The organism is Saccharopolyspora sp. NPDC002578, assembly GCF_053592695.1.
The window spans coordinates 1-49,179 of record NZ_JBSFWJ010000050.1; the positions used below are offsets into that span (position 1 = coordinate 1).

Consider the following 49,179-nt stretch of genomic DNA (forward strand, 5'->3'; position numbering starts at 1 on the left):
CCGCTTTTTCCCTCGTGGCGGAGCCACTCGGGAAAAAGATCCCGCAGCGAGAGACCGACTGAGGTTCCGCTACCCGGACACCCACGCCACACGAGCCGTGGAAGCGATCAGTAAACCCGACATTCCACGCACCACCGAAACCACACGCCCAAACCCGGGAAGGCCTTAAAACCCGACCCCACACGCCAAGCCGAGCGGGACTCCACAACCCAGCCACACGCCCAAGCCGGGAAGGCTCCACGAACGGTCAGTCGAGCAGTTCGTCGACTCGGCGGGCGTAGGCGGTCACCGGGTAGACGGGTTCGAAGCCGCAGGTTTCCGCGAAGCGTTCTGCTGGGCCTCCCTCGTCGTCGTAGGCGGCGATGAGGCGGGCGCCCTTGCCGTAGAGCTCGTCCACCACGTCCGCCACCAGGGAAGAACCTGCTCCGCGGCGTCTGCGGCCAGGGCGGACCACGGCGTGTTCGACGAGGCCGACGCCGTGTTCGACGAAGCCCTGGGCGAATCCGGCCAGGCGGTCGGCTTCGGGGTCGTCGAGGACTCGCAGCACGCAGCGCGGGTCGTCGCCGCGGTGCGCCAGGGTGCGCACCAGGCGTCGTTCGCCCGAGTCGGACAGGCCCGCGTCGTCGCCGATGAGTTCGGCGATGCCGCGCAGGTCGTCGTCGGTGGCGGGGCGCACGGGGCTGGTGGGGGTTTTGCGGCTGCGGTGCAGCAGCGCCATGTTCTCCTCCACCGCGCGCCAGCCGGAGTCGTCGGCGATGCCTTCGATCTCCCCGACCGTGGTGGGCGAGGCGTACACGACGGCCTCGGAGCGGCCGGCGTCGGCGAAGGACTGCTCCAGGGTGAGCAGCGTCGTGGCGACCTCCGCCAGCGTTCCCCACAGGCCGCAGGCGTGGTTCGCGGTGGGCAGCGGGTTGTCCTGGTTGAGCACCACGGTGGCCGCGCCCACCTTGCCGATGCGGCCGTACCGGACGGCACCGGAGGCGAGGCGGGCGTTCTCGACCAGCCCGGCCAGTTCCCGCGCTTGGCGCGGGTCGAGCAGGGCGTCGTCGTCAGGATCGTGCAGCGGGTCCACACGTCCATTGTGGAGGTCTCCGCCCGAGTTTCGTATCCGCCTGCGACATTAAGGTGATCCGAGTTCGCAACTCTCGAAATCGCGCCGGAAGACCGTAATGTCGCTAGAGCACCTGCGTGCGAATCCGGGAGTCGCCGTGACAGGGACATACGATCACCACCGCGAGCGGCTGCGGCGCCAGGCCGACGAGCAGCTCCGCGCACGCCCCCCGTTGCCGACCTGGCAGAAGCGGGTCGTGGAGCGGTTCGCGGTGGAGCGCGGCACCGGCTGGTACACGCTGCTCAACCAGTTCGCCCCGCACACCCCGGACAACCGCCCGGACGTGGTCCTCATCGGTCCCGGCGGGGTGCTGGTGGTGCTGCTGCGCGAGCACGAACCGCATCCGGAGGCGACGCGCGCGGCGTTCGTGTGGACCGCGGAGCTGCTGGCGGGCCTGGCCACGCCGCACGGGCTGCTCACCGAGGCCGCGCTGCGCACCGTCGTGGTGTTCCCGGAAGGCGGGCGCGGCACCGCAGGCGACGGCGAGCACCTGGTGGTGACCGAGTCCGAGCTGGACCGGGTGCTGGTGCGGGACGAGCCGCTGCTGGACGCGGCGGACGCCCTGACCGCGGCCCGGCACCTGGACAACCGCACGTTCGACCTGACCCCCATCGCGTGGAACCCGCACCGGATTCCGCAGCCGCGAGCAGCGGGCGAGGTGGGTTCCTCGGAACACTCCTCCGGGCTGTTCGAGGTCCGGCGGCTGACGGAGGAGCGGGCCGAGTCACCGCCGCAGGATTCCGCGTTGGACTGGCGGCTGTTCCTGGACGACGCGCAGCTCGGCGCGGTGCGCAGGCAGTACGGCGGGCCGGCGCGGATCTCGGGCCCGGCGGGCACCGGGAAGTCGACGCTGGCACTGCACCGGTTGGCGTACTTGGCGCGGCGCAGCCCCGGCAAGCTGCTGTTCACCACGCACCTGGACGTGTTGCCGGAGCTCGCCCGCGAGCAGTTCCGCGCGTTGGCGCCGCAGGTGGCGCACCGCGTGGAGTTCCGGAACCTGCACGCGTGGGCCGCGGACCTGCTCGCCGAACGCGGCCGGGACGCGGAAGTGGACGAACCGCGGGTGGAGGCGGCGTTCGCCGCGGTGTGGGAGCGCTCGGGGCGCCCCGGGCCGCTGGCGAGCGCGCGACCCTCGCGGCACTACTGGAAGGACGAGATCGACCGGGTGATCAAGGGCCGCGGCCTGGGCACCTTGGAGTCGTACAAGTCCGCTCCGCGGCGGGGTCGCGGCGGCCAGCTCAGCCCCGCTTTCCGGGCCCACGTCTGGGAGTTCTACTGCGAGTACGAGCGGGAGCTGTGCGAACGCGGCATCTACGACCGCAACGACGTGCTGATCCGCGCGTGGGACGAGCTCGGCCGCAAACCCCTGGGTCGCGGCTATTCGGTGGTGGCGGTCGACGAGGTGCAGGACCTGACGCTGGTCGGCCTGCGGCTGGTGCACGCCGTCAGCGGCGAGGGCCCGAACCGGTTGCTGCTGGTCGGGGACGGGCAGCAGCAGGTGTTCGCCGGTGGCTGGCGGCTGTCGGAGGCGGGGGTCTCGCTGCGCGGCCGCAGCGAGGTGCTGCGCCGCAACTACCGCAACCGGGCCGCGATCGTCGAGGCCGCCGGTGAGCTCGACGCGGTGAACCGGTTCGACGACATCGACGGCGGCCCGCCGTTGACGCTGCGCTCGGCGTTGCCGGTGCTCAGCGGCGGCAAGGTGGTGCGGTGGAACGGCTCCGCGCAGCAGGAGGCGCTGCTGGCGGCGCTGCGCGAACTCGGCGACGACACCGGAGCGGCCGTGCTCACCCGCACCCGCTCGGCCGCCGAGGAGTGGCTGGAAGTGCTGCGCCGCAACGATTTCCGGGCAGGTCGGCTCACCCACCGGTCGTCGGCGGCGGTGCGGGTGGGGACGTTGCAGGAGGCGAAGGGCTTCGAGTTCCGCGCCGTGTTCCTGCCCGACGAGCACCGGCCCATCGGCTTCCACCGCGACGAACTCGAAGCGCTGCAACGACAACTGCTGGTCGCCACGACGCGCGCCCGCGACTACCTGTGGATCGGCGCCCTGGAGGAGGCCGACGAGTGACCGGCTAGTTCGGCAGCAGGTCGCGCAGCTGGCCGCGGGTGCTGACGCCGAGCTTCGGGAACGACCGGTACAGGTGCGAACCCACGGTGCGCGGGGACAGGAACAGCCGATCGCCGATCTCCCGGTTGGTGAGGCCGCGCGCGGCCAGCCGGATGATCTCCTGCTGCTGCGGGCTGAGCTCGTCGAGCACGTCGGCGGCGGCCGGGCCGGGGTCCGCGCCGCCGGAGGCCCGCAGCTCCGCCTCGGCCCTGGCGGCCCACGGGCGGGCGCCGAGCCTGCGGAACGTCTCCAGCGCTTCCGCCAGCGGAGCGCGGGACTCGGTGATGCGGCGGGCGCGGCGAAGCCATTCGGCCTGGTGCAGCAGGGTCCGCGCGCGTTCGAACGGCCACTGCCCGGTGCGGGGGTCGGCGAGCGCGGCGGCGAACAGCGGCTCCGGATCGTCGGCGAGCATCGCGCGTGCGTGGTCGAGCAGCGCCCGCATCCGCGCCGAGGCACCGCCGCCCAGCAGTTCCGCGGCGGCCCGCACGACGCGTTCGGCGTCGTGCGGCGTCCCGAGGCGTGCCGCGGCTGCGGCCAGTTCGGGCAGCGCCACCGCCGACTGGTGGTAGTGCTCGAACTCCCCGTCGGCGGTGAACATCCGGCGGAACTGCGCGTAGGCGGCGGCGTGGTCGCCGTCGGCCGCGGCGATCATGCCCAGCACGTACCTGGCCCGCACCGCGACCATCCGGCTCCCCGCGGGGTCCACCATGGACAGTGCATCGGTGGCCAGCTCGCCGGCTCGCACCGAGTCGCCGCGCAAGGCCAGCACGGCACCGTCCATCGTCTTCGACCCGGCGATGACGTGCGGGAGTTCGGCGCGGGCGCCGTTGCTCACCGCGTCGGCCGCGATGGTCCTGACCCGCGCCCAGCCGCCGGTGTCGAACAGCGTCCACCCGTGCGCGCAGCCGAGCCCTTCCGGCAGCGGGCCCCGGAGCCGCCACTGGTCGAAGGCCTGCTCGAACAGCCGCTCCGCCAGCGGTGCCTCGTCGAGCAGCCACGCGATGGTCGCCACCGCGATGGCCTGCCCCGGACCGGACTCGGCGGCGCCGAGCTCGGGCAGCAGCGGCAGCACTTCCGCCCTGCTGCCCACCGGATCCGCCACGGTCAGCACCCACGCCCTGGTCACCGGGTCCTGCGGGCCGGGGATCTGCCGCAGCGCGGCGAGCACCTGCTCGCGGCGGCCGGGTTCCGCCGAGTAGTAGGCGACGACGGCCGCGCCCGCCAACGCCGTGAGCGCGGTGTCCGGGGCCTGCCGCGCCAGCGCGGTCGCGGTGCGGGACAGCTGCGCGAAGGCCGCCGCGTGCCGGGTGGTGACGCTGAGCGCCTGCCCGGCCCGCAGCGCGGCGACGGCCAGCAGTTCCGGCTCGTCGGTGAGGTCCGCGATCCGCGCCGCCAAGTCCTCCAGCCACCCGGCCTGGGCGGTGAACAGCGCCGCGTCCGTCGCCAGCACGAGCCGCCGGGCACGTTGCCCGCGGTCCGGGCTCAGCTCGGCGGCGCGTTCCAGCGCCGTCGCCGCGGCCGCGTAGCCGCCCCGGCGGCGGGCGCGCCCGGCGGTGTCCTCCAGCAGCGCGGCGACGTCCTCATCGGGCCCGCTCGCGGCGGCGGCCAGGTGCCAGGCGCGCCGGTCCGGTTCGTCCGCGGTCGCCGCCGCCAGCACGAGGTGCGCCCGGCGCCGCCGCGCGACCGGCGCCGAGTGGTACAGCGCGGACCTGACCAGCGGATGCCGGAACCGGTAGCGGGAGCCCGTCCAGCGCACCAGCCCGGCTCGTTCCGCCGGTTCCCAACCGGATTCCGGCACCCGCACCGGGTCCGCGGTGTCGGCGGCGGCCAGCACCAGCAGCAGTTCCCCGCTCTCCTGCGGCAGTTCCTGCGCCCGCGCGGCGAAGATCTTCTCCAATCGTTCGGTGGTGACCAGCGGCCCCGGACCGGTCTCCTGTGGCACGGCGGCGAACTCGGCCAGCGCCAGCGGATTGCCCCCGGCCTCCGCCAGCACCCGCAGCCGGTGCGCGCCGGTCGGCGGACGCGGCAGCCCGTCGAGGACGCGGTTCGCGTCGAGGTCCCCGAGCGGTTCCAGGGACAGCACCGGGAGGCCGTCGAAGCCGGGCAGCGGCTGGTCCTCGCGGGCGCCGACGAGCAGGCTCAGCGGCTCCGCGTCGAGCCTGCGGGCCAGGAACGCGAGCACCTCCAGGCTGGCGCGGTCCAGCCAGTGCGCGTCGTCGACGACGAGCGGCCCGCCGAAGTCGGACAGCAGCTCCAGCACTTCCAGGGCCAGGCGCATCACGTCGGGTTCGGCCGAGCGCTCCCCCGCGCCGAACGCCGCGAGCAGCCGCGACGACTCCGGCGCCCGGTGCAGGACCGGCGCGAGCAGCTGGTGGAGTCCGGCGAACGCGAGGTTCGCCTCGCTCTCGCTGCCGGTGGCCCGCAGCGCGCGCGGTTCGGCCGCCGCGTCGAGCAGCGTCGTCTTGCCCATGCCCGGGTCGCCGGTGACGATCAGCACCCGCCCGGTCTCCCGGGCTGCCCGCCGCACCCGCGCGAGCTCCGCGTCCCGGCCGATGATCTGCTGCACAACCGCCTCCCGCCCACCGACTGTAGCCCTGCTCGCGCAGGTGCGGTCACGTGACGGATACCCCGCGACCTGGTGCGCGGCGCACAGTTCTCGGCATGCAGAGCATCACGCTGGGAGACGTCGAAGTCACGCGAGTGCTGGAGTTCCACGGGCGCGCGATGGGCATGGACGAGTTCTTCCCCGAGATCCCCGCCGACGTGTTCGAGGCCGAGCGGTCCTGGCTGGCGCCGGACTTCTGGTCGCCCGACGACAACGGGTTCACCGCGGCCGTGCAGACCTGGGTGCTGCGCAGCGCGGGCCGCACGATCCTCGTCGACACCGGCGTCGGCAACCACAAGGAGCGGCCGTACTCGCCGCACTGGCGGCACCTCGACACCGGCTACCTCGACGGCCTCGCCGCCGCGGGCGTCGACCCGGACGAGGTCGACATCGTGATCAACACGCACCTGCACGTGGACCACGTCGGGTGGAACACGCGGCTCGTCGGCCGGGACTGGGTGCCGACCTTCCCCCGCGCCACCTACCTGCTGCCGCGGCTCGACTTCGACTACTGGAACCCGCTGGGCGAGCACCGGCCGAAGAGCGCGCGCAGCCACCAGAACGTGTTCGAGGACAGCGTCGCGCCCGTGCACGAGGCCGGTCTCACCGAGCTGTGGGAGGGCGAGCGGGTCATCGACGAGAACCTGCGGCTGCTGCCCGCTCCGGGGCACACGCCCGGTTCGTCGGTGCTGCACCTGAGTTCCGGTTCGGACCGCGCGGTGTTCATCGGGGACCTGCTGCACACCCCGGTTCAGCTGCGGGACCCGGTGCACAACTGCGGTTTCGACGAGGACCCGGCCGCCGCCCGCGCCTCCCGGCGGCGCCTGCTGGAGTTCGCGGCGGACGGCACCGCGCTGGTCGTGCCCGCGCACTTCGGCGGGCACGGCGCCGCGGAGGTCCGCCGCGCCGGGGACCGCTTCGAGATCGTCAACTGGGCCGCGTTCGACCGGCCGGAGCGGAGCGACCGATGACCTCGGTGACGACCGCGGCGGGCCGGGTCCGGGGCAGGCGGCACGGGGACGGCCTGGTGTTCTCCGGGATTCCGTACGCCGCCGCACCCGTCGGCCCCGCCCGCTTCGCCGCTCCCCGGCCCGCTCCGCGCTGGGACGGGGAGCGGGACGCGGCGCGGCCGGGCCCCACCGCGCCGCAGTCGGAGCGGGCGTTCGGCGCGCTGGACATGGCGCCGTTCTTCGGCCCCGGCTGGGTCCGCGGCGAGGACTACCTGACGGTGACGGTGTCGACGCCGGACACCGCCACCCGCGGACTGCCGGTGATGGTGTTCGTGCACGGCGGCGGCTTCACCTCCGGTTCGGCGCAGGCCGCGCTCTACGACGGCGCCGGGTTCTCCCGCGACGGCGTGGTCCTGGTGACGCCGAACTACCGGCTCGGCGCCCCCGGGTGGCTCGCGCTGCCGGGTGCTCCGGACAACCGGGGGCTGCTCGACGTGCTGGCCGCGCTGCGCTGGGTGCAGGAGGAGATCGAGGCGTTCGGCGGCGATCCGGGCAACGTCACGCTGTTCGGGCAGTCCGCCGGGGCCACCATCGTCGGCGCGGCCCTGGCCGAGCACGCGGGCGGCGGCCTGTTCCGCCGGGTGATCGTCCAGAGCGGCAACGGGCTCGGCGCGTTCGTGCCCGCGCAGGCGGAACTCGTCGCGAACCGGCTCGGCGCGGTCCTGGACAGGCCGATCGCGGAGCTCGCCGAGGTACCCGACGAGCGGCTGCTCGCGGCGACCGCGCGGCTGCGCGGGCTGGACCTCGCGATCGACGGGCGGCCCGATCCGCTGCTGCGGCTCAGCCCGTTCGGCCTGGTGCTGCCACGGCAGCCCGCGACGTCGGTCGCCGCCGGGGCGGGCGCCGGCATCGACCTGCTCGTCGGGAACAACGCCGAAGAAGGCAACCTCTACCTGGCCCCGAGCGGCGACCTGGCGAAGTCCACCATGGACGACGTGCGGTCCGTTGCGGCGCAAGCCCATCCGGCCCCGGACCGGCTCGTCGCGGCGTACCGGGCGCAACGGCCGTCCGCCGCCGCGGGTGAGCTGCGGTCGGCGGTGCTCGGCGACGCCCTGTTCGGCGCCGGCACCCGCGCGCTCGCCGACGCGCACTCCGCGCACGCGGCGGCGACCTACCGCTACGAGTTCGCCTGGCGCTCCTCGGCGCTCGGCGGATCGCTGGGCGCCGCGCACGGCGTGGAGCTGCCGTTCGTCTTCGACATCGCCGACGACCCGGGCCTGCACGGCCCGAACACCCTGCTCGGCGCGGGCCCCCCGTCCGAGCTGGGCGCCGAGGTCCACGCCGCCTGGGTCCGCTTCGCCACCTCCGGCGACCCCGGCTGGGAGCGCCACACCACGCCCCGGCGGCCCGTGCGGCGGTTCGGACGGCCACCCGAGGTGGTCGCGGACCCGAACCCGCTGGAACGCGCGGCCTGGTGAAGCGCCCCGGCGCTACCAGGTGACCGGCATCGAGTACACGCCGTAGATGACGGCGTCGTCCTTGAACGGCAGCTCGTCGCGCGGCACCGCCAGCGCGAGCGACGGGACCCGGGCGAACAGCGAGTCGAACACGATCTGCAGCTCCATCCGCGCCAGGTTCTGCCCGAGGCACTGGTGCGGCCCGTAGCCGAACGCCACGTGCTGGCGGGCTCCGCGATCGATGTCGAACTCGGCCGGTTCCGGGAACGTGGCCGGGTCGTGGTTGGCGGTGTGGCCGAGCGCGATGACGGCCTCGCCCTCGCGGATGCGCGTGCCGCCGACCTCGACGTCGGCGGTCGCCACCCGCGAGGTCACCGTCTCCACGATCGTCAGGTAGCGCAGCAGTTCCTCGACCATGCCGAGCGTGCGCCGCGGGTCCTGCCTGATGGCCGCGATGTCATCGGGGTTCTCCAGCAGCGTGAGGGTGCCCAGCGAGATCATGTTCGCGGTCGTCTCGTGGCCGGCGACGAGCAGCAGCGTGGCCATCGCGACCAGGGCCTCGTCGTCCTCGACGCCCTCCTCGCGCTGCTTGGCGAGCTGGCGGCTCAGCAGGTCTTCGCCCGGAGCGGACTTCTTCGCGGTGATCAGGTCGCGGAGGAACGACCGCACCTCCGCCGCGGCCCGCACGCGCTCCTCGGCCCCCGTGCTGCGCCGCAGCATCGCCGAGGAGCGCTCCTGGAAGAAGTCGTGGTCGGCGTACGGGACGCCGAGCAGCTCGCAGATCACCAGCGAGGGCACCGGCAGCGCCAGCTCGGCGACCAGGTCGGCGGGCTTCGGCCCGGCGAGCATCGAGTCGAGGCAGTCGTCGACGATCCGCTGGATCCGGGGCCGCAGCTCCCGCATCCGCCGCACGGTGAACTCGCCCAGCACGGAACGCCGCACCGGCCCGTGCTCCGGCTCGTCCATGGACAGCATGTTCGGCCGGAACGCGCTGATCGATTCCTGCTGACCGGCGGCGAGGAACGGGAACGCCGGGTTGCGCCGGTCGGCGCTGAACCTCGGGTCGGACAGCGCGAAGCGGACGTCCTCGTGCCGGGTGAGCACCCACGCCGTCGAGCCCGTCGGCGTTCTGACCTGGGACACCGGCGCCGAGTCGCGCAGCTGCGCGTACTCCTCGGGTGGTGCGTACGGGCATCGCCGCGCGACGGGAAACTCCCGCACTGCGTCGTCGGTGACGTCGGGCATGGTGCGACCTCCCAATATGGAAGAAAACCTTCCGCTTACACTCGAAAGTACTGAAGCGGAAGCACTCCGTCCACCTGCGAACGGGTGGATGCGAGAATCCACCGGTGAACTCGGACATTTCGGCACCGGAAGGCGAACTCCCGCTGCGCGCCGACGCACGCCGCAACCGCGACCAGATCATCAACGCGGCCAAGGCGATCTTCGCCGCCGAAGGTCCCGACGCCCCGATGGAGGAGATCGCGCGCCGGGCCGGAGTCGGAGTCGGCACCCTCTACCGGCGCTTCCCCGACCGCGAGGCGCTGATCCGCGCCGTCGCCAGGGACAACTTCACCAACGCGCTCACGCACGCGCAGGCGGCGGCCACCGAGGAAACGACCGGCTGGAACGCACTGGTGCGGCTGCTCAAGAGCTCCGACGAGCTGCAGCTCAGCGTCCGCCTCGGCATGACCTCACCGCGCGCCTGGGACGTCGTCAAAGGCGACCAGGTCACCCAGGGACTCCGGGACTCCCTGCTGGAAATCCTGGAAGGCGTGGTCGGCACCGCGCAAGCCGAGGGCTCGCTGCGCACGGACGTGGGCGCCGGCGACATCGCGGCGATGTACTCGATGCTGCTGCGCCGCCCGACGGACCCTGCCCAGCAGCGCATCGCGGAACGGGCGCTGCACATCATGCTCGACGGCCTGCGCCCGCACCGGCACGCGACCGGGCTCCCCGGCCGCCCCTTGCAGGTGTCGGAGGTCCACCCGCTGTCCACCGCGCCCGCCCACCCGGCACCGGGAACGTAGAACGCGACCGCCCTCCGGCAGCACCGGGCATTACGGCGGGGACCGAAACGGCCGCGTGCCGTCCCTCCGAGCGGGAAGGGACGGCACGCGGCCGGCATGCGGAAGGCCGGGGCGCGCGGACGGCGCCCGGCCCCTCGCTCAGTCGAGGTCCAACCGCTCGGACAGCTGGGGCAGCAGCGGCTGCCGCTCGTCGACGGGGATCTCCGGGTCGACCGGAGCCTGCTCCGCGTTCCCGCAGTTCGGCGTGGTCGGCTCACCGGTGAGGCGGTCGTCGAGCCACGCGAACGCGCGCGGGAAAGAGGCGATCGCACCACCGATGTGGGTCGGCCCGAGGTTCGGCGCGAACTGCACGTCCGCCCCTTGGGCGCACCACTCGCCGGCGAGGGTCTCGGACTGCTCGAAGGGGATCACGTCGTCCAGCCGGCTCTGCCCGATCAGCACGGGGAAGGCGGGCTTGCCGTTGCCGATCCGCTGCTCGCCGACCGCGGTCGCGAACGGCTCCTCCGCCAGGTAGTCGGTCAGCGGCCTGCCGTCCTCGGTGAAGTCCTTCGTCTGCGCGAACGCGAACTGCGCGATCCCGTCGATGGTGCACGAGTTCTCGACGTCGTCGCGGAACTGCTCGCCCTTCTCGTTGAGGTAGGGCTCGAGGTCGATGTCGTAACCGGCGGCGACCCCCGCCACGGCGTAGCCGAGGAACGCGGCGTAGAAGCCGCCGTCGAGGTTCGCGCCGACCCCGCCGAGCTCGGCGGGCACGGCACCGGCCGCGGCCCCCCGGATGTCGAGCTCCGGTGCGTAGGACGAGGCCAGCTCGGCCGCCCCGGCCACACCGCCACCGCCTTGGGAGTAGCCGTAGAGCACCACCGGCCCGTCGTCGGGCACGTCCGCCCCGGGCAGCCGCTGCGCGGCGCGCACCGCGTCGAGCACCGCGTTGCCGCTGACCTCGCGGTTGATGTAGGTGTGCACGCCCGGCGTCCCGAGGCCCTGGTAGTCGGTCATGGCGACCGCATAGCCCTTGCTGAGCATGGCCTTCACGAAGACGCCTTCGTACTCGGTGCCGTTGGCGAGCTGCCGGGACGGCGCGCAGTGGTCGGCGATGCCCTGGGTTCCCGGCGCGTAGCCGACGACGGGACGTTCGCCCTCCCCCGTCCACTCGCCGTTCGGCGTGATGACCGTGCCGGTCACCGCGATCGGCGCGCCGCCGCGATCGCTGGAGCGGTACATCACCCGCTGCACGTCCGCATCGACCTTGATCGCCTTCAGCGGGTCCAGGAAGTACTCGGACGGTTCGGAGCGCACCAGGTCACCGTTGCTCCCCGGTAACTCGGCGGGCGGCTCGTAGAACGGCGGACGCTCCTCAGCGTCGGCGGCGGACGCGGTCGCAACGGCGAACGACACCCCGACCACGGTGGTCACCACGGTCGCAGCCGCGCGCTGGAACGGACGGAGGTTCACGGGCAACTCCTCGTTGAGTGCAAACCGAAACCTACTACCCAGTAGGCAACGCCCTCAGCGTGACGCCCGACACGACCGGCCGACAATCACCGACGACCCCGAAACCTGCTTTCGCAACCTTTTCGTAAACAATCAAGCACTCGCAGCGACGCTTCGCCACGCACCGTGAAACCGCGCACGCCCGAGCGCTACTGCTGACGATGTAACGCGTGCTACTTTCGGCGCTGTGACAGACGAAGAAGTGTCGTGGCTGATCTTGGTCATCAAGCTGCCCGCGGATCCGTCCCGGCACCGGGTGGCGGTGTGGCGGGAGCTGCGCAAGATCGGCGCGCTGTCGCTGGGGCAGGGCGTGTGGGCCGTGCCGGAGGTGCCCGCCTTCACCGAGGGCGTGCAGCGCGCCCGCGCACTCACCGACGGCGCCGGCGGGCAGGGCGTGACGTTGCAGGCGTCCGGCCGCACCGACGCGGACGCCGCCCGCTTCCGGGAGATGTTCACCGCCGCCCGGTCGGCGGATTGGGCGGAATTCCTCGCGGACTGCGGCAAGTTCGAGGACGAGCTCGCCAAGGAGATCCGCACGGCCAAGTTCACGTTGGCCGAGCTGGAGGAAGAGGAGCAGAGCCTGGAACGGCTGCGCCGCTGGCACCGGGACCTGACCGTCCGGGACGTCTTCGGGGCGCCGGAAGCGGCCGAGGCCGCTGAACGCCTCAAGCACTGCACCGCGGCCTGCGAGGACTACGCGGAACGCGTCTTCAACGCGCTGCACCTGACCGACGAAGGCGCATCGTGATCCGACAGCCCCTGTCCCCGGCGGCCACCAAGCGCGCGATGTGGCCGCTGTACGCGGCCGGTTTCACCACCGCGTTCGGCGCTCACGGCATCGCGGCCAACCTCGGCGGGTTCTCCGAGGACGCCGTCACCTCCTTGCTCGTCCTGGGTGGACTGCTCGCCCTCTACGACGGCGCCGAGGTCGTGCTCAAACCGATCTTCGGCTCGCTGGCCGACCGGATCGGCGGCAAACCCGTCCTGCTCGGCGGCCTGATCACCTTCGCCGCGGCTTCCGCGCTGTACGTGATCGCGGCCGGTCCCGAATGGTTGTGGGCCGCCCGGTTCGGCCAAGGCGCCGCCGCCTCCGCGTTCTCCCCCGCCGCTTCCGCCATGGTCGCCCGCATCAACCCGGCCGCTGGGCGGGGCCGCGCCTTCGGCAGCTACGGCTTCTTCAAGTCCATCGGCTACACCCTCGGCCCGCTGCTCGGTGGCGTTCTCGTCTGGGGCGGCGGCATGCGGCTGCTGTTCGCGGCGATGGCCCTGTGCGCGGCGGTGGTCGCGGTGTGGGCCGCGGTGGCGGTGCCCGCGGTGCCTCCGCTGCCCCGCGAGCGGCAGACGCTCGCCGACCTCGCCCGACGGGTGGCCGACCGTTCCTTCCTGGGGCCCACCGCGTCCCTCGCCGCCGCGACCGCGGCGCTGTCGGTCGGTGTCGGATTCCTGCCCGTCACCGGCGCGGCAGCGGGACTCGGCACCATCGCGACGGGCACCGCCGTCTCCGTGCTCGCCGCGACGGCCGCCGTCGTCCAGCCCCGGGTCGGCCGGGCGCTGGACGAAGGGCGCCTGACCACCCGCACCGGGTTGATCACCGGACTGCTCATCACGGCGGTCGGCCTCGCCGCCGCGATGCTGCACGGCCTGGCAGGCGTGCTGGTCGCCGCCGCGCTCATCGGCGCGGGCACGGGTCTGATCACGCCGCTCGGCTTCGCAGCCCTGGCCGCCGCCACTCCCGAGGAACGGATGGGCCAGACCATGGGTTCCGCCGAACTAGGACGAGAACTGGGCGACGCAGGCGGCCCACTCCTGGTAGCAGGAGTCGCCACCCTCGCCACCCTCCCCCACGGCTACGCAACCCTAGCCGCCCTACTAGCAACAAGCGCCCTACTAGCCCTACTGACCCCCCACCACAACCCCCCACCCCAGACCTGACCACACAAACAAAAACAAAGCCCCACCCCCAAACCAAAGGCAAGTCCGAGGCGAAGCCCGAGGCCGAGCGAACGCGAAGGCGAGGCCGAGGCCGAGGCCACATCACCCCACCTCAAGCTGGTTCCCACCCAGCCCAACCCACACACAACGCAAGGAGCACCTCCCCACCCAGCCACCGCACCGTGGGGGCCTACGGGGGCTCGGCCCCCGTACGAACAAAAAGGAGCCGGGAAGACGCCAAAGGCGTCAACCAGGCTCCAAGTGGAGGTGCCGGGAATCGAACCCGGGTCCTCCGTCGCTTCACCAAGACTTCTCCGTGCGCAGTCCGCTATGCCTCTGCTTGGCTCCCTCGGTCTCGCGAACTAGCCGAGGTGACGAGCCCAGCCGCTGTTCGATGTCCCACCAGGTCCCGCGGCCGGACCTGGCGGTAAGAGCCTCCTAGTCGATGCCGGATTCCGGGACGGAGGCGTTCCCGGTCCGACAGAGTCGCTCCTCGCTCAGGCGGCGAGGGCGAACTCGCGCTGACTCTTGTCGGCGCTTATTAAATTGCGGCGACGCTCTCGGTGGTCTCCCGCCTGCACCGGCACGCTTCCCTTGGATCTACGTCCGGAGTCGAAACCGTTCACCCCCTCGTAGCGGCCGTACCTTCCCGGCCGCGCGTTCCGTACAGCATAACGTCACCGCCCCGGCGGATCATTCCAATATCGGGTAATTGTTTTTCCGCAGGTCACAGACCCAGAAGTCGGCTCGGCGCGTCGTGCAGCACGCTGCGCAGGAACTCCGCCCCCAACCGCTCGTCGGCGGCGGCCCAGCCGGCGATGGCGGCGAGCTGGTCGGCGTAGGGGTACGGGATGTTCGGGTAGTCGGTGCCCAGCACGATCCGGTCCCGCACCGGCACGAGCCGCGCTGGCCAGTCGGCGGGCAGCGGGGCGAACCGCTCGCTGAACGCCACTCCGACCATCGTCGTGTCCAGGTGCACGCGCGGGAAGCTCTCCACGAGCCGCAGCGCTGCCTCGTAGTCCGGCATCCCGGCGTGGGCCAGCACGACGGTCAGCGACGGGTGCCGTCGCAGCACTTCGCCGAACACGTCGAGCCCGGTGTGCTCGCCCCGGATCGGGCCGTGCCCGCAGTGGATCACGACGGGCACCGCGGCTTCCGCGAGCACGCCCCACACCTCGTCGAGCAGGTCGTCGCGCGGGTCGAAACCACCGACCTGCACGTGGACCTTCACGCACCGCGCCCCCGCGTCGAGGGCGTCGCGCATCGACCCCGCCATGCCCAGCTCCGGGTACAGCGTCGCCGTCGGCACGGCGCCCGGTGTGCGGTGCCCGAAGTCCAGCGCCCACGAGTTGAGCCACTCCGCCATGCCGGGCTTGTGCGGGTAGACCAGCGGGGCGAACGTCGTCACCCCGAGCTCGTCGAGCAGCCGCAGCCGGGTGGGTTCGTCGTGGCGGTACTGCACCGGCCAGTCCATGCCGTAGTGCGTGCGCGCCTGGTCGAAGTACGCCCACACCTTGTGCAGCATCCGCTCCGGCAGGAAGTGGGTGTGCAGGTCGACGAGGCCGGGGATGCCGAGCTCGTCGAGCCAGCCGCGCACGTCCACGTCGGTGGCCGGTCCGGCGAGCGGGCTCACACTCGTCCTTTGCGGATCCTGCCGATGTGGCGCTGCATCTCGCGGTCGGCGTCCCGCTTGGCCATGTCGTGGCGCTTGTCGTGCGCCTTCTTGCCGCGCGCCAGGGCCAGTTCGACCTTGGCCTTGCCGTCGGAGAAGTACATCGACAGCGGGACCAGGCTCAGCCCGTTCTCCTTGATCTTGCCGACGAGGCGGAGGATCTCACCCCGGTGCAGCAGCAGCTTCCGGGAGCGCCGCGGTTCGTGGTTGGTCCACGTGCCCTCGGTGTACTCCGGGATGTGCGCGTTGCGCAGCCACACCTCGCCGTGGTCGACCGTGCCGAACGCGTCCACCAGCGACGCCTTGCCCTGTCGCAGGCTCTTCACCTCGGTGCCGGTCAGCACGATCCCGGCCTCGTAGGTGTCCAGCACCGACCAGTCGTGCCGCGCCTTGCGGTTCTGCGCGATCGGCTTGCGCCCGCGTTCCTTCACCATGCCTGCACTTTAAGACCCGCGGTCAACCGAGTTCTCACACCACCCTGCCCCGGCACGACGAAGCGGCTGCGTCCGCGTGCGGAACACGCGAGCGCAGCCGCTCGATCGAGAAGGCGGGCCGGCCTAGAGCCGCACGTACAGCCGCAGCGTCACGTAACCGGTCGTCGCGGAGATCGCCGCCGCCACCAGCAGCATGATCGGGGACACCGCGGCGATGTCGCCGTAGCCGATCTCGGGGATGATGCCGGTGCCGAACACCGGCGACATGACCCTGTCGATGAACGCCGCCTTCGAGATCAGCAGTCCGACGACGGCCAGCAGCGCACCGATCAGACCGGACACCATCGCTTCCAGGAGGAACGGCAGCTGGGTGTACCAGCGCGTCGCCCCCACCAGCCGCATGATGCCGGTCTCCGTTCGCCGCGTGAACGCGGAGAGCTGAATGGTGTTGGAGATCAGCAGCAGCGCACCGACCGCCTGCACCAGCGCGATCGAGAAGGTCGCGTTGCGCACGCCGTTGAGCACGCTGAACAGCCGGTCCAGGTAGTCGGCCTGGTCGACGACGCTGTCCACGCCGGGCTGGCCTTCGAACTTCTGCTGGATCGCGCCGAAGCGCTCCTGGTCGGTGAGCTTCACCCGCAGCGAGGCGGGCATCGCTTCGACGCGGGCGACGTCGCGCAGCTCGGGCATGGTCTCGAAGACCTTGTTGAAGTTCTGGAACGCGGCTTCCCGGTTCTCGTACTTCACCGAGTCCACGCCGGACGAGCGGGTCAGTTCGGACTTGAGGTTCGCGCAGGGCTGCTGGGTGCAGTCCGGGTCGTTGGCGCTGACGTCATCGGTCATGAACACCACGACCTCGACGCGGTCCTGGTAGACCTCCTGCATCCGGTCGATCAACCGGACCACCAGGAGACCGCCACCGAGCAGGCCGACCGAGATGGCCGTGGTGAGGATCATGGCGATGGTCATCGTCACGTTGCGCCGAAGGCCGTTGACGACCTCGCTGAATACGAAGCTCGCGCGCATCTTGGTGTGTGCTTCCTGGCTGGGTTCGGGGGTGCGGGGCTGCTCAGCGACCGACGCCGTAGACGCCGCGGGCGTCGTCGCGGATCACTTTGCCGAGGCTCAGTTCCACGACTCGACGCCGCATCGAGTCCACGATCGAGTGGTCGTGCGTCGCCATGATCACCGTGGTGCCGGTGCGGTTGATCCGCTCCAGCAGCAACATGATGTCCTGGCTGGTGTCGGGGTCGAGGTTGCCCGTGGGCTCGTCGCACAGCAGCACCAGCGGCCGGTTCACGAACGCCCGCGCGATCGCCACGCGCTGCTGCTCGCCACCGGAGAGCTCGTTCGGCATCCGGTCGGCCTTGCCTTCCAAGCCGACGAGCTGCAAGACCTCGGGCACCACCTTGCGGATGGTGTGCCGGGGCTTGCCGATGACCTCCAGCGCGAACGCGACGTTCTCGGCGACGGTCTTGTTGGTGAGCAGCCGGAAGTCCTGGAACACGCAGCCGATTCGCTGTCGTAGCCGCGGCACTCGGCGCCGCGGGAGTTTCGCGACGTTCCAGTCGGCCACGAACACCCGGCCACGGGTCGGCACGTCCTCGCGGAGCAGTAGCCGCAGGAACGTGGACTTCCCCGAGCCGGAAGGGCCGATGAGGAACACGAATTCGCCTTTGCCGACACCCACGGAGACGTCGTCGAGCGCGGGGCGGGTCGAGGTTTTGTATCCCTTGGACACGTGCTCAAGCCGGATCACGGGGCGTGAGTTTACCTGCGACCTTTCGGGGGACGACGGCTCACCCGGACCAGCGCCGATCGAGCTCGTAATCGGCCGTCTCTTCGCAGGTCAACCCATGATCGACGAATGCACCCGGAAATCCCGGGGCGCCGGGGCGGGCTTCACCCGAGCGGGCGGTCCCGCGCGGTCTCGCGGACGCGCGTGGTCCCGATGCGCTAGGGACCGCGCGCGACGGCTCTTGATCCTTCCGGGCGAGATCAGCCGTCCTGCTGGCGGCGCCAGCGGATGCCCGCTTCCAGGAACCCGTCGATCTGCCCGTCGAGCACCGCGTCCGGGTTGCCGACCTCGAACTCGGTCCGCAGGTCCTTGACCATCTGGTACGGGTGCAGCACGTAGGAGCGCATCTGGTTGCCCCAGCTGGAGCCGCTGTCCTTGAGCGCGTTGAGCTCGGCGCGCTCCTCTTCCTTCTTGCGGGCCAGCAGCTTCGACTGGAGCACGCGCAGCGCGGCGGCCTTGTTCTGCAGCTGCGACTTCTCGTTCTGGCAGGAGACCACGATCCCGGTGGGGGCGTGGGTGATGCGGACCGCGGAGTCGGTGGTGTTCACGCTCTGCCCGCCGGGACCGGAGGAGCGGAACACGTCGACGCGGATGTCCTTCTCCGGGATCTCCACGTGGTCGGTCTCCTCCACGACCGGCAGCACCTCGACACCGGCGAACGACGTCTGGCGCCGGCCCTGGTTGTCGAACGGCGAGATCCGCACCAGCCGGTGCGTGCCCTGCTCGACCGACAGCGTGCCGTAGGCGTAGGGCGCGTTGATGCGGAAGGTCGCCTGCTTGACGCCGGCCTCTTCCGCGTAGGAGGTGTCGTAGACCTCGACCGGGTATTCGTGGCGCTCGGCCCAGCGCACGTACATCCGCATGAGCATCTCGGCGAAGTCGGCGGCGTCGATCCCGCCCGCTTCGGCCCGGACGGTGACGACGGCTTCCCGCTCGTCGTAGTCGCCGGACAGCAGCGTGCGGACCTCGAGGGCGTCGAGCTCCTTCTTCAGCCGCTTGCGCTCGCCGTCGGCCTCGTCCAGCCCGGCCTGATCGCCTTCGTCCTCGCTGAGCTCGTAGAGGACTTCGAGGTCCTCCACGCGCTGGCGCAGGTCGGTGATCTTGCGCAGCTCGGCCTGGCGGTGCACCAGCTGGCTGCTGATCTTCTGCGCGTACTCGACGTCGTCCCAGAGGTTCGGCTTCGCCGCCTCGGCTTCCAGTTCGGCGATCTTCGCCCGCAACTCGTCGAGGCCCATGACGCTCTCAATGCCTTCGAGCGTGGTGGACAGGTCCTTGATATCTGCGGCGACGTCGGGATTCACAATGTTCGAGGGTACTTCACCGGCGGGCGGCCGCCCACGAGGACGGCCCCGGCCGCTGCTGGTGCCGACCGTTCCCGGCGATGATGCCGCCGCGAGCGGAGCCGGCGGATCATTCCGGTCGGCTCATTCCGGAATGCTGTCCAGGAGTTTGACGATGGCCCGGTTGTGGGCGACGGTGAAATCGGCCGCGGCCTTCTCGTACGGGTCCGCGGAGGCCTTCGCCGCGTTCTTCGCCTCGTCCAATCGCGCGGTGTACTGCACCCTGGCCGATTCGACGAGCGCGGCGCGCTGCTTCGGCGTCAGCGAACCGGCGTGCACGAGGCGCAGGATCAGCGGGCTGCGCACGTTGTCGGGGCCGGGTTCGGTGTTCAGCCAGGACTTGAAGGCCCGCTTGCCGGCCGCGGTGATCGCGTACTGCTGGCTGGACCGCGGCCCCTGCTTGCCGAGGCGCAGCAATCCGGACTCGGTGAGCGCGGGGAGCTCGCGGTACACCTGGCTGCGGGTCACGCTGAAGAATCCACCGAATCGTTCGGTGGCGGCAGCGACGAGCTGCCCCCCGGTCTTCGGGCCGTCGTGCAGCAGCCCTAGCAGGGCGGCGGATGTCGAGTTCAGCTCAGTCACGAATCCACCGTGCCACGGCCCTCGCAGGCTGTCCACAATGGTCGGCCACTCTGTCCACTGTGGTTGCAATGGGCTGGTCCGAGTGGACCATCCCCTGCTGGCGCTGCGTGAGCGGATGCCGCCGACTCAGCGTGCTTTGGCGCACATCGTTGTGCCATCGAGGGGAACGGCAGGCGTCGCGGCTCGGCCGCCCGCCCGCACGCGGTGTCCCGAGCAGCACGGATCGCTACCTGATCGTGCGGTCTACCTGCACGAAACGGTGCGCTCGCGCGTCGGAGCAGCCGATTACCGGGAGTGACTCGCATGCTGTGAGCGGCGATCGGCGCTTCTGGCGGTCGCTTTCGGACGGAGGTCGTGATGCGTCGCAATGAGCCACTAGGCCGAGTTTTCAGTTGTGCGAGCAAGAAAATCCGCATCCCCGGTCACGCTTGCGCGGTGTGCGGCCGAACCATGCGACCGGTCCCCGGGGTTCCTCCCGCGGAACGCCTCTGCTCCCCCGCCTGCGCCAAGATCTGGGCCCGCCCCAAACCCTGACGACACGCAGAAGTCCGCAGCGGAAACCAATCCAGAGCAGCCAAGCGCAACGAGCGAAACGCGAGCAACCCAGACCGCCCACGAGAAACCCGGACCACACCCGTCCCAACGGAACCACCGCACCGTGGGGGCCTACGGGGGCTCGGCCCCCGTAAAAACGACGACAAACGGAAAGAGGCCCCCTCTCGCCAGAGAGGGGGCCTCGAACACGCTCACAGTAGCGGGGACAGGATTTGAACCTGCGACCTCTGGGTTATGAGCCCAGCGAGCTACCGAACTGCTCCACCCCGCGCCGCTGCGCAGCTCATCGCTGCGCTGTATTTCGTTGTGAAAGGAACTCTACACGCCCCCGAATCCACTCCAACACCACCCCCCGAAAACCCCACCACCAGCACGAACCCCCACCCGGCACGCAAAGCACGAAGCGCGAAGCGCGAGCCCCACCACCCGAGCGCGAAGCGCGAGCAACCCAGGCCGCACAAAAGAAACCCCGACCACACCCGTCCCAACGGAACCACCGCACCGTGGGGGCCTACGGGGGCTCGGCCCCCGTAAAAACGACAAGAAACGGAAAGAGGCCCCCTCTCGCCAGAGAGGGGGCCTCGAACACGCTCACAGTAGCGGGGACAGGATTTGAACCTGCGACCTCTGGGTTATGAGCCCAGCGAGCTACCGAACTGCTCCACCCCGCGCCGCTGCGCAGCTCATCGCTGCGCTGTATTTCGTTGTGTGCAGAAGCCTACTCGACGCCGAACCTGAGGTGACACCGGGGGGTCCTTAAGGCGACGCCGTCCGCGCCGCACTCCGGTGTTCCGCGGGTCGGCCCTGGTCAGAGCCGGGCCGACCCGCGGAACGAGGAGATCAACCGCCGTTGCCCTGGAGCTGCTCGAAGCGGCCGACGGCCTGCTCCAGCTGCTGGAGCGCGCTGCCCAGGTCACCGAGGTTGCCGGACTGCTGCGAGGTCCGCACCCGCTCCAGAGCGCCTTGGATGTCGTTGACGGCGCTGCTGAGTTCGGGCGTGGGCTGCTGCCCGGGCTGTTGCGGCCTGGGGGGCCGCTGCCCCGGAGGCTGTTCGCCGCCTCCGTCACCGGTGGCGTCCCCGGCTCCGGCGCCGAAGACCTGTTCCAGCGCCTTGGGCAGGGTTTCGGCGAAGCCGACGTTGCCGCCGAAGGACACCAGGACCCTGGCGAGCTGCGGGTAGGAGTCCTGCTCGTTGCGCTGGATGTAGATCGGTTCCACGTAGAGCAGGCCGCCCTTGACGGGCAGCGTCAGCAGGTTCCCGAAGATCGCCTTGACGTTGGGGTTGTTGAACAACGTCCGGTTCTCGGTGACCTCCGGGGTGGACTCCATCTGGTTCTGCACCTGGTTGGGCCCGGCCGTCTGGGTGTCGGTCGGCAACCGCAGGACGTTGAGCTTGCCGTAGTTCTCCGGGTCGGAGGACGCGGAGACCCAGGCGGCCATGTTCTGCCGCCGCAGCGCGGTGAGGGCGCTGGTGAGCTGGAACGTCGGCTGGTCCTGGCCTTCGACCTGGGCGACGACGTAGTACGGCGGTTGCTGGTTGCCGTCTTCGGCCGCGCCGCCCTGTCCGCCGCTGGTGGGGTCCGGCGGGACTTCCCAGAAGGTCTGGGTGGAGTAGAAGTCACCGGGGTTGTCGACGTGGTACTTGGTGAGCAGCGAGCGCTGCACCTTGAACATGTCCTCCGGGTAGCGGAAGTGTTCGCGCAGCTGCGGGCTGATCTCCGAGGAGGGCTTGACGACGCCGGGGAACACGCCTTCCCAGGCCTTGAGCACCGGGTCGGGCTTGGTGTCGTCGGTTTCGTACAGGTCGACGGTGCCGTCGTAGGCGTCGACGGTGGCCTTCACCGAGTTCCGGATGTAGTTGATCTGCTGGTTCGGCTGGCGCTGCACGCCGCGCAACGTGTCGTTGGTGGCTTCGCCGAACTCGGTGATCTCGGAGTACGGGTAGTTGTTCAGCGTGGTGTAGCCGTCGATGATCCACTTGATGTGCCCGTCGACCACGGCGGGGTACGGGTCGCCGTCGACCTTGAGCCAGGGTGCGACCTTCTGCACCCGGTCCCGCGGGTTCCGCTCGTAGATGATCTTCGAGTTCTCCCCGATGGCCTGGTTGAACAGGATGTTGCGCTCGGCGTGGTGCGCCGCGAACACGAGCCGGTTGAACCAGTTCCCGAGCGGCACGCCGCCCTTGCCGTCGTAGGTGTAGGCGCTGCGGTCGGTGTCGTACTCGCGGGGCGCCTCGCCGGGATTGCCGCCGACGATGGCGTAGGTCGAGGCGAGTTCGCCGAAGTAGCTGCGCGGCTGGTCCACCGGGATCTTGCCGCGGCCGTCGTTGGCGACGTCGCTGACGGAGAACACCGGGTAGCCGCCCTGGGTGCGGCCGTCCTCGAGGGTGGAGTCGACGCGGTCGGCGGGCGCGCTCACGAACCCGTTGCCGTGCGTGTAGACCATGTGCTGGTTGATCCACGACTGCTGGTTCTCGGCCAGCCCCGCCGTGTTGATCTCGCGGAGCGCGACCAGGTAGTCCTGCAGCTTCCCGTTCTCGTCCCGGTAGCGGTCGACGTCGAGCTTGTCCGGGAAGCCGTAGAAGTTGTACTGCTGGGTGAGCTGAGTGAACGTGTCGGACAGGACGCTGGGGTCCAGCAACCGGATGTTCGGGATGGTCCCGGTGTCGTCGGCGACCTGCTGCGGACGCAGGTTCGTCACGCCCGGGTAGTCGTGCACCTCGACCTTGTCCTCGCCGATGTCGAAGGCCTGGCGGGTGGCCGCGATGTTGCGGCGGATGGACTCCGCCTCGCGCTGGTTGGCGTTGGGCCGCACCGAGAACTGCTCCAGCAGCGCCGGGCCGACCGCGCCGACGAGCACGCTGGAGAGCACCAGCAGGACCGTGGCCAGCGCCGGGATCCGCAGGTCGCGCAGGAACACCGCGGCGAAGAACGCGAAGGCGCAGAACACCGCGATGCACAGCAGGATCAGCTTGGCCGGCATCACCGCGTTCAGGTCGGTGTAGGTGGCACCGGTGAACAGCGAGTTCCGCCGCGACAGCAGCAGGTCGTAGCGGTCGAAGAAGTAGTCGACCGCCTTCAGCAGCACGAACAGCCCGGCCAGGATCGCCAGCTGCACCCGGGTGGGGGCCGACAGCTGCCCGGCGCGTCCGGCGAGCCGCACGCCGCCGAAGATGTAGTGCGTGACCAAGGACCCCAGGAAGGCGATGGTCACCGCGACGAAGGCCCAGGACAGCAGCCAGCGGTAGAACGGCAGCTGGAACGTGTAGAAGCTGACGTCGTGGCCGAACTCGGGATCGGTCTGCCCGAACGGCACGCTGTTGAGGAACAGCTGGAACGTCTGCCAATCGGCCTGCGCCGCGAGTCCGCCGAGCACCGCGACGGCGCCGGAGACGCCGACGGCGAGCAGCACCGGCCGCGCGCTGATCACCGTCCGGTAGCGGGCCAGCGGATCGTCGGGGCCGGTGATCGGCACGAACACCGGCCGGCTCCGGTAGGCGATCCACAGGTTCAGCAGCAGCACGGCGCCGAGGAAGACCGCGGCGGCGGCGCCGAGTCCGATCCGGGTCAGCAGTTGGGTGGTGAACACCCCCCGATAGCCCACTTCGCCGAACCACAGCCAGTCGACGTAGGCGCCGACGAGGCTGGACCAGACGATCAAGGCGGCGAGCACGACCACGCCGATGATCAGCAGGATCCGGCTCCGCCGGGACAGTTTCGGCATTCCAACCGGGGGCCGCATGGCCACAGGGCACACTCCAGGCGACGATCGACGGGCCGGGGCGCTGCACGCCCCTCGCGATGTTCAACTCTACGATGTCCCGCCGGGTTCCCCCGATCGCACTCGAATTCCGGCGAATCCGACATCAGTTCGCCTGGTCGTGGCGGGTCCGGGGTGGTCGCACGCGGGGTGCGACCATGGAACGCATGTCAGCCGCTCACGGCGAGGACCTCGCCGCCGCCCTGCCCGGAGCCGCCCGCGAGATCGAGGATTTCGTGGCCGCCGCGGGCTGGGACCAGCCCACCCAGGTGTTCGCCCTGGTCCCCACCGAGCAGCTGCTCGCCGCCGAGCCGAACCTGGCCGACGAGGTGGACGGGAACTCCCCGCTGACGCCGATCGCGCAGGAGTCGCTGCCCGCGGAGGACCTCGCGGAGGCGCTGTCCCGGATCGTGTGGCCGGAGCAGGTCGCGGGATGCGCGCTGGTGCAGGAGATCGTGGTGCTGCCCCCGGAGGCGGAGGCCTCGCTGCCCGCCGAAGACGAGCAGGCCCGCAACGCCGCCGCCGAGCACCCCGACCGGCAGGAGGCGCGACTGGTCGCCGCGGTGCTGCGGGCCGGTCACGAGACCTGCGTGCTGCGGCTGCGCGCGAGCGGCGAGGAAGGCGAAGCCGGCGAGCGGGTGCAGGACCCGTCGCTGGCCCCGAACCTCCTGCGCGCCCTGCACGAGACCTTCGCGGCCTGAAGCCGGACCGGTGGCGGCCGGGTCACCCGCCCGCCACCGGCGTCGCATCAGCAGCTCGGCGGGACGCCGCCTTCGCGGATCACGTCGAGGGCGTGCGTCGCCTCGCCCAAGGTGCCGACCCGGGCGAGCTGGAGCCCGTCGGGGGCCTGGGACTTCGCTTCGGCGCAGTTGCCCGCGGGAACCAGGAACGTGGTCGCCCCGGCCTCCTTGGCCATGGTCATCTTGAACGGGATGCCACCGATCGGGCCGACCTTGCCGGTCTCGTCGATCTCCCCCGTGCCCGCGATGAACCGGCCGCCGTTGAGCTCGCCCGGCGTCAGCTTGTCCACGATGGCCAGCGAGAACATCAGTCCCGCGGAGGGACCGCCGACGTCGGCGAGGCTGATCTCGATCTCGAAGGGCACGTCCGGGCGGCCGACCGCGCCGACTCCCAGGAAGCCCTGCGGGCGCCCGTCTGCGTTCGAGCCCAGCACCACCGGGACCGTGCGCTCCGGATCGGCGCCGTGGCGGTAGGTGAGCCGGATCGGGTCGCCCGGCTTGTAGCGCCCGACCTCGGCCTGCAGCGCCGCCGGATCGGTGATCGGCTTGCCGTTCACGGCGATCAGCTGGTCACCGGGTTCGAGCACCGCGTCGGCGGGGCTGCCGGTGACGACCTGCCCGGCCAGCACCTTCGTCGGGTAGCCCAGGTGGTGCATCGCCGCGGTCTCCGCGGAGGTCTGCGAGTCGTTGAACGCCTGGGTGTTCTCCTGCTCGATCTGCTGCTCGGACTTCTCCGGCGGGTAGTAGACCTCGCGCGGCGCCAGCGCGTAGCGACCGCTGACCCACAACCCCAGCGCGCCGAGCATCGAGAGGTGATCGGTCACCGACACCGTGGTCATGTTCAGGTTCCCGGCGGTCGGGTAGGTCCGCTGACCGTCGATCCGGATGACCGGCGTGCCGGCCTCTTCGCCCAGGGTGTTGTAGGTCGGTCCCGGACCGAGCGCCACGAACGGCACCGGGACGAATGCCCCGAGCAGCCCGAAAGCGGCCACCAGGATGACGCTGGTCACTAACGTCCAGGTTCGACGGCTCACGAGGCGACAGGGTACGTGTTCGCCCTCGGCGAGATCCCCGGGCGGGTGATCGCCGACCGAGCCGCGAGCTGCGGACATCGCGCCCGCGGAGGTGACGAGCTGCTTATCCGCGTGGGCGCGATCCGCGTACGGTGGAGGCATGAATGACATGCCGTTCGGGTTCAGCCCGCAGGATCCCGACGACGACCGCAACAAAGGGGAGTCGTCGGAAGGGCGCTCCGAGGGTGGCGCCGGCAACTCCGGACAGCAGTCCGGTTTCGGCTTCGGCGGCGCCCTGCCGGGCGGCATGGGCGGCATGCCCGGGGGCATGAACTTCGACATGGGCCAGCTGGGGCAGATGTTCTCGCAGCTCGGCCAGGTGCTGAGCCACTCGGGCAGCGGCGGTTCCGGGCCGGTCAACTACGACCTCGCCAAGCAGCTCGCGGTGCAGCAGCTGCACTCGAAGCAGCGCACGGAACGCCCCAGCCAGCAGGAGGTCAAGGGCGTCGAGGACGCCGTGCACCTCGCGGAGCTGTGGCTCGACCCGACGACGGCGCTGCCCGCGGGCGTGCGCACGGCGCGGGTCTGGTCGTCGGTCGACTGGGTGGAGCAGACCTTGCCGACCTGGCAGCGGCTGTGCGACCCGGTGGCGCAGCGGATGTCCACCGCATGGCTCGACGCGATGCCCGAGGAGGCCAAGCAGGCCGCCGGGCCGCTGCTGTCCATGCTCGGCCAGATGGGCGGGCTCGGGTTCGGTTCGCAGCTGGGCAACAGCCTCGCCGAGCTCGGCGCCGAAGTGCTCACCTCGTCCGACGTGGGCCTGCCGCTGGCACCGGAGGGCACGGCCGCGCTGCTGCCTGCGAACGTGTCCCGCTTCGCGGAGGGCGTGGACCGGCCGCTGGACGAGGTCACGCTGTTCCTCGCCGCCCGCGAAGCCGCGCACCACCGCCTGTTCAGCCACGTGCCGTGGCTGCGCCAGCGGCTGCTGGCCACCGTCGAGGAGTACGCGCGCGGCATCCAGGTGGACACGTCCTCGCTGGAGGACCTCGCGAGCAAGATCGACCCGACGGACCCGAGCTCGATGCAGGAGCTGATGGGCTCCAACCTGCTGGAGCCGAAGACCACCCCGGAGCAGGAAGCTGCGCTGACCAGGCTGGAGACGCTGCTGGCGCTCGTCGAGGGCTGGGTCGACGTGGTCGTGTCCGACGCGCTGAGCGAGCGGCTGCCGGGCGCGGGCGCGCTGAGCGAGACGATCCGCAGGCGCCGGGCCAGCGGTGGCCCCGCCGAGCAGACCTTCGCCACCCTGATCGGGCTGGAGCTGCGCCCGCGGCGGCTGCGGGACGCGGCGAACCTGTGGCGGCTCATGACCGAGCGGCACGGCACCGACAGCCGGGACCGGGTGTGGGACCACCCCGACCTGCTGCCGGACGCCTCCGACCTGGACGAGCCGCTGGACTTCGCCGACCGCTGGGGCGGCTCCTCGGACCTGGACGACCCGATCGCGGCGATCAAGCGCGCCGAGGAGGCCGAGCAGCGGGCCGCCGAATCCGGCGAGGGCAAGCCGGCGGACTCCGCCGGGAATTCCGAGGACTCGGACGACGAGGGCGACGGCCCCGGCGCGAAGTGAGCCGCGACGGGCGGTGCGGAGCCCGGCTCCGCACCGCCCGCGCTCACGTTCCCCCCTGACGGCGGATCCGCTCGTGCGCGGGTCCGCCGCTTCGCGAGCGGTCAGTCCTCCTGGTCGCCCATGGTCAGGCCCAGGTTGGCCGCCGCGGAGAGCCCTTCGAGGTAGCCGACGGCCCGCTCGGTCTTCGGATACCGGTTGACCCACTTCCAGAAGTCGGCGCCGTGGCCGGGGACCAGCAGGTGCGCGAGCTCGTGCACCAGCACGTAATCCAGCACCCAACCGGGCACGTCCCGCAGCCGATCGCTGATCCGGATGGCCTTGGTGCTGGGCGTGCACGACGCCCAGCGGGTGCGCATCGGCGGCACCCAGCGGATCGAGCGGGGTTCGGCGCGGCCGTCGAGGTACTGCTCGGAGAGTTCCACGCAGCGTTGCGCTAACGCCGTGTCCGAGTCCCGCGCGGGTGACCGGCGGCGGGTCTCGCTGCGCTGCAGGCGGCTGAGCATCTCCGCCACCCACTTCTTCTCCTCGGCTCTGCTCATCCGAGCCGGGAGCAGCACGATGACCTTGTCACCGTCCCGGTACGCGCTGACCGTCTGGCGTCGGCGTTTGCTGCGACGCACCTCGACCTGCGGTTCTGCCACGAGACCTGACCTTAGCGAGTGGTACCGACATGAGGACACGACAGTGCGGTTTTCCACATGCCTACTGCGCGTGATCACCTAAAGCATTACTCCATTCCCCCTAACATGCGATCAGCTGAATGCAGTGATATCGATACGGCCACCTGTACGGTTCCTCCAGCGCAGCCCGAACGGGCACGCGCCGTAGCGATCACAACACCAAGGAGGACGCCGTGGCCGAGACCTACAACGGCTACTGCGTGAAATGCCGGGAGAAGCGGGACTTCCCCGGCGAGATCACGGAGACCAACGGACGCCGGATGGCCAAGGGAACCTGCCCGGTGTGCGGCACCCGCATGACCCGAATCCTCGGCAAGGCCTGACGGCCGGGGGCGGAACCAACGCGGCTCGGGTGACCGGGCGACGGCACCTCGAGGTGATGTCTCGCCCGGTAGCCGGCTTCACGGCCGGCCCGCGCCACGAGTGAGGTTCGGAACGAACACCACCACAGCGGCGCTCAGGCGTCCCACAACCGGTCGGTGAACCACTACGATGTGCTCCGGCCCCGGATATCCGAATACCTCTCGGAGCCGGGGTGGTTCTCCTGCGCGCGGCAAAGGAGCCCTCGTGACCGACATTCCCCGCCGGGCGGCGCACCGCACCGCCAAACTGGCCAGCCTTCCGCTGGGCGTCGCGGGGCGGGTGGCCGCCGGGTGGGGCAAGCGCCTCAGCGGCCGATCCGCCGACGAGATCAACGCGGAGCTCACCGCACGCACGGCCGAGCAGCTGTTCGCGGTGCTGGGACAGCTCAAGGGCGGCGCGATGAAGTTCGGCCAGGCGCTCAGCGTGTTCGAGGCCGCCGTGCCCGACGAGATGGCCGAGCCGTACCGGGAAGCACTGACGAAGCTCCAGTCCGCCGCTCCCCCGATGTCCGCCGACAGCGTGCGGCGGGTGCTGGAGCAGCAACTGGGGCGGACCTGGCGGGACCGCTTCGCCGAGTTCGACGACGTTCCGGCCGCCGCGGCCAGCATCGGGCAGGTGCACCGCGCGGTGTGGCACGACGGCCGGGACGTCGCCGTCAAGCTCCAGTACCCGGGCGCGGGCGAGGCGCTGCGCTCGGACCTGCGCCAGCTGAGCCGGTTCTCCCGGCTGTTCCAGTCGCTGGCTCCCGGCGCGGAGATCAAACCGCTGCTCGCCGAGCTGCAGGACCGGATGGTCGAGGAGCTCGACTACCGCACGGAAGCCGACAACCAGCGGACCTTCGCCGCCGCTTTCGACGGCGACGAGAACGTGCTGATCCCGAAGGTCGTCGCCAGCGCACCGCAGGTGATGGTCACCGAATGGGTCGAGGGCACCCCGTTCTCCGCGATCATCGCCGACGGGGATCGGCGGCAGCGGAACGAGGCGGGCCGCAGGCTGGCGGAATTCCACTTCTCCGCACCGGAGCGGTCCGGGCTGCTGCACGCCGACCCGCATCCCGGCAACTTCCTGCTGGCGCCCGACGGCAGGCTCATCGTGCTGGACTTCGGCGCGGTCGCTCGGCTGCCCGACGGGCTGCCCGCGGACATGGGGCGGATGCTCCGGCTGGCCATGGAGGACCGGGCCGAGGAACTGCTGGAGATGCTGCGCGCCGAACGCTTCGTGCACACCGACAGCGAACTGCGCGCCGAGGACGTGCTGGCCTACCTGGGGCCGTTCGTGGACCCCGTGCGCGAGCCGCGGTTCCACTTCAGCCGCTCCTGGATGCAGCGGCAGGCGGAGCGGGTCGGCGACCTGCGCAGCCCGGACTTCCGCACCGGCAGGGCGTTGAACCTGCCCCCGGACTACCTGCTGATCCACCGCGTGACGCTGGGCGCGACGGGCATCCTCTGCCAGCTCGACGCCGAGTTCGAAGCTCAGGAGATCATCGTCCGCTGGCAGCCGGGCTTCGCCGACCCCGAACCGGCCGCGGACTGAACCTGCCCTCCGCCGCCGGGATCACGCTCGGCGGGTGCCGACGTGGATCGTCTGGGCGAGCAGGTAGTAGACGTCGTCCCGGGAGCCCGCGTAGTGCGGGCCGGTCGGGTCGAGCAGGGCGTCGACGGCGTCCAAGTCGGCCTGCGCGACACGTCCCTCCGCGCCCCGGCGCAGCCATTCGAGCCTGCGCAGCACCGCCGTCATCGCAGCCCCGGACACCGGTGCCGGCCGATCCACCAGCTGCGTCCAGGACAGCACGCCGTCGAGACCGGCGTCGGCCATGGCCCGCGCCCAGCCGGTCGGCAACCGGACCGAGCCCGGCATCTCGGCGCGCATCTCGCGGAACCAGTCGGCCCGCGCCGCCGCGAGCCGCGGTTCCAGGCCGGGTTCTCCGACGCCGACGTCCCACGGCAGCACCCGCGGTTCCAGGCCGGACTCGACCAGTGCGAGCCGCCCGCCCGGCCGCACCAGCTTCAGCAGTCGCCGCAGGCCCGCGAGCTGGTCCGGCAGGTGGTGCACCACGAACGAGGCGAACACCAGGTCGGCCTGGCCCACGGCGGACAGGTCGCCGCGGGCCACATCGGCCTGCACCGAGAGCACCCGGACGTCGGGACCGGCCGTGGCGGCGGTGTTGCGCGCCGCCGCGGCCAGCAGCTCCGGCGCGGAGTCGACGAGGATGATCGTCCCCCCGGTGTCCCACATGGCGTCCGCGAACGCGGTCGCGGCACCACCCGCGCCGGAACCGATGTCGATCACCGTGCGGTCCTGCGGGCGGAGCAGGTCGCGCACCAGATCAGCGGTCTCCGGGGCGGCCAGTTCGTCGCCTTCGCGCAACCGCGCGATCTTGGCGTCCCAGTCGATTCCATCGTGCGAGTGAGCCACGAACGTGCACTTTACGGCCTGGTGATCGCTCCCTCCGCGTGGTCCGCGCGTTGATGCGCGTACCGCGCCAAGCGGCGCCACCAGCGACCGGCGGTGGCCTGGCGGGCCAGCCGGTCGCGGCGCGCCTCGATCAACAAGTCGTGTTGTCGGATCCGTGCCATGTCTTCGGGCATCAGCATTCGATTCACTTCCGTCGAGCCGGTGGGGGCGTGCGGGTGGATGCGGGTGTGGTCGAAGCGGGTCATGCCGCGTGCTCCTCGGGTCGTCGTGCGGGATCGCCGGTCGCGACCTGGACGGTCGCGGGACGGGCGGGTTCGGGGTTCTTGCGGGGGCGTCCGCGGGATCGCTTGCGCGCGACCACCGCTCCGCGTTCGAAGATCTCGCCGCCCCAGACCCCCCAGGGTTCGCCGCGGGACAGCGCGCCGTCCAAGCAGCGCTGCTTGAGCGGGCACCCCCAGCACAAGGTCTTCGCCCGTTCCAGGTCGCCGGGGCTCTCGGCGAACCACAGGTCGGGGTCGCGCCGACAGGGCACCTCGTCGGCCCGGTCGGTGGCGCCGTCGAGCAGAGCTCCGACGGCGCCGTCACATCCTGCGTCGACAGCCCTGCCCTCGGGCTGCATCGGGACGCTGGTGGTCAACATCTCTCCTCCTGTCTGTTCGGGGCAGTGCACGTGCCCGCACGGACGGTGGGTGGTTCCCCAGGAACACATCGGCATGGCGCTACTTCTCGAAGTGGAGATACAAAAAAGGCCGCGGACCCGGCTGGTGCGGGTCCGCGGCCTTCAAGAAGAGCCTGGAGCGTGTCCTCGGTCAGGAGATCAAGGATCAAGCTCCGCGCGAACCGGCGGGAAACGGCCATCAAACGGGAGGCCGCCGTCGTTCGGACGCGGCACATCGATGACTCGCTCATAGCCAGGCTGGGTCGCTGTGCGACCGCGGAACAGCGCGATACCCCCGGACGTCAGGTGGCCAGGGGTACCGAGCATCTGCGTGTCGGTCATCGCTGCCACCTCCCCTCCGGATCACGCCGGGTTCCGTCCACCACGGCTTGCGCAGTTGCAGACTATGAGGCGCCGGAAGCGCGCCGCAACCGATTTTTCGAAGTTCCGCCGATGGAGGCGGAATTCCTGGTCAGCGGGCGTTCAGTTCCGGTCGTGCTCGCGCTGGATCAACGCCAGCACGTCGTCGCCGAACCGGCGGACCTTGCTGGCTCCGATCCCGGAGATCGCGACCAGGGCCGCCTCGTCGGTGGGGCGCTGCTCGGCGATGGCGGTGAGCGTCGCGTCGGTGAACACCACGTAGGCGGGCACCTTCAGCTGCTTCGCCCGATCACCGCGCCAGGCGCGCAACCGGTCCAGCAGTCCCTCGTCCACGTCGGACGGGCACGTGGAGCAGCGGCCCAGCTTGATGTCCATCGTGCTCACCAGGACCGACTCGCAGTTGCGGCAGCGCGGCGTGGCCTGCTTGCGGGTGGGGCCGGGTTCGGGGGTGCGGCCCTTCGAAGTCAGCGCCGCCGGGTGCCGCTCCGGGATCACGCCGTAGAGGAAGCGGCTGCGGCGGCGGTAGCGACGGCCGTCGGCGGCCCGCGCCAGCGCCCAGGACAGGTGCAGGTGCTCGCGGGCCCGGGTGACGCCGACGTAGAGCAGCCTGCGCTCCTCCTCGACGCCCGCGTCGTCGTCGGCGTGCTGGATCGGCATCGTGCCCTCGGCGAGCCCGGCGAGGAACACCGCGTCCCACTCCAAGCCCTTCGCCGAGTGCAGCGACGCGAGCGTGACGCCCTCGACCGTCGGCGGATGCTGGGCCTCGGCGCGCAGCTCCAGCTCGGCGACGTAGCGCGCCAGGTCCGCCTCGTCGGCGACGGCCGCGAGCTCCTCGGCGAGTTCGACCAGCGCGATCAGCGACTCCCAGCGCTCCCGCGCCGAACCCCCCGCCGGGGGTTCCTCGGTGAGCCCCACCTCGGCCAGCACGGCGCGCACCGACGCGGGCAGGTCGGCGCCCGGATCGGCGCCGCGGTTCGCCGCCGTGCGCAGCGCCACCACGGCCTGGCGCACCTCGGGGCGGTTGAAGAACCGCTCGCCGCCGCGCACCTGGTAGGGGATCTCGGCGTCGGACAGCGCCTTCTCGTACACCTCGGACTGGGCGTTGACCCGGAACAGGATCGCGATCTCGGACAGCGCCACGCCCTTGCCCGCCAGCGCGGCGATCTTGCGGGCGATGGCCTCCGCCTCGGCGGGCTCGTGGTCGTACTCGGCGAAGTCCGGTTCCGGGCCGTCCGGGCGCTGCCCGATCAGCTTGAGCCGGGTGCCCGCAGGACGTTCGCGGGCGGCTCCGATCACCCGGTTCGCCAGCGACACGACCTGCGGCGTGGAGCGGTAGTCCCGTTCCAGGCGCACCACGGCCGCCTCCGGGAAGCGCTTCGGGAACCCGATCAGCCACTTCGGGGCGGCCCCGGCGAACGAGTAGATGGTCTGGTTCGCGTCGCCGACCACCGTCAGGTCGTCGCGGCCTCCGAGCCACGCGTCGAGCACGCGCTGCTGCAGCGGGTTGACGTCCTGGTACTCGTCGACGACGAAGGAGCGGTAGCGACCGCGGAACTCCTCGGCGACCTCCGCGTGCTCCTCCAAGATGGCGACGGTGTGCAGCAGCAGGTCGTCGAAGTCCAGCATCCGCGCGTCGTTCTTGAGCTCCTCGTAGGTGGCGAAGACCTTCGCGAGCTGCTGCGGGACCACCGGTGCGTCGCGCCCGGCGCGGGCGGCGGCGGTGGCGTACTGGTCGGGGGAGATCAGGCAGGACTTCGACCACTCGATCTCGCCCGCCAGGTCCCGCACCGATTCCTTCTCGGTGGACAGGCCGACCCGGTTCGCGGCCTGCATGACCAGCCGGAACTTGTTGTCCACCAGCGGCCACACCTGCGAGTCGTGCACCCGCGGCCAGAAGTAGCGCAACTGCCGGAACGCGGCGGCGTGGAAGGTCTGCGCCTGCACCCCGGCGGCACCGAGGGCGCGCAACCGGGTGCGCATCTCACCGGCCGCGCGAGCCGTGAACGTCACCGCCAGGACCTGCTGCGGAACGACGAGCCCGCGCTGGACCAGGTGCGCGATGCGATGCGTGATGGTCCGGGTCTTGCCGGTGCCCGCACCCGCGAGCACGCACACCGGCCCACGTGGCGCGGTGACCGCCGCCCGCTGCTCCGGATCGAGCCCTTCCAGCAGTCGCGGTTGATCGGCCATGCCCGGCATCCTCGCATCGTTCGTGCTCTGCGCAGGGGTCGGGTGGCGGAACCTCAGTCGGTCTGTCGCTGCGGGATCTTTTTCCCAAGTGGCTCCGCCACGAGGGAAAAAGCTGTCCTCGCGACAGACCGACTGAGAACCCACCGGTGAGCGGCTTCTCGACGTGGGCTATGCGCTTCGCGCATACAAGCACGGCTACGCCGCAGAGCACGGCTTCGCCGCAAAGTCACACTGCAGAGCCGTTCGCGGATTCGGCGCCGACAAGACGAGATCGGCGGCTTTCGTGGTCGCGATCGACGGGGGAACGTCCCCGTCGCCGGTGTTCTCGTCCGGCGACGGGGAGTTCCTCCTGTTCACGTCAGGACCAGAAGGCCCAGCCTTTGAGCATTCGGTGGGCGATGGAGACGCTAGGCGGCAGGCGTAAGCCGGGGATGATGCCGTCGTCGGTGCTCATCGCCGCCCGCACGTCGGCACGGGAGACCCAGCGGGCCTCCTCGATCTCGCCGTCGGCGGGCCGCAGCGGCGTGGCCGGGTCCGCGACCGCGGCGAACCCCAGCATCAGCGACCTCGGGAACGGCCACGGCTGGCTGCCGAGGTAGCGGATGTCGGTGGCGTGCACGCCGACCTCTTCCTCCACCTCCCGCTGCACGCAGGCCTCCAGCGACTCGCCGACCTCGACGAACCCGGCGAGCACGGAGAACCGCTCCGGCGGCCACACCGGCTGGCGGGCCAGCAGCACCTGGTCGGCGCCGTCGTGGACCAGGCAGATCACCGCGGGGTCGGTGCGCGGGTACTCCTCGCGGTCGCAGCCGGAGCAGCGCCGCGCCCAGCCGACCTTGACCCGGTTCGTCGCCGCGCCGCACACCGCGCAGTAGCGGGAGTGGTCGTGCCAGTTGAGCAGGCCGACCGCGGTGGTGAGCAGGCCCGCGTCGGTGTCGTCGAGCTGCGCGCCCGCGATCCGCAGGTCCTGCCAGCCCTCCTGCGACCCGTCGCGCTCGGTGCGCAGCGCCCAGTACACGGTGCCCTGCTGGCTGCCCAGCAGCACCGCGTGCGGCGTGGGCTGCTCGCCGAACACCGCGGCGTCCTCGTAGACGAGGCGCCCGTCCGGGCCGATCTGGGCGCGGCCCTTGCCGTCGACCAGCAGCACCCGGCCGGACGACCACAGCTCGGTGACCGGCCCCTCCCGCAGCAGTTCCGTGCGATCCACGGTGGACCGGGACAGCAGCGGCGCCGAGTCGAGCAGGAAACCGCCGTCCGCCGCGATCGGCGGCGCCCACGCCTCCGTCACGGCAGCACCACCCCGCCGAGCGCCGCGAGCCGGTCGCCGATCTTGTCCGCGTCGCCCACCACGACACCGGTGAACCGGGTCGGCGCGTAGAACAGCGCCGCCTCCGCGACCTGCTCGGCGGTGACGGCGCGCAACCGGTCCGGGTGCGCGGTGAGCCAGTGGTGGTCGAGCCCGGCGACCGCGAGCGTCAGCAGCATCGACGCCATCCCGGACTGCGAGGACGTCGAGGTCAGCAGCCCGCCGATCGCGTACTGCCGGGCCGATTCGACCTCCGCCTCGGTCGGCGGGACCAGCGCCATGCGGCCGAACTCGTAGCGCATCTCCAGCAGCGCGGCCGCGGTGACCTCGCTGGCGGTGTCTGCGTCGACCAGGATCGTGCCGTTGCCGCGGGTGAACTCGAAGGACGAGTGCGCGCCGTAGGTGTAGCCCTTGTCCTCGCGGATGTTCTCCACCAGCCGGGAGGAGAAGTAGCCGCCGAAGCCGAGGTTCGCGATCTGCAGCGCCGGGTAGCGCTCGTCGGTGCGGTGCAGGCCCTGCGCGGACATCCGCAGCTGCGACTGCACGGCGCCCTCGCGGTGCACCAGCCGCACGTCCCCGCCGCGCAGCTCCGGCAGGTCCGGCAGCTCGGTGGCGGCGACGGCCGAATCCCACGGCGCCAGGATCCGCGTCACCTCGTCGACGATGGTGTGCGGGTCCAGGTCGCCGACGAGCACCAGCGTGGAGCCGCGCGGCAGCACGGCGCCGGCGTGCAGCTCGCGCACGGCCTCCGGGGTGACCTGCCCGACGTCGGCGGCCTGCGGCACCTCGCGGACGAACGGGTGGTCGCCGTAGCGGTGCCGCTGCAGCTCCTCGCGCGCGATGACGCGCGGCTGCGAGCGGGCCACGGCGAGCCGCTCCACCAGGCGGTCCCGCTCACCGGCGACCTCGTCGGCGGCGTAGGCGGCGCCGGTGAGGGCGTCGGCCAGCACCTCCAGCAGCGTGCCCTTCCCGCTGGACAGGGCGCTGCCGATGAAGCTGAGGCGCTCCGGGTCGACCACCGCGTGCAGTTCGCCGCCGACGGCGGCGAGGTCGGTGTCGACCTGCACCCGGTCGCGAGCGGCGGTGCCGGTCAGGATCGTCTCGGCGAGCACCTCGGACGTCGCCGGGTGCATCGCGTCCTCGCCCGCGAACGGGATGCGCAGCCGGGCTTCGACCATCGGGACCACGCCGTGGCGGGCCGCGATCAGGCGCAGCCCGTTGGGCAGCGTGGCGTCCACGACCTCCGGGGTGCGCAGCGGGCGGGGTTCGCCCAGCGGCGGCAGCGGGCGCGGACCGGTTTCGGTGCGGCCGATCTCCTCGGCGCTGCGGTGAGGGGCCTGGGTCATGCCGCACCTCCGGCGGAGTTCGAGTCGGGCTGCACGCGCAGGGTCGCGCGGGAGTCCGGGGAGAGGGCCTTCGCGGCGGCGGCGACCTGCTCGGCGCCGACCTCGGCGATCCGCTTCGGCAGCTCCGAGATGAGCTCGGCGCGCCCGTGGATCAGCTCGGTGCTGCCCAGGTCGAGCGTGCGGGAGACGACCCTGTCGTGTTCGCGGTGCAGCGACGCCGCCCAGCGGGACGTGACGCGGGACAGCTCCTCCGCCGTGGGCCCGGTCGCGGCGAGCGCTTCCAGTTCCGCGTCGACGGCGGCGACGACCCGCTCCGGCTCCACCTCGGGCGTGTGGATCGCGGTGAGCGTGAAGGTGTCCGGGTCGCGCGCGTCCAGCGGCGCGCCCATCAGGCCGCAGCCCGCGTGCACGTCGACGACCAGCGGGTCCTGGTAGACCATCCGCTGCTGCAACCGGGACGCGTCGCCGTCGGTGAGCACCGCGGCCAGCACGATGTTCGCCAGGTACTGGTCGAGTTCGCCGACCGGGTCCGGCAGCCGGTGCCCCAGCGCGATCGCGGGCAGCGGCGCGTGCGGGTCGGCGTGCACGCCGGTGAGCTGCTCGGTCGGCAACGGCTCGGCGAACGAGGGGCGCGGGCGCACCTCGCGGGCCGGGACGTCGCCGAAGTGCTTGTGCACCAGCTCGGTGGCCCGGTCCACGTCGAAGTCACCGGCGATGGTGAGCACCGCGTTCGCGGGCGCGTAGAAGGTGTCGAAGAAGGCGGCGCAGTCCTCGACGGTCGCCTGCTCCAGGTCGGTGAAGTCGCCGTAGCCGTTGTGCGCGTTGGCGAACGTGGAGTAGAGCACCGGCGGCAGCAGGATCCACGGGAACCCGCCGTAGGGGCGGTTGAGGACGTTGAGCCGGATCTCCTCCTTCACCACGTCGACCTGGTTGCGGAGGTTCTCCTCGGTGAGCTTCGGGGCCCGCATCCGGTCGGCTTCCAGGAACAGCGCCCGCTCCAGCGCCGCCGAGGGCAGCACCTGGAAGTAGTCGGTGTAGTCCTGGTGCGTCGAACCGTTGAAGGTGCCGCCGGAGCCTTGGACGTGGCGGAAGTGCGCGAGCTTCTCCAGGCTCTCGCTGCCCTGGAACATGAGGTGCTCGAACAGGTGCGCGAATCCGGTGCGGCCTTCCGGCTCGGAGCGGAAGCCCACGTCATAGTGCACGCTGACGCCCACGACGGGGGCTTGACCGGAGGCGCCCCGCGCCGAGTCCGGCGCGAGCACGACGCGCAGCCCGTTCGGCAGGGTAACGCGATGCAGTGGGGGTTCGACCATGCCTCGCAGCCTACGTGCGCAACGTAACGCTGTGCGTACCCCCTTCGCTGCGCTCGGTGCTCACCGCCGCGGGCCGCGACCGCGGCGTCCGCGCCGCGCAGGAGGGGACTCGGCCGTGCGCCATCGCAGGCCAGGGCGCTGCCCGGACGTGCCCGCGCCGGCCGCGCCCGGCGCGGTCCGGTGGCGGAACGTCGCGCGGACGGGCACTCGCGGTGAGCGGCGCGCGGAGGGCGTTCGCCGTTGCGCGAACACCGAGGATCAGGCGCGGACCTGGGCGATCAGCGAGTCGATCTCGACGCCGATGGTGCGCGCGTCGGCCGGGACGAGCGCGAAGACCTGCTCGCCCGAACTCCCGCGCTCGACCCGGTTCAAGTACCGGCCGTCCGGCTCCAGGTTGTCGAACCAGGACACGACGGTCGACCGCCGCCTGCGCCCGTACCGGTCGCGCAGGTTCGCCGAGAGCTGCCCGATGCGCTGGTGCGGGGCCTTGCCGATCGTCTCGTAGAGCCGGACCTGCCGGTCCCCGGTGCTGCCGCGTTCCTCGGTGGCGGAGCGCATCATGCTCGCCTGCCCGAAGTCGTCCGGCTGCGGCTGCCGCTGCAACGACGCCTGCGGAACCCGGACCGGCCCCTGCCCGCCGACCCGCGCCGGGGGCAGCGTGGCCAGCAGGACCTGCGGCAGCGGCACGTTCTCGTGCACCTCGACGGTCACCAGGCCACCGCGCTTCGGGTCCTCGCTGGGCGACTGCACCCCCAGCACGACCCGATTTCCCTCGGTGAACACGGCGAGCGCGCGCCAGCAGTGGTCGGCGCCGACCGTCGGGAACCAGATCGAATCGACCCACAGGTACGGCGTGGCGAGCGCCTTCAGCGCCTCGGCGAGCGGCGGCGCGATCTCGTCGTCCACGACGGCACCGCTCGCGTACATGCGGTCCAGTTCGGCTTTCGCCACGCGGCTGAACTGCTCCGCGGTGTACCCGGCGGACTTGCTGGTCAGCGGCAACGTCAGCCGGTCGATCCGCAGGTGCTTGAGCGCCACGTCCAGGTGCACCGGCGGCAACTGCCAAGACCCCAAAGCGGTCACTGCGTTTCTCTCCCCTGTGAAGTGCAGATGCCGAACCGCCGACCGGTCCCGGTGGCCGACCGGCCCCCGATGCCGGTCGGCGGTGAATCACTCGCCCAGCACCGGCGGCGCGGTCTTCGGCATGTCGTTCATCCAGATGTCGTCGTGCTCCTCCAGCCAGGACGGGCGCTCGTGCTCGGCGTCCTCGCCCTGCTGGCCGCGCTGGCCGGCACCACCCATGCCGCCGCCCATGCCGCCTCGGCCACCACCGGCTCCGCGCGCACCGGCGCCGCCACCTGCCGCGCCCGCGCCCGCGCCGCCGATACCGGCCCGGCCGCCCGCGCCGACGCCACCGGCGCCCTTGCCCATGCCGCCCGCACCGGCGCCGCCGGCGAGGCCACCGGCGAGTCCGCCCGCCATGCCGCCGAGCCCGCCGCCCGCACCGCCACCGGCACCACCGGCTCCGATCCCGCCGCCACCGGGGGGACCACCGATGCCCGGTCCGCCGGGCTGTCCGGCCCACTGGCTGCCGCTGCCGGACGGCGTGGTGGGCACGCCACCGCCGATACCGCTTCCCGGACCGCCGGAACCGCCGCCGTAGCCACCGCCCGGCAGACCGGAACCGCCGTAACCGCCACCGGGAAGCCCGGACGGCGTGCCACCTCCGATACCGGAGCCCGGCCCGCCGCCGAGGCCGCCCGCTCCGGGACCGCCGCCCCAATCCGTACCGGGCGGCGGGGTCGCCGGTGGCGGCTCCTTCGTGCTGCCGTCCGGCGCCGTGTACTGCGGCATCTTCGCGTCGACCTGGGAGAGAGTCGGGCTGTAGACCCGGCCCATCGTCTCCCGCGCGGCCTGCTCGGCCTGCTCGCGCTCCTCCATCTGGGAGAGCGCGTTGATACCAGCCCCCGCGGCCCCGAACGGGATCGCGGAGGCGGCGGCGGAACCCCAGCTGAAGCCCTCCGGCTTCTCCACCATCTTGCTGGCCTGACCGGCGGCCTCACCTGCGGCGTTGAGGTTGTTGCCGGTGACCTCGAAGGCGTCCGCGCTGGCCTTCATCCAGTCGGACGCGGGCTTGCCGACCTCCTTGGCGCTGTCGGCCGCCGCGCCCTGCCACCCGCCCTCGACGATCTGCTGCAGGTCCCTGCCGTAGTTCTCGCCGCGTTCCCGCAGCGCCTTCGCGAACTCGGTCCAGGCCTGCGCGACCTCGCCGACCTTGCCCTGGTCGATCGACTCCTGGTTCGTCCGGTAGATCTGCGCGTGGTCGAAACCGCCCCAGTTCACGCACTCCGTGATCGCCGGGTTGTCGTAGCCGTTGACGCTCATCCCGGAGTTCTGCTGCGCCAGCTGAGCCTGCTGCTGCTGCGCTATCCGGTTCGCCTCTTCGCCCTGCTCGCGGCGCTGCTCCTCGGCGTCGCTCTCGTAGCCGAAGATCCGCGAACCCGCGTTGTCGATCGTGCTGAACAGCCCCATGATTCCCCCAAATCAAGCTGGCAAACGAGACGCGGTCTGGTTGGCGATCTTTTCGGTTTCCGCGCATGCGTCCACCGAATCGGCGAGCTTCCCGGAGACGGAGTAGATCGCCACGCCGCCACCGGCATCGACCAGCACCGTGCAACCTCCGGTGCTACCGCCGCCGGGCACGTTCGCCAGAGCAGCCGGGCGTCCGCCGATGGTCTTCTTCTCGTACCGTTCCCAGCTTCCACTGGTTTCGTACGATTCCACCGTCTCGTCGACGTTCTTCTGCAGGACGAGGGACATCTGACCACCGGCCCACGTGCAGCCCGGCTCAAAGCTGACCCCCTCGAAGGGTTCGCTCTGCGCGGGGAGACCCCATCCCGTCAACTCATTCGGCTCGAAGAACTTGCACGGGTCGAAAGTCTCGATCGACCCCTCCGCACCCGGCCCTGTGGGTTGCGCGTCGCCTCCTGAATCGCCGCCCGCGTTGAGCGCGCATCCGGAAAGGCCGACGAGCGCTACACCCATGGTGGCGCCGACAAGGGATCGGACAAACTTGCTCACTGAATACCTCGACTAAGGTCATCGGCGTTCTGGTCGTCAATGGAACGGTAATCTCTGGCAGCCCCGCGGAATGCTTCCGCTTGCTTGACCAATTCGTCTTGCAACAAGCGAATCAGCGGCAAAGCTCCGGCCTCCGCATCAACGGCTTTGTCCTGGAAGCGCTTCGCCAGCTGTTGGCCGTCCGGATAGTCCCCGAGGCCCTTGACGCGCTGCAGGGCCAACGCCCGGCTGTACAACCCCTGAAGCGCCTCGATCTCTTCCTCGACGCGCTTCGCGGCCTTTTCCGCGACCTCCGGGTCCAGGGACAGCATGCCCGCGCCGACCGATTGGTTGATCGACTGGGTCTGGGCGCTGACCGCCTTCAGACCTTCCTTCGCCGCCGCGAACCCGCCGGCCTCCGCACTCGTCATCCCCAGGCCCCTCTGGACTCCACTGATCTCCCCCGACGAACGTCGATCACCTTAGCGCGACGTCTTGTCGACCGTGCTGGAAAACCCCACGTTCCCCCAAAATCAAGCTGGCAAACGAGACGCGGTCTGGTTGGCGATCTTTTCGATCTCGCCGCACGGATCAGCGAGGGTGTCACGCATCGCTGCGGTGAGCTGGTAGAGCGCTACTCCCCCGCCAGTGGATACGACCGTGTTGCAGATCCCTTGGCCAGCAGCACCTGCAGGCACGACTCGAGCAGCTTCGCGGCCGGCTACGTCAATTTTGGTGAACTCGTCCCAAGCGCCCTTGCTCAAGCTATCGACGGTCTCGTCTGCATTCTTCTGCAGGACAAGGTCAAGGTCTTGCCCGGTCCAAGAACATCCAGGCTGGAAGCTCACGAGCGTGAAGTCCTCGGCCTGCGTCCCCACTCCGAACGAAGTCAGCTCGTCCGGCTTGAAGAACGTGCAAGGGTCGAAGTCCGCAAGCCCTGTTCCCTGCGCTTCCGACGGCGGTGCCGCGTCGTTTCCACTGCCGCCATCGGGACCAGAGTCTCCGAGCGCGCACGACGACAACGCCAACAAGGCGAAACCTGCGGCCGTCGTGGAAACTGTCCGGGAGCTCTTCTTCACTGCATACCTCGCCTGAGATCGTCGGCGTTCTGCTCGTCGGTCGCACGGTAGTCCCGGGCCGCTCCCCGAAACGCATCCGCCTGTTTCTGCAGTTCTTCCTGGAGCGCACGAATCAAGGCGAATGCACCAGCATCCGCATCAGTCGCTTTGTCCTGGAAGCGCTGCGCCAATTGCTGGCCGTCCGGGTAGTTCCCCAACCCTTTGACGAGGCTCAGCGAGTTGATCTTCCTCGCCAGTTGTCGCAACTCGAGGATCTCTTCCTCGACGCGCTTCGCGGCCTTTTCCGCGACCTCCGGGTCCAGGGACAGCATGCCCGCGCCGACCGATTGGTTGATCGACTGGGTCTGGGCGCTGACCGCCTTCAGACCTTCCTTCGCCGCCGCGAACCCGCCGGCCTCCGCACTCGTCATCCCCAGGCCCCTCTGGACTCCACTGATCTCCCCCGACGAACGTCGATCACCTTAGCGCGACGCCACGTCATCGGTCACCGGTTCGGGCGAACCCGGCGAACGTCTGCGCGTTCCGAGCGCGGCGCACAGCGCCGCCGCGAACGCGGGGAAGGCCTCCCGGAAGCGCGCGAGGTCCGAGGGAGCGCCGCGTTCGGCGTACCAGTGCGGGCCGGGCGCACCGCCGGGGTCGGGCGGGGCGAACTTCGCCAGCCACCGCTCGGATTCCCCGAGGACCAGCGCGTACGGGAGCGCTCGGGAGAACACCGTCTCCCGGTCGACCGCCGGAACGTCCGCCGCGGACGCGGTGCGCAGGTGCTCGCGCAGGCCGTGGATCTGCCCGGCCAGCACGCTCCCCCGCGCCGTTCGCGCGGGCACGAGCCGGGCGGCGGCGGTGAGGACTCCGCCGACGACGACCACGGCCGCGCCGAGCAGGCCGAACGGTCCGGTGAGCGCCAGCAGCGCCGTGAGCAGCGCTCCCGCCGCGGCGATCCCGACGCCGCCCCACCAGAGCAGGTTGCGTTCGGCGTCGGGCCTGCGGGTGAACCAGTCGTCGGCGACGACGTCGGCGTACAGCGCGTCGCGCACCGGCGCGAGGTTGCGGCCCGCGAGTTCCGAGACCAGCACCTGCTCCCGGTCGCCGACGAGCAGGTCGTGCACGGCGCGTTCGTGCTCGCGCAGCCCGGAGTCCGTGGCGTTGCGGCGCGCGATGCGCCAGTCCCCGTCGAGTTCCTCGATCCCGAGGTAGTTGCGCACCGCCAGGTCGACGACGGTGGCGGCGACGTCGACGAGGTCGACCCGTTCGTCGGCGACGGTGCCGAGCTGGCCGGGCAGCACGCCGTCCGGCGACGCGAAGGCCGTGGTGCCGTCCGCGGTGGTCATCAGCACCTCGACGGGCCCGGACGCCGCGGCCGACATCCGGCGGTCGCGGACCCGCAACCGCCGGAGGACCCCGAAAGCACCGATCAGCAGCAGCGCCGCACCCACGAGACCAGTCCCGACGGCGGGTGTCAGCGAGAACGCGTAGGCCGGGTCGAAGCGCCGCTCGGTCATCGCGTTCGACGGCACGGCGCCGGCGGGCACCCGCAGCGACAGGTCCATCCGTTCGCCCGCGGCGAGCCCGAACTGCAGGACCCGCACCTGCCGGGCGCGGTCGATCTCGAAGCCGTCGCAGCGCTCGTGACCGCCGACCGGGCCTGCGAGGCAGCTGATGTCCTGCGGCACCTGCGGAACGAGCAGCGACGCCGACACCCGGTCCACCGGCAGGTCCCAGCCCCCGGAGAGCTGCCAGCGGATCTCCTGCAGCTCTCCGGTCCCGGCGACGGTTCCGCGCACGGTGTAGTCGAACGCCACCTCGCCGGGCGGCAGGGTCAAGCGGGCCGCGTCCGGCCCGATCTCGATGCGGCCGCCGTCGACCCGGACGTCGCTGAGCGCGAAGACGCGGTCGATGCCGCCTCCGGTGCGCTGCCGCAGCGGGATCGTCCGGTGCACCGGCGGACCGTCCGGAACGGTGATCCGTTCGGCGACGGTGAGCTCGCCGTTGCGTTGCAGCTTGACCCGCACGTCGGTGGCGAGGGTGCCGGGCAGCACGTTCACCGGCTGAGCAGGTGGCGGACGCATCGGCTCGGGCACGGACCGGCCGGTCGCGGGGAGGCCGATCAGCGCGGCGACCACGAGCAGCAGGACGGCGAGGCCCGATTTCCGCAACACGGCCCGAACGATAGCCGGGCCTGGCTAAGCTCCGGCCGCGTCAGGACCGCACCGGAGGGCGATCACCGCGCACCTCCGATGTGGACTGATCGGTGGACCAACGCCGGTCCCGGCACCGCTAAGCTCGGTGCGCTCCAGTCGTCGGTGAAGCCGGGAGATCGGTCAATGACGCAGCCACCACCGCAGTCGCAACCCCCGTGGGGGGAGCGTCCGGTCGGCCCGCCACCGGCTTCGCAACCGCTGCCGCACCACCAGCCTCCGGCCCAGTACCAGGGGCCGCAGCAGGCGGGCCAGGGGCAGCCGCACTACCTGCCCCCGCAGCTGCCGCCGCCGGCCCAGCCGCCGAACTGGGGTCCGCCGCCGCCGTGGCAGCAGGGCCACGACCCGTCGTCCGCTCCGCCGCCGCAGCCCCGCAAGACCGGCCCCGGCGTGATCGTCGCCCTGGTGATCACCGGGTTGTTCCTGCTCGGCGCGGGCACCGTCGGCGTGAGCGCGTTGACGCGGTCCGGCACGGACGCGTCCGACTACGAGACCCCGGTGCACGAGACCGGTGACGGTTCGGCCAACGATTCGCGGACCTCGGCCGCGCCGACGACGTCGAGCGAGCCGAGCTCCACCCCGTCGTCGAGCGCCGCGCCCACCACGGCCCCGAGCAGCGGGTACGCGCCGGCCGCGCGTCCCGTCGCCGCGCTCGGCGACAACCCGATCAACATTCCCGGCAACGGCGCCGTGAACACGCCCTGCCCGCTGCCGCCGTTCGCCACCGACACGGCCGCGCAGGCCGCGTTCTACGAAGCCGCGCTGCCCTGCCTGATGGCGATGTGGGCGCCCGCCCTGCAGGAGGCGAACCTGCCGGTCCGGATGCCGTCCGTGCTCACCATCGACGGCACCGTGGAGAGCCCCTGCGGCACCCGGACCTGGGACCAGACCGCCATGTTCTGCCCCGGCAACAACACGATCTACATGACGGCGCGCTACTACGCCGACAAGGAGGGGCGCACCGACGCAGGTGTCTTCCTCGGCCAGTTCGCGCACGAATTCGGGCACGCGGTGCAGAGCATGAGCGGCATCAACCAGGCGTACACGGCGGCGTCCTACGACGCGAACGGCACCAGCCCGGTCGGGCTCGAACTGACGCGGCGCTCGGAGCTGCAGGCGACCTGCTACGAGGGGATGGCGTTGGCCTCGCTGCAGAACGGCGGCGTGCACAACGACATCATCTTCGCCGCGCTCACCGATTCGCGCGGGCGAGGCGACGAGTACAACGCCCAGCCCGACCACGGCAGCATCGCCACCAACACGGCGTGGATCGACCAGGGCTTCTACAAGAACCGGGTCACCGAGTGCAACACGTGGATCGCCACCCCGGACCAGGTGGACTGAGCCGACGGTCGCGTGGCGGACGGTGTGCCCCGCCCGCCACGCGCCGAGCCGGTCGCGGACCGACCTCGACCCGCGGGTCGGCGAGAACTACATGATGCAGTAGGAAGGCGCGTAGCCGAACCGCTGCGTTCCGGGCACGTACACCTCTGCCCAGGTGTCGCCGTCCATGTGGTCGCCACAGGTCGTCCCGGGGTACCAAGCACCGTTGACGTTGCCGTTCGGGCTCTCCAGGAGAGTTCCGGCCCGGACGAATCCCACGACGTCCGAAGCCCCGGGAGCGGCCAGCAGGTTGACGTCGTAGTAGGCCTGCACGGTCGCCGCGGGGGTCTGCCCGGCTTCGGCGACCACGCGCGCCGGATCCGCCGCCGGAGCAGCGGTCGCCTGCGCGGCCGGGGCGAGCACGCCCACCAGGCCGACGGCGGCGCACACCAGTGCCAGACGCGAACGCAGCACCGTTGTTCTTGTCATCGACAACCTCCCCAGGTTGGTGTGTTGATCAACCGGGATGGTGCCAGAGACCGTCTCGCGCGCGGTGCGGAACGGGGAAGATCCGATCGCGCGGAGCTCCTCGATCGAGGAAGGACCGGCCGGGGAGCAGGTGCTCAGCTCAACGCGCGAGGGCGGGTGATCAGGAGGGCGTAGCCGCCGCCCGCGATCGCGGCCAGGGTGGACAGCACCCAGCTCGCCCTGGCGTGCAAGCCGCCGCTGTCGTCGGATTCGCCCGCGCGCACCGCGTGTTCGCCGCCGTCGGCGGGGATCTGCACTTGCATGGTCTGGCCCGAGGTGTGCCCGCAGCCGTCCAACCGCAGCTGCCGCGTCTCGCCGTCGACGCGGACCTCGACCAGATCGCCGCGCGCGGACGGGCCGCACGGCGCCGACTCGATCACCTTCGCCGTGGCGGCACGCATCTCGCCGTCCGAGGAACCGACGTTCGGCAGCCGCCACCAGGACAACGCCACCACGATGACCCCGAGCAGACCGAGCGCCACCAGGATCAGCGCCACCGATGCCGAACCGCCTCGTCGCCTCACACCGCAATGGTCCCAGAACGCCGGAAAAAGCTTGCATGGCCCGAGGTTTCGCCGTGACGGGCGGTTTTCGCCGGAAGTCAGGACTCGGCCGGGGTGACCTTCTTGACGTAGAGCAGCCGGTCGCCGTCCTCGATCGCGTCGGCCTCCGGCGCGTCCACCCGGTACAGCTCACCGGCGCGCACGACGCCGAGCACGATGTCCGGCAGGTGCCGTGGCGAGCCGCCGACCTCCTTCGGGTCGACCTCCCGCTCCGCTATCGCCAGGCCCACGTCCGGGGTGAGCAGGTCCTCGAACATCTCCACCACCGACGGCGTGGACGTCGCCATCCCCAGCAGCCGGCCCGCGGTCTCGCTGGAGACCACCACGGAATCGGCGCCGGACTGGCGCAGCAGGTGCACGTTCTCGGCTTCCCGCACCGCGGCCACCAGCTGCGCCTTCGGCGCCAGTTCCCGCGCGGTCAGCGTGACGAGCACCGCGGTGTCGTCGCGGGCCGGGGCGACCACGATGGCGCGCGCCCGCGTCACGCCCGCGACGCGCAGCACGTCGGAACGGGTGCCGGAACCGTTCACGGTGACCAGCCCCAGCGAGGACGCCGTTTCCAGCGCCGCGTGATCGGTGTCCACGACGACGATCCGCTGCGGATCGGCACCGTCGCCGAGCAGCGCGGTGACCGCCGAGCGGCCCTTCGTCCCGTAACCGATGACGACCACGTGGTCGCGCACCTTCGTCCTCCAGCGTTGGATCTTCAGTGCCTGCCGGGAGCGTTCCGTGAGCACTTCGAGCGTGGTGCCGACCAGCACGATCAGGAACAGCACCCGCAGCGGAGTGATGACCAGGACGTTCACCAGCCGGGCGAGCGGGCTGACCGGGGTGATGTCGCCGTACCCGGTCGTCGACAGCGACACCGTGGCGTAGTAGACCACGTCGAGCAGGCTCAGCTCGCCGCCCGCGGTGTCCCGGTAGCCGTCGCGGCCGATGTAGACGATGGCCACGGTGACCGCCAGCGCGAGCCCCGCGCCGATGATCCGGCGCACGATGGAGCGCACCGGGCTGATCGTGACCTCCGGCATCCGGATGACACCGACCAGCGTGTGATCCGGGCGGTCGGTGAGCCGCTCCGTGATCGGGTTCCGCAACCGCCCGCCGATGAGGTGGCTCGCCCGGCTCGGACTCACCACAGCGAACCTCCGGTTTTCCCGCCTTCGGACACGATTCCTCCGATTCCGGCTGAGCGTGCTGACGATGACGCTGAACATAACCCGCTCGGCGGCGGCACACCGCAAGGCCTCCTGAGCCGCGCGCGTCACTCCGCCATTGCCGCCCGGCACCGCACCGTGCAACGCTGCGGCGCATGTCGTTCCCCCGTTCAGCGCACCTGCTCGCCGGTGTCCTCGCCACCGCGGGCGTGCTGCACTTCGCGAAGCCGAAGCCGTTCGACAGCATCGTCCCGAAGCAGCTGCCCGGTTCGGCACGCACCTGGACCTACGTGTCCGGCGTCGCCGAGCTCGGCTGCGCGGCGGCGGTGGCGCACCCGAAGTGGCGCCGCTTCGGCGGGCTGCTCACCGCCGGGTTGTTCGTCGGCGTGTTCCCCGCGAACGTGCAGATGGCGCTGGACTACCGGCGGAAACCCCTGCCGCAGCGGGCCATCGCGTACGGCAGGTTGCCGCTGCAGCTTCCGCTGATCGCGTGGGCGTGGCGAGTTCGCTCCAGCGCAACGAAATAGCCACCGGACGTAGTCCGCGACGGGGCGGCAGGTTTACCATTTCCCAGTGCAGCAGCTTGAGCACGCCGCCGACGCCCTCGGCTGGAAGGGACTCCTCGTCCCGCACGTCGAGGTGCTCGGAACCCGTTTCGCCGCCGTCACCCGAGTTCGGCGCGACGTGCACCTGTGGCGCCGCGAGCACGGCTGGGCCCCGGAGGACGATCCGCTGTGGTTCCGGTCCTGGTCGCAGCCGTCCATGCACGACCACCTGCCGCTGGCCGCGGTCGACGTGGTGGGCATCCTCGTCCCGGTGCGGAAGGCGAAGTACGGCCTGCGCGCCTGCGGGAACCTGATGACGCTCGCGCCGTGCAGCGTGGTGCTGCCGCGCGGCCACCCCTACCGCCCCTGGCCGATGACCGAACTGGACTACTACGGCGTCGGCGTCGTCGCCGACCACGGCGCGGAACCGTCCGAAGTGCTGCTCCCCCCGGAGGACCGCTCCCCCGAATTCGGCGCCTCCCTCTTCGGCCGCTGGCTCCAAGAAGTGCTGTACTCCCTCGTCCTCCAACGAGACCCAGAACTAGCCGAAAACCCCACTGCCTGATCTCGCTCGGGTTGGCGTGGGGATGGGTTGTGGAGTCGGGTTCGGCTTGACGTGGGGGTTGGGTCTAGAGCCTGCCCGGTTTGGGTGTGTGGCTGGGTTTGTGGAGTCCCGTTCTGCGGCGAAGCCGTGCAGTGGACGAGCGAAGCGAAGTCTGCCTTGCGGCGAAGCCGTGCCTGTATGTGCGCAGCACATAGCCCACGTCAAAAAGCCCTCACCCGCGGGTTCTCAGCGTTCTTCTCGCGAGGACAGCTTTTTCCCTCGTGGCGGAGCCACTCGGGAAAAAGATCCCGCAGCGAGAAGAACGCTGAGGTT

General features: G+C 71.2%; 44 protein-coding genes, 2 tRNA genes and 1 other RNA gene. 13 read left to right on the plus strand and 34 right to left on the minus strand.

All coding sequences use genetic code 11. The features are described from left to right. Positions 1–247: 247 nt before the first annotated feature. Positions 248–1,072, minus strand: a complete 825-nt coding sequence (locus ACWD38_RS21585) for a GNAT family N-acetyltransferase (RefSeq protein ID WP_450124766.1) — start codon at positions 1,070–1,072, stop codon at positions 248–250. A gap of 136 nt (positions 1,073–1,208) precedes the next feature. On the opposite strand from ACWD38_RS21585, the gene ACWD38_RS21590 reads away from it, so the two are divergent. Continuing rightward, positions 1,209–3,176, plus strand: a complete 1,968-nt coding sequence (locus ACWD38_RS21590; RefSeq protein ID WP_450124767.1) for a UvrD-helicase domain-containing protein — start codon at positions 1,209–1,211, stop codon at positions 3,174–3,176. A gap of 4 nt (positions 3,177–3,180) precedes the next feature. Here the strand turns inward: ACWD38_RS21590 and ACWD38_RS21595 are convergent, their stop codons facing one another. Beyond that, positions 3,181–5,781, minus strand: a complete 2,601-nt coding sequence (locus ACWD38_RS21595) for an AAA family ATPase (RefSeq protein ID WP_450124768.1) — start codon at positions 5,779–5,781, stop codon at positions 3,181–3,183. Positions 5,782–5,876: 95 nt separating this feature from the next. Here ACWD38_RS21595 and ACWD38_RS21600 point away from each other — a divergent pair, with 95 nt between their 5' ends. Both ACWD38_RS21600 and ACWD38_RS21605 read left to right on the plus strand, forming a co-directional pair. Next, positions 5,877–6,791, plus strand: coding sequence for an MBL fold metallo-hydrolase (locus ACWD38_RS21600; protein ID WP_450124769.1), 915 nt, complete (start codon positions 5,877–5,879; stop codon positions 6,789–6,791). Beyond that, on the plus strand, positions 6,788–8,248 hold the full coding sequence (locus ACWD38_RS21605) for a carboxylesterase/lipase family protein (protein WP_450124770.1): 1,461 nt from the start codon (positions 6,788–6,790) through the stop codon (positions 8,246–8,248). The genes ACWD38_RS21600 and ACWD38_RS21605 overlap by 4 nt, the downstream gene beginning before the upstream one ends. Before the next feature lie 12 nt (positions 8,249–8,260). Here the strand turns inward: ACWD38_RS21605 and ACWD38_RS21610 are convergent, their stop codons facing one another. Then, positions 8,261–9,472, minus strand: coding sequence for a cytochrome P450 (locus ACWD38_RS21610; RefSeq protein ID WP_184477124.1), 1,212 nt, complete (start codon positions 9,470–9,472; stop codon positions 8,261–8,263). Positions 9,473–9,576: 104 nt separating this feature from the next. Between ACWD38_RS21610 and ACWD38_RS21615 the strand changes: the two genes are divergently transcribed. Continuing rightward, positions 9,577–10,257 carry a TetR/AcrR family transcriptional regulator gene (locus ACWD38_RS21615; RefSeq protein WP_450124771.1) on the plus strand — a complete coding sequence of 227 codons (681 nt, stop codon included), beginning with the start codon at positions 9,577–9,579 and terminating at the stop codon, positions 10,255–10,257. Between the two features lie 138 nt (positions 10,258–10,395). Here ACWD38_RS21615 and ACWD38_RS21620 read toward each other — a convergent pair whose 3' ends face one another. Then, positions 10,396–11,709 (minus strand): lipase family protein, encoded by a 1,314-nt coding sequence (locus ACWD38_RS21620; protein ID WP_184477122.1) that lies wholly within the window; start codon positions 11,707–11,709, stop codon positions 10,396–10,398. 226 nt (positions 11,710–11,935) lie between these two features. Here ACWD38_RS21620 and ACWD38_RS21625 point away from each other — a divergent pair, with 226 nt between their 5' ends. Both ACWD38_RS21625 and ACWD38_RS21630 read left to right on the plus strand, forming a co-directional pair. After that, the gene (locus tag ACWD38_RS21625) at positions 11,936–12,496 is read left to right on the plus strand and encodes a Chromate resistance protein ChrB (protein WP_184477120.1); all 561 of its coding nucleotides are present in this window, start codon (positions 11,936–11,938) and stop codon (positions 12,494–12,496) included. Beyond that, on the plus strand, positions 12,493–13,680 hold the full coding sequence (locus tag ACWD38_RS21630; RefSeq protein WP_343071194.1) for an MFS transporter: 1,188 nt from the start codon (positions 12,493–12,495) through the stop codon (positions 13,678–13,680). Before ACWD38_RS21625 ends, ACWD38_RS21630 begins: the two co-directional genes overlap by 4 nt. A gap of 259 nt (positions 13,681–13,939) precedes the next feature. Here ACWD38_RS21630 and ssrA read toward each other — a convergent pair. From ssrA to ACWD38_RS21680, 10 genes are all read right to left on the minus strand, one after another. Continuing rightward, positions 13,940–14,310, minus strand: a transfer-messenger RNA (tmRNA) gene (gene ssrA / locus ACWD38_RS21635). Positions 14,311–14,407: 97 nt separating this feature from the next. After that, positions 14,408–15,313, minus strand: coding sequence for an amidohydrolase family protein (locus tag ACWD38_RS21640; protein WP_450124772.1), 906 nt, complete (start codon positions 15,311–15,313; stop codon positions 14,408–14,410). Beyond that, on the minus strand, positions 15,310–15,786 hold the full coding sequence (gene smpB / locus ACWD38_RS21645) for an SsrA-binding protein SmpB (RefSeq protein ID WP_184477115.1): 477 nt from the start codon (positions 15,784–15,786) through the stop codon (positions 15,310–15,312). The genes ACWD38_RS21640 and smpB overlap by 4 nt, the downstream gene beginning before the upstream one ends. 123 nt (positions 15,787–15,909) lie before the next feature. Then, the gene (gene ftsX / locus ACWD38_RS21650) at positions 15,910–16,812 is read right to left on the minus strand and encodes a permease-like cell division protein FtsX (protein WP_184477112.1); all 903 of its coding nucleotides are present in this window, start codon (positions 16,810–16,812) and stop codon (positions 15,910–15,912) included. Positions 16,813–16,855: 43 nt separating this feature from the next. After that, positions 16,856–17,545, minus strand: a complete 690-nt coding sequence (gene ftsE, locus ACWD38_RS21655; RefSeq protein WP_184477110.1) for a cell division ATP-binding protein FtsE — start codon at positions 17,543–17,545, stop codon at positions 16,856–16,858. 239 nt (positions 17,546–17,784) lie between these two features. Continuing rightward, positions 17,785–18,885, minus strand: a complete 1,101-nt coding sequence (prfB, locus tag ACWD38_RS21660; RefSeq protein WP_184477108.1) for a peptide chain release factor 2 — start codon at positions 18,883–18,885, stop codon at positions 17,785–17,787. A gap of 123 nt (positions 18,886–19,008) precedes the next feature. Continuing rightward, positions 19,009–19,506, minus strand: coding sequence for a helix-turn-helix transcriptional regulator (locus ACWD38_RS21665; RefSeq protein ID WP_184477106.1), 498 nt, complete (start codon positions 19,504–19,506; stop codon positions 19,009–19,011). Positions 19,507–20,258: 752 nt separating this feature from the next. After that, a tRNA-Met gene (locus ACWD38_RS21670) sits at positions 20,259–20,332 on the minus strand. Positions 20,333–20,658: 326 nt separating this feature from the next. Continuing rightward, positions 20,659–20,732 (minus strand) — tRNA-Met (locus tag ACWD38_RS21675). 169 nt (positions 20,733–20,901) lie between these two features. After that, on the minus strand, positions 20,902–23,802 hold the full coding sequence (locus tag ACWD38_RS21680; protein WP_184477104.1) for a UPF0182 family protein: 2,901 nt from the start codon (positions 23,800–23,802) through the stop codon (positions 20,902–20,904). A 185-nt stretch (positions 23,803–23,987) separates the two neighbouring features. On the opposite strand from ACWD38_RS21680, the gene ACWD38_RS21685 reads away from it, so the two are divergent. Beyond that, the gene (locus tag ACWD38_RS21685) at positions 23,988–24,521 is read left to right on the plus strand and encodes a PPA1309 family protein (protein ID WP_184477102.1); all 534 of its coding nucleotides are present in this window, start codon (positions 23,988–23,990) and stop codon (positions 24,519–24,521) included. Between the two features lie 47 nt (positions 24,522–24,568). Here the strand turns inward: ACWD38_RS21685 and ACWD38_RS21690 are convergent, their stop codons facing one another. Next, on the minus strand, positions 24,569–25,570 hold the full coding sequence (locus ACWD38_RS21690; RefSeq protein WP_343071193.1) for a YlbL family protein: 1,002 nt from the start codon (positions 25,568–25,570) through the stop codon (positions 24,569–24,571). A 163-nt stretch (positions 25,571–25,733) separates the two neighbouring features. On the opposite strand from ACWD38_RS21690, the gene ACWD38_RS21695 reads away from it, so the two are divergent. Then, on the plus strand, positions 25,734–27,200 hold the full coding sequence (locus tag ACWD38_RS21695; RefSeq protein ID WP_184477098.1) for a zinc-dependent metalloprotease: 1,467 nt from the start codon (positions 25,734–25,736) through the stop codon (positions 27,198–27,200). Between the two features lie 101 nt (positions 27,201–27,301). Here ACWD38_RS21695 and ACWD38_RS21700 read toward each other — a convergent pair whose 3' ends face one another. Beyond that, complete coding sequence (locus ACWD38_RS21700; RefSeq protein ID WP_184477096.1) at positions 27,302–27,841, minus strand: M48 metallopeptidase family protein; 540 nt, start codon at positions 27,839–27,841, stop codon at positions 27,302–27,304. Between the two features lie 212 nt (positions 27,842–28,053). On the opposite strand from ACWD38_RS21700, the gene ACWD38_RS21705 reads away from it, so the two are divergent. Further along, positions 28,054–28,203 (plus strand): DUF5679 domain-containing protein, encoded by a 150-nt coding sequence (locus ACWD38_RS21705; RefSeq protein ID WP_184477094.1) that lies wholly within the window; start codon positions 28,054–28,056, stop codon positions 28,201–28,203. A 244-nt stretch (positions 28,204–28,447) separates the two neighbouring features. Beyond that, on the plus strand, positions 28,448–29,776 hold the full coding sequence (locus ACWD38_RS21710; RefSeq protein WP_184477092.1) for an AarF/UbiB family protein: 1,329 nt from the start codon (positions 28,448–28,450) through the stop codon (positions 29,774–29,776). Positions 29,777–29,797: 21 nt separating this feature from the next. On the opposite strand, the gene ACWD38_RS21715 is transcribed toward ACWD38_RS21710, so the two are convergent. From ACWD38_RS21715 to ACWD38_RS21785, 15 genes are all read right to left on the minus strand, one after another. Further along, on the minus strand, positions 29,798–30,658 hold the full coding sequence (locus ACWD38_RS21715; protein WP_450124773.1) for a class I SAM-dependent methyltransferase: 861 nt from the start codon (positions 30,656–30,658) through the stop codon (positions 29,798–29,800). An 11-nt stretch (positions 30,659–30,669) separates the two neighbouring features. After that, a complete protein-coding gene (locus tag ACWD38_RS21720; protein WP_184486135.1) occupies positions 30,670–30,903 on the minus strand; it encodes a hypothetical protein in 234 nt (77 codons plus the stop codon). Then, positions 30,900–31,298, minus strand: coding sequence for a WhiB family transcriptional regulator (locus tag ACWD38_RS21725; protein WP_450124774.1), 399 nt, complete (start codon positions 31,296–31,298; stop codon positions 30,900–30,902). The genes ACWD38_RS21720 and ACWD38_RS21725 overlap by 4 nt, the downstream gene beginning before the upstream one ends. 177 nt (positions 31,299–31,475) lie before the next feature. After that, entirely contained in the window at positions 31,476–31,658 is a 183-nt protein-coding gene (locus ACWD38_RS21730) for a hypothetical protein (protein WP_184477086.1), read from the minus strand. Between the two features lie 141 nt (positions 31,659–31,799). Then, positions 31,800–33,887, minus strand: coding sequence for an ATP-dependent DNA helicase UvrD2 (locus tag ACWD38_RS21735; protein WP_450124775.1), 2,088 nt, complete (start codon positions 33,885–33,887; stop codon positions 31,800–31,802). A gap of 358 nt (positions 33,888–34,245) precedes the next feature. Further along, on the minus strand, positions 34,246–35,175 hold the full coding sequence (gene nudC / locus ACWD38_RS21740; protein WP_343071192.1) for an NAD(+) diphosphatase: 930 nt from the start codon (positions 35,173–35,175) through the stop codon (positions 34,246–34,248). Continuing rightward, a complete protein-coding gene (locus ACWD38_RS21745) occupies positions 35,172–36,539 on the minus strand; it encodes a M16 family metallopeptidase (protein WP_184477082.1) in 1,368 nt (455 codons plus the stop codon). The genes nudC and ACWD38_RS21745 overlap by 4 nt, the downstream gene beginning before the upstream one ends. Next, positions 36,536–37,852, minus strand: coding sequence for a M16 family metallopeptidase (locus ACWD38_RS21750; RefSeq protein ID WP_184477080.1), 1,317 nt, complete (start codon positions 37,850–37,852; stop codon positions 36,536–36,538). The genes ACWD38_RS21745 and ACWD38_RS21750 overlap by 4 nt, the downstream gene beginning before the upstream one ends. 258 nt (positions 37,853–38,110) lie before the next feature. Continuing rightward, the gene (locus ACWD38_RS21755) at positions 38,111–38,935 is read right to left on the minus strand and encodes an ESX secretion-associated protein EspG (protein ID WP_450124776.1); all 825 of its coding nucleotides are present in this window, start codon (positions 38,933–38,935) and stop codon (positions 38,111–38,113) included. A gap of 87 nt (positions 38,936–39,022) precedes the next feature. Beyond that, complete coding sequence (locus ACWD38_RS21760; protein WP_184477076.1) at positions 39,023–40,384, minus strand: PPE domain-containing protein; 1,362 nt, start codon at positions 40,382–40,384, stop codon at positions 39,023–39,025. A gap of 12 nt (positions 40,385–40,396) precedes the next feature. Continuing rightward, positions 40,397–40,933 carry a DUF3558 family protein gene (locus ACWD38_RS21765; protein ID WP_450124777.1) on the minus strand — a complete coding sequence of 179 codons (537 nt, stop codon included), beginning with the start codon at positions 40,931–40,933 and terminating at the stop codon, positions 40,397–40,399. Then, positions 40,930–41,343, minus strand: coding sequence for a hypothetical protein (locus ACWD38_RS21770; RefSeq protein ID WP_450124778.1), 414 nt, complete (start codon positions 41,341–41,343; stop codon positions 40,930–40,932). The genes ACWD38_RS21765 and ACWD38_RS21770 overlap by 4 nt, the downstream gene beginning before the upstream one ends. A 102-nt stretch (positions 41,344–41,445) precedes the next feature. Beyond that, entirely contained in the window at positions 41,446–41,991 is a 546-nt protein-coding gene (locus ACWD38_RS21775; RefSeq protein WP_450124779.1) for a DUF3558 family protein, read from the minus strand. Continuing rightward, the gene (locus ACWD38_RS21780; protein WP_184477068.1) at positions 41,988–42,401 is read right to left on the minus strand and encodes a hypothetical protein; all 414 of its coding nucleotides are present in this window, start codon (positions 42,399–42,401) and stop codon (positions 41,988–41,990) included. The genes ACWD38_RS21775 and ACWD38_RS21780 overlap by 4 nt, the downstream gene beginning before the upstream one ends. Before the next feature lie 51 nt (positions 42,402–42,452). Further along, positions 42,453–44,147: a DUF2207 family protein gene (locus tag ACWD38_RS21785; RefSeq protein ID WP_450124780.1), complete on the minus strand. Its 1,695-nt coding sequence runs from the start codon at positions 44,145–44,147 to the stop codon at positions 42,453–42,455. Between the two features lie 165 nt (positions 44,148–44,312). Between ACWD38_RS21785 and ACWD38_RS21790 the strand changes: the two genes are divergently transcribed. Further along, the gene (locus ACWD38_RS21790; protein WP_184477066.1) at positions 44,313–45,530 is read left to right on the plus strand and encodes a neutral zinc metallopeptidase; all 1,218 of its coding nucleotides are present in this window, start codon (positions 44,313–44,315) and stop codon (positions 45,528–45,530) included. A gap of 87 nt (positions 45,531–45,617) precedes the next feature. Here ACWD38_RS21790 and ACWD38_RS21795 read toward each other — a convergent pair whose 3' ends face one another. The 3 genes from ACWD38_RS21795 to ACWD38_RS21805 all read right to left on the minus strand — a co-directional run bounded on the left by ACWD38_RS21795 (position 45,618) and on the right by ACWD38_RS21805 (position 47,631). Beyond that, a complete protein-coding gene (locus ACWD38_RS21795) occupies positions 45,618–45,998 on the minus strand; it encodes a hypothetical protein (protein WP_184477064.1) in 381 nt (126 codons plus the stop codon). Positions 45,999–46,132: 134 nt separating this feature from the next. After that, a complete protein-coding gene (locus ACWD38_RS21800) occupies positions 46,133–46,561 on the minus strand; it encodes a hypothetical protein (protein WP_184477062.1) in 429 nt (142 codons plus the stop codon). Positions 46,562–46,638: 77 nt separating this feature from the next. Further along, positions 46,639–47,631 (minus strand): potassium channel family protein, encoded by a 993-nt coding sequence (locus tag ACWD38_RS21805; RefSeq protein ID WP_246457381.1) that lies wholly within the window; start codon positions 47,629–47,631, stop codon positions 46,639–46,641. Between the two features lie 281 nt (positions 47,632–47,912). On the opposite strand from ACWD38_RS21805, the gene ACWD38_RS21810 reads away from it, so the two are divergent. Further along, positions 47,913–48,284 (plus strand): DoxX family protein, encoded by a 372-nt coding sequence (locus ACWD38_RS21810; protein ID WP_184477058.1) that lies wholly within the window; start codon positions 47,913–47,915, stop codon positions 48,282–48,284. A 46-nt stretch (positions 48,285–48,330) separates the two neighbouring features. After that, positions 48,331–48,867, plus strand: coding sequence for a hypothetical protein (locus ACWD38_RS21815; RefSeq protein WP_184477056.1), 537 nt, complete (start codon positions 48,331–48,333; stop codon positions 48,865–48,867). Positions 48,868–49,179: the final 312 nt, after the last annotated feature.

Excerpts from the sequence above, each read along its gene's own strand:
- ACWD38_RS21600 (WP_450124769.1), top strand. The coding sequence starts at position 5,877 with ATGCAGAGCATCACGCTGGGAGACGTCGAAGTCACGCGAGTGCTGGAG.
- ACWD38_RS21605 (WP_450124770.1), top strand. The coding sequence starts at position 6,788 with ATGACCTCGGTGACGACCGCGGCGGGCCGGGTCCGGGGCAGGCGGCAC.
- ACWD38_RS21610 (WP_184477124.1), bottom strand. The coding sequence starts at position 9,472 with ATGCCCGACGTCACCGACGACGCAGTGCGGGAGTTTCCCGTCGCGCGG.
- smpB (WP_184477115.1), bottom strand. The coding sequence starts at position 15,786 with ATGGTGAAGGAACGCGGGCGCAAGCCGATCGCGCAGAACCGCAAGGCG.
- ftsX (WP_184477112.1), bottom strand. The coding sequence starts at position 16,812 with ATGCGCGCGAGCTTCGTATTCAGCGAGGTCGTCAACGGCCTTCGGCGC.
- ACWD38_RS21680 (WP_184477104.1), bottom strand. The coding sequence starts at position 23,802 with ATGCGGCCCCCGGTTGGAATGCCGAAACTGTCCCGGCGGAGCCGGATC.
- ACWD38_RS21685 (WP_184477102.1), top strand. The coding sequence starts at position 23,988 with ATGTCAGCCGCTCACGGCGAGGACCTCGCCGCCGCCCTGCCCGGAGCC.
- ACWD38_RS21695 (WP_184477098.1), top strand. The coding sequence starts at position 25,734 with ATGAATGACATGCCGTTCGGGTTCAGCCCGCAGGATCCCGACGACGAC.
- ACWD38_RS21720 (WP_184486135.1), bottom strand. The coding sequence starts at position 30,903 with ATGACCCGCTTCGACCACACCCGCATCCACCCGCACGCCCCCACCGGC.
- ACWD38_RS21725 (WP_450124774.1), bottom strand. The coding sequence starts at position 31,298 with ATGTTGACCACCAGCGTCCCGATGCAGCCCGAGGGCAGGGCTGTCGAC.
- ACWD38_RS21730 (WP_184477086.1), bottom strand. The coding sequence starts at position 31,658 with ATGACCGACACGCAGATGCTCGGTACCCCTGGCCACCTGACGTCCGGG.
- ACWD38_RS21735 (WP_450124775.1), bottom strand. The coding sequence starts at position 33,887 with ATGGCCGATCAACCGCGACTGCTGGAAGGGCTCGATCCGGAGCAGCGG.
- ACWD38_RS21745 (WP_184477082.1), bottom strand. The coding sequence starts at position 36,539 with ATGACCCAGGCCCCTCACCGCAGCGCCGAGGAGATCGGCCGCACCGAA.
- ACWD38_RS21750 (WP_184477080.1), bottom strand. The coding sequence starts at position 37,852 with ATGGTCGAACCCCCACTGCATCGCGTTACCCTGCCGAACGGGCTGCGC.
- ACWD38_RS21760 (WP_184477076.1), bottom strand. The coding sequence starts at position 40,384 with ATGGGGCTGTTCAGCACGATCGACAACGCGGGTTCGCGGATCTTCGGC.
- ACWD38_RS21770 (WP_450124778.1), bottom strand. The coding sequence starts at position 41,343 with ATGACGAGTGCGGAGGCCGGCGGGTTCGCGGCGGCGAAGGAAGGTCTG.
- ACWD38_RS21780 (WP_184477068.1), bottom strand. The coding sequence starts at position 42,401 with ATGACGAGTGCGGAGGCCGGCGGGTTCGCGGCGGCGAAGGAAGGTCTG.
- ACWD38_RS21790 (WP_184477066.1), top strand. The coding sequence starts at position 44,313 with ATGACGCAGCCACCACCGCAGTCGCAACCCCCGTGGGGGGAGCGTCCG.
- ACWD38_RS21795 (WP_184477064.1), bottom strand. The coding sequence starts at position 45,998 with ATGACAAGAACAACGGTGCTGCGTTCGCGTCTGGCACTGGTGTGCGCC.
- ACWD38_RS21805 (WP_246457381.1), bottom strand. The coding sequence starts at position 47,631 with ATGCCGGAGGTCACGATCAGCCCGGTGCGCTCCATCGTGCGCCGGATC.
- ACWD38_RS21810 (WP_184477058.1), top strand. The coding sequence starts at position 47,913 with ATGTCGTTCCCCCGTTCAGCGCACCTGCTCGCCGGTGTCCTCGCCACC.